Annotated in this window: 56 protein-coding genes (2 of these 56 only partly in view); 11 read left to right on the top strand and 45 right to left on the bottom strand. The window is 73.9% G+C overall.

Going from position 1 to position 55344, the window contains the following annotated elements; genetic code table 11:
* Window positions 1-407, bottom strand: the 5' end (the start) of a protein-coding gene (locus tag BLT67_RS11285) for a glycosyltransferase (RefSeq protein WP_172802012.1). It extends 859 nt beyond the left edge of the window; only the first 407 of its 1266 coding nucleotides appear in the window; the start codon lies at window positions 405-407; the stop codon falls past the left edge of the window.
* A gap of 34 nt (window positions 408-441) precedes the next feature.
* Here BLT67_RS11285 and BLT67_RS11280 point away from each other — a divergent pair, with 34 nt between their 5' ends.
* Window positions 442-915 carry a hypothetical protein gene (locus BLT67_RS11280; RefSeq protein WP_231945484.1) on the top strand — a complete coding sequence of 158 codons (474 nt, stop codon included), beginning with the start codon at window positions 442-444 and terminating at the stop codon, window positions 913-915.
* A gap of 49 nt (window positions 916-964) precedes the next feature.
* Here the strand turns inward: BLT67_RS11280 and BLT67_RS11275 are convergent, their stop codons facing one another.
* The 9 genes from BLT67_RS11275 to BLT67_RS11235 all read right to left on the bottom strand — a co-directional run bounded on the left by BLT67_RS11275 (window position 965) and on the right by BLT67_RS11235 (window position 9916).
* The gene (locus BLT67_RS11275) at window positions 965-2425 is read right to left on the bottom strand and encodes an amidase (RefSeq protein WP_092667105.1); all 1461 of its coding nucleotides are present in this window, start codon (window positions 2423-2425) and stop codon (window positions 965-967) included.
* On the bottom strand, window positions 2422-2817 hold the full coding sequence (locus tag BLT67_RS11270) for a hypothetical protein (RefSeq protein WP_092667104.1): 396 nt from the start codon (window positions 2815-2817) through the stop codon (window positions 2422-2424). The genes BLT67_RS11275 and BLT67_RS11270 overlap by 4 nt, the downstream gene beginning before the upstream one ends.
* Before the next feature lie 68 nt (window positions 2818-2885).
* Window positions 2886-3308 (bottom strand): hypothetical protein, encoded by a 423-nt coding sequence (locus tag BLT67_RS11265; RefSeq protein WP_092667103.1) that lies wholly within the window; start codon window positions 3306-3308, stop codon window positions 2886-2888.
* A gap of 189 nt (window positions 3309-3497) precedes the next feature.
* Window positions 3498-4229: a uracil-DNA glycosylase gene (locus tag BLT67_RS11260; protein WP_092667102.1), complete on the bottom strand. Its 732-nt coding sequence runs from the start codon at window positions 4227-4229 to the stop codon at window positions 3498-3500.
* Window positions 4226-4936 (bottom strand): Type 1 glutamine amidotransferase-like domain-containing protein, encoded by a 711-nt coding sequence (locus BLT67_RS11255; protein ID WP_092667101.1) that lies wholly within the window; start codon window positions 4934-4936, stop codon window positions 4226-4228. The genes BLT67_RS11260 and BLT67_RS11255 overlap by 4 nt, the downstream gene beginning before the upstream one ends.
* A 41-nt stretch (window positions 4937-4977) precedes the next feature.
* Window positions 4978-6294 (bottom strand): aspartate aminotransferase family protein, encoded by a 1317-nt coding sequence (locus BLT67_RS11250; protein WP_231945483.1) that lies wholly within the window; start codon window positions 6292-6294, stop codon window positions 4978-4980.
* A gap of 270 nt (window positions 6295-6564) precedes the next feature.
* Window positions 6565-7617 carry a TIGR03842 family LLM class F420-dependent oxidoreductase gene (locus tag BLT67_RS11245; RefSeq protein ID WP_092667100.1) on the bottom strand — a complete coding sequence of 351 codons (1053 nt, stop codon included), beginning with the start codon at window positions 7615-7617 and terminating at the stop codon, window positions 6565-6567.
* A gap of 4 nt (window positions 7618-7621) precedes the next feature.
* Window positions 7622-9058: a dihydropyrimidinase gene (hydA, locus tag BLT67_RS11240; RefSeq protein ID WP_092667099.1), complete on the bottom strand. Its 1437-nt coding sequence runs from the start codon at window positions 9056-9058 to the stop codon at window positions 7622-7624.
* Window positions 9059-9067: 9 nt separating this feature from the next.
* Window positions 9068-9916, bottom strand: coding sequence for a nitrilase-related carbon-nitrogen hydrolase (locus tag BLT67_RS11235; RefSeq protein WP_092667098.1), 849 nt, complete (start codon window positions 9914-9916; stop codon window positions 9068-9070).
* A gap of 194 nt (window positions 9917-10110) precedes the next feature.
* Between BLT67_RS11235 and BLT67_RS11230 the strand changes: the two genes are divergently transcribed.
* The 4 genes from BLT67_RS11230 to cofD all read left to right on the top strand — a co-directional run bounded on the left by BLT67_RS11230 (window position 10111) and on the right by cofD (window position 14200).
* The gene (locus BLT67_RS11230; protein WP_092667097.1) at window positions 10111-11109 is read left to right on the top strand and encodes an ABC transporter substrate-binding protein; all 999 of its coding nucleotides are present in this window, start codon (window positions 10111-10113) and stop codon (window positions 11107-11109) included.
* A gap of 196 nt (window positions 11110-11305) precedes the next feature.
* A complete protein-coding gene (locus BLT67_RS11225; protein WP_269456965.1) occupies window positions 11306-12358 on the top strand; it encodes an iron chelate uptake ABC transporter family permease subunit in 1053 nt (350 codons plus the stop codon).
* On the top strand, window positions 12355-13218 hold the full coding sequence (locus tag BLT67_RS11220; RefSeq protein WP_092667096.1) for an ABC transporter ATP-binding protein: 864 nt from the start codon (window positions 12355-12357) through the stop codon (window positions 13216-13218). The genes BLT67_RS11225 and BLT67_RS11220 overlap by 4 nt, the downstream gene beginning before the upstream one ends.
* A gap of 25 nt (window positions 13219-13243) precedes the next feature.
* Window positions 13244-14200, top strand: a complete 957-nt coding sequence (gene cofD, locus BLT67_RS11215; protein ID WP_092667095.1) for a 2-phospho-L-lactate transferase — start codon at window positions 13244-13246, stop codon at window positions 14198-14200.
* Window positions 14201-14589: 389 nt separating this feature from the next.
* On the opposite strand, the gene cofC is transcribed toward cofD, so the two are convergent.
* The 7 genes from cofC to BLT67_RS11180 all read right to left on the bottom strand — a co-directional run bounded on the left by cofC (window position 14590) and on the right by BLT67_RS11180 (window position 23374).
* Window positions 14590-15195: a 2-phospho-L-lactate guanylyltransferase gene (cofC, locus tag BLT67_RS11210; protein WP_092667094.1), complete on the bottom strand. Its 606-nt coding sequence runs from the start codon at window positions 15193-15195 to the stop codon at window positions 14590-14592.
* Window positions 15196-15253: 58 nt separating this feature from the next.
* Window positions 15254-17410 (bottom strand): DUF3488 and transglutaminase-like domain-containing protein, encoded by a 2157-nt coding sequence (locus BLT67_RS11205; RefSeq protein WP_157674341.1) that lies wholly within the window; start codon window positions 17408-17410, stop codon window positions 15254-15256.
* Between the two features lie 104 nt (window positions 17411-17514).
* On the bottom strand, window positions 17515-18723 hold the full coding sequence (locus tag BLT67_RS11200) for a DUF58 domain-containing protein (RefSeq protein ID WP_092667092.1): 1209 nt from the start codon (window positions 18721-18723) through the stop codon (window positions 17515-17517).
* Window positions 18723-19748: an AAA family ATPase gene (locus BLT67_RS11195; RefSeq protein WP_407922506.1), complete on the bottom strand. Its 1026-nt coding sequence runs from the start codon at window positions 19746-19748 to the stop codon at window positions 18723-18725. Before BLT67_RS11195 ends, BLT67_RS11200 begins: the two co-directional genes overlap by 1 nt.
* Complete coding sequence (gene cofE / locus BLT67_RS11190; RefSeq protein WP_092667091.1) at window positions 19745-20563, bottom strand: coenzyme F420-0:L-glutamate ligase; 819 nt, start codon at window positions 20561-20563, stop codon at window positions 19745-19747. Before cofE ends, BLT67_RS11195 begins: the two co-directional genes overlap by 4 nt.
* Entirely contained in the window at window positions 20560-21042 is a 483-nt protein-coding gene (coaD, locus tag BLT67_RS11185) for a pantetheine-phosphate adenylyltransferase (protein ID WP_092667090.1), read from the bottom strand. Before coaD ends, cofE begins: the two co-directional genes overlap by 4 nt.
* 160 nt (window positions 21043-21202) lie before the next feature.
* Entirely contained in the window at window positions 21203-23374 is a 2172-nt protein-coding gene (locus BLT67_RS11180; RefSeq protein WP_407922524.1) for an ATP-dependent DNA helicase RecG, read from the bottom strand.
* A 199-nt stretch (window positions 23375-23573) separates the two neighbouring features.
* Here BLT67_RS11180 and rsmD point away from each other — a divergent pair, with 199 nt between their 5' ends.
* A complete protein-coding gene (gene rsmD / locus BLT67_RS11175) occupies window positions 23574-24152 on the top strand; it encodes a 16S rRNA (guanine(966)-N(2))-methyltransferase RsmD (protein WP_092667089.1) in 579 nt (192 codons plus the stop codon).
* Between the two features lie 8 nt (window positions 24153-24160).
* Here the strand turns inward: rsmD and thiL are convergent, their stop codons facing one another.
* Window positions 24161-25219, bottom strand: a complete 1059-nt coding sequence (thiL, locus tag BLT67_RS11170; protein ID WP_092667088.1) for a thiamine-phosphate kinase — start codon at window positions 25217-25219, stop codon at window positions 24161-24163.
* A 33-nt stretch (window positions 25220-25252) separates the two neighbouring features.
* On the opposite strand from thiL, the gene BLT67_RS11165 reads away from it, so the two are divergent.
* The gene (locus tag BLT67_RS11165; protein WP_092667087.1) at window positions 25253-25714 is read left to right on the top strand and encodes a DUF3515 domain-containing protein; all 462 of its coding nucleotides are present in this window, start codon (window positions 25253-25255) and stop codon (window positions 25712-25714) included.
* On the opposite strand, the gene BLT67_RS11160 is transcribed toward BLT67_RS11165, so the two are convergent.
* A complete protein-coding gene (locus BLT67_RS11160; protein ID WP_092667086.1) occupies window positions 25711-26073 on the bottom strand; it encodes an SseB family protein in 363 nt (120 codons plus the stop codon). The two genes, BLT67_RS11165 and BLT67_RS11160, sit on opposite strands and share 4 nt — an antisense overlap.
* A gap of 80 nt (window positions 26074-26153) precedes the next feature.
* On the opposite strand from BLT67_RS11160, the gene BLT67_RS11155 reads away from it, so the two are divergent.
* The 4 genes from BLT67_RS11155 to BLT67_RS11140 all read left to right on the top strand — a co-directional run bounded on the left by BLT67_RS11155 (window position 26154) and on the right by BLT67_RS11140 (window position 30355).
* Window positions 26154-26792, top strand: a complete 639-nt coding sequence (locus BLT67_RS11155; RefSeq protein WP_092667085.1) for a 3'-5' exonuclease — start codon at window positions 26154-26156, stop codon at window positions 26790-26792.
* Between the two features lie 323 nt (window positions 26793-27115).
* Window positions 27116-28432, top strand: a complete 1317-nt coding sequence (locus BLT67_RS11150) for a quaternary amine ABC transporter ATP-binding protein (RefSeq protein ID WP_172802011.1) — start codon at window positions 27116-27118, stop codon at window positions 28430-28432.
* The gene (locus BLT67_RS11145) at window positions 28422-29378 is read left to right on the top strand and encodes an ABC transporter permease (RefSeq protein WP_092667084.1); all 957 of its coding nucleotides are present in this window, start codon (window positions 28422-28424) and stop codon (window positions 29376-29378) included. The genes BLT67_RS11150 and BLT67_RS11145 overlap by 11 nt, the downstream gene beginning before the upstream one ends.
* A 59-nt stretch (window positions 29379-29437) precedes the next feature.
* Window positions 29438-30355: a glycine betaine ABC transporter substrate-binding protein gene (locus tag BLT67_RS11140; RefSeq protein WP_092667083.1), complete on the top strand. Its 918-nt coding sequence runs from the start codon at window positions 29438-29440 to the stop codon at window positions 30353-30355.
* A 179-nt stretch (window positions 30356-30534) separates the two neighbouring features.
* On the opposite strand, the gene BLT67_RS11135 is transcribed toward BLT67_RS11140, so the two are convergent.
* The 26 genes from BLT67_RS11135 to BLT67_RS11010 all read right to left on the bottom strand — a co-directional run.
* Entirely contained in the window at window positions 30535-31584 is a 1050-nt protein-coding gene (locus BLT67_RS11135; RefSeq protein ID WP_092667082.1) for an alpha/beta hydrolase, read from the bottom strand.
* On the bottom strand, window positions 31581-32210 hold the full coding sequence (locus BLT67_RS11130; protein WP_092667081.1) for a CoA transferase subunit B: 630 nt from the start codon (window positions 32208-32210) through the stop codon (window positions 31581-31583). The genes BLT67_RS11135 and BLT67_RS11130 overlap by 4 nt, the downstream gene beginning before the upstream one ends.
* Window positions 32211-32230: 20 nt before the next feature.
* Window positions 32231-33001 (bottom strand): CoA transferase subunit A, encoded by a 771-nt coding sequence (locus tag BLT67_RS11125; protein WP_092667080.1) that lies wholly within the window; start codon window positions 32999-33001, stop codon window positions 32231-32233.
* Window positions 33001-33924, bottom strand: a complete 924-nt coding sequence (locus BLT67_RS11120) for an alpha/beta hydrolase (protein ID WP_092667640.1) — start codon at window positions 33922-33924, stop codon at window positions 33001-33003. The genes BLT67_RS11125 and BLT67_RS11120 overlap by 1 nt, the downstream gene beginning before the upstream one ends.
* Window positions 33921-34667, bottom strand: coding sequence for a 3-hydroxybutyrate dehydrogenase (locus tag BLT67_RS11115; protein ID WP_092667079.1), 747 nt, complete (start codon window positions 34665-34667; stop codon window positions 33921-33923). Before BLT67_RS11115 ends, BLT67_RS11120 begins: the two co-directional genes overlap by 4 nt.
* Window positions 34664-35395: a TetR/AcrR family transcriptional regulator gene (locus BLT67_RS11110; RefSeq protein WP_092667078.1), complete on the bottom strand. Its 732-nt coding sequence runs from the start codon at window positions 35393-35395 to the stop codon at window positions 34664-34666. The genes BLT67_RS11115 and BLT67_RS11110 overlap by 4 nt, the downstream gene beginning before the upstream one ends.
* On the bottom strand, window positions 35392-36933 hold the full coding sequence (locus tag BLT67_RS11105; protein ID WP_231945481.1) for a class I adenylate-forming enzyme family protein: 1542 nt from the start codon (window positions 36931-36933) through the stop codon (window positions 35392-35394). The genes BLT67_RS11110 and BLT67_RS11105 overlap by 4 nt, the downstream gene beginning before the upstream one ends.
* A 4-nt stretch (window positions 36934-36937) precedes the next feature.
* Window positions 36938-38044, bottom strand: a complete 1107-nt coding sequence (locus BLT67_RS11100) for a branched-chain amino acid ABC transporter permease (protein ID WP_231945480.1) — start codon at window positions 38042-38044, stop codon at window positions 36938-36940.
* Between the two features lie 9 nt (window positions 38045-38053).
* A complete protein-coding gene (locus BLT67_RS11095) occupies window positions 38054-38929 on the bottom strand; it encodes a branched-chain amino acid ABC transporter permease (RefSeq protein WP_092667076.1) in 876 nt (291 codons plus the stop codon).
* Complete coding sequence (locus BLT67_RS11090; RefSeq protein WP_092667075.1) at window positions 38926-39633, bottom strand: ABC transporter ATP-binding protein; 708 nt, start codon at window positions 39631-39633, stop codon at window positions 38926-38928. The genes BLT67_RS11095 and BLT67_RS11090 overlap by 4 nt, the downstream gene beginning before the upstream one ends.
* Window positions 39630-40385: an ABC transporter ATP-binding protein gene (locus tag BLT67_RS11085; protein ID WP_092667074.1), complete on the bottom strand. Its 756-nt coding sequence runs from the start codon at window positions 40383-40385 to the stop codon at window positions 39630-39632. Before BLT67_RS11085 ends, BLT67_RS11090 begins: the two co-directional genes overlap by 4 nt.
* The gene (locus tag BLT67_RS11080; RefSeq protein ID WP_092667073.1) at window positions 40385-41590 is read right to left on the bottom strand and encodes a substrate-binding domain-containing protein; all 1206 of its coding nucleotides are present in this window, start codon (window positions 41588-41590) and stop codon (window positions 40385-40387) included. Before BLT67_RS11080 ends, BLT67_RS11085 begins: the two co-directional genes overlap by 1 nt.
* 241 nt (window positions 41591-41831) lie before the next feature.
* Complete coding sequence (locus tag BLT67_RS11075) at window positions 41832-42308, bottom strand: SRPBCC domain-containing protein (RefSeq protein ID WP_157674340.1); 477 nt, start codon at window positions 42306-42308, stop codon at window positions 41832-41834.
* 2 nt (window positions 42309-42310) lie between these two features.
* Complete coding sequence (locus BLT67_RS11070) at window positions 42311-42682, bottom strand: ArsR/SmtB family transcription factor (protein ID WP_197674417.1); 372 nt, start codon at window positions 42680-42682, stop codon at window positions 42311-42313.
* A 70-nt stretch (window positions 42683-42752) separates the two neighbouring features.
* Window positions 42753-43988: a hypothetical protein gene (locus BLT67_RS11065; RefSeq protein ID WP_092667070.1), complete on the bottom strand. Its 1236-nt coding sequence runs from the start codon at window positions 43986-43988 to the stop codon at window positions 42753-42755.
* Window positions 43985-45595: an SRPBCC family protein gene (locus BLT67_RS11060; RefSeq protein WP_092667069.1), complete on the bottom strand. Its 1611-nt coding sequence runs from the start codon at window positions 45593-45595 to the stop codon at window positions 43985-43987. Before BLT67_RS11060 ends, BLT67_RS11065 begins: the two co-directional genes overlap by 4 nt.
* An 89-nt stretch (window positions 45596-45684) precedes the next feature.
* A complete protein-coding gene (gene glpX, locus BLT67_RS11055; protein WP_092667638.1) occupies window positions 45685-46638 on the bottom strand; it encodes a class II fructose-bisphosphatase in 954 nt (317 codons plus the stop codon).
* Between the two features lie 172 nt (window positions 46639-46810).
* On the bottom strand, window positions 46811-47401 hold the full coding sequence (locus BLT67_RS11050; RefSeq protein WP_157674339.1) for a DAK2 domain-containing protein: 591 nt from the start codon (window positions 47399-47401) through the stop codon (window positions 46811-46813).
* Between the two features lie 166 nt (window positions 47402-47567).
* Complete coding sequence (locus BLT67_RS11045; RefSeq protein ID WP_231945479.1) at window positions 47568-48953, bottom strand: MFS transporter; 1386 nt, start codon at window positions 48951-48953, stop codon at window positions 47568-47570.
* A 155-nt stretch (window positions 48954-49108) separates the two neighbouring features.
* Entirely contained in the window at window positions 49109-49879 is a 771-nt protein-coding gene (locus BLT67_RS11040; RefSeq protein WP_092667067.1) for an SDR family NAD(P)-dependent oxidoreductase, read from the bottom strand.
* A gap of 27 nt (window positions 49880-49906) precedes the next feature.
* Window positions 49907-50860, bottom strand: coding sequence for a 3-hydroxyacyl-CoA dehydrogenase family protein (locus BLT67_RS11035; RefSeq protein ID WP_092667066.1), 954 nt, complete (start codon window positions 50858-50860; stop codon window positions 49907-49909).
* Between the two features lie 2 nt (window positions 50861-50862).
* Entirely contained in the window at window positions 50863-51795 is a 933-nt protein-coding gene (locus tag BLT67_RS11030) for a sugar phosphate isomerase/epimerase family protein (protein ID WP_231945478.1), read from the bottom strand.
* Between the two features lie 114 nt (window positions 51796-51909).
* The gene (locus BLT67_RS11025) at window positions 51910-52629 is read right to left on the bottom strand and encodes a GntR family transcriptional regulator (RefSeq protein ID WP_092667064.1); all 720 of its coding nucleotides are present in this window, start codon (window positions 52627-52629) and stop codon (window positions 51910-51912) included.
* Window positions 52626-53399: a triose-phosphate isomerase family protein gene (locus BLT67_RS11020; RefSeq protein ID WP_092667063.1), complete on the bottom strand. Its 774-nt coding sequence runs from the start codon at window positions 53397-53399 to the stop codon at window positions 52626-52628. Before BLT67_RS11020 ends, BLT67_RS11025 begins: the two co-directional genes overlap by 4 nt.
* An 8-nt stretch (window positions 53400-53407) precedes the next feature.
* Window positions 53408-53863, bottom strand: coding sequence for a ribose-5-phosphate isomerase (locus BLT67_RS11015; protein ID WP_092667062.1), 456 nt, complete (start codon window positions 53861-53863; stop codon window positions 53408-53410).
* Window positions 53864-53865: 2 nt separating this feature from the next.
* Window positions 53866-55344, bottom strand: the 3' portion of a protein-coding gene (locus tag BLT67_RS11010) for a dihydroxyacetone kinase family protein (protein WP_092667636.1). The gene runs 264 nt beyond the window's last position; 1479 of the gene's 1743 nt are visible here — the last part of the coding sequence; its start codon lies beyond the right edge, outside the window; the stop codon is at window positions 53866-53868.

Here is a 55344-nt window from a genome sequence, read left to right as displayed (position 1 = left end):
AGGGAGACCGGCAGCGCCGCGAGGCCGGAGAGCCAGTAGTGCGCGTGGAGCACGTCGTACGGCTGGTCGGCGGCCCACGCGGCGCGCTCGAGCTGCTGGCCGAAGGCATCGGCGAGGTTGGGCAGCTCGTGCTTGCGCACGACGCCGCCGCCCGCCTCGAGCGCGTAGAGCGTCACGCCCGGCGCGAGCGACTCGGTGCGCGGTGCGCCCGCCGCGCGGGTGAAGATGTCGACGAGGTTGCCGCGGGCGGCGAGCGCCATCGCGCTCTCGAGCACCACGACGTTCATGCCGCCCGCATCGCCCTTGCCGGGGCGGTCGGCCGGGGAGGTGTGCATCGACACCAGCGCGACCCGCAGCGGCGGCTGCACGGGCGCCTGATCGGGGTGGCCGTACGGCTCCGGGCGCATGCTCCCAGGGTATCGGCGCGCTATCGTCGGCCGCATGGCTCGTCCGCAGGCACCGCAGGCACCGCTCGCCGCGCTCGGCCGCGGCATCGGTGCGCTCGGCCGGAACGTGAGCGGTCCGGCGTTCCGCGCGGTCACCGCGCCGCCGATCGCACGAGCGGGCGCGCGGATCGCGACCGCGGGCGCACGGCTGTGGGGCCGACTGCTCGGCGGGCAGGAGCGGCGAGAGGGCGCGCTGCACGTCATCACAGGGCTGCCGCGCTGGGCGTACGGCAGGGGCGGCACGACCGTGGGCGCCGCGTACCTCACCACCGCATCCGACTCGCCCGAGGTGCTCGAGCACGAGGACGTGCACCGGCAGCAGTGGGAGCGCTACGGCCTGTGGTTCATCCCCATGTACGTCGCGGCGGGCCAGGATGCGCTGCGCAACCGGTTCGAGGTCGAGGCGGGGCTCGAGGCGGGCGGCTACCTGCCCAAGCGCGGGGCGCCCGGACAGAGCGACGGCGCCTGACTCGCACGCGCCGCGATCCGGCTGAGGCGGCCCGCGTGCGCGGAGCGCGTCAGGGGCGCATGCGGTCGACGACGCGCTGCGTCCAGGGGATGCGGCGCTCGAGCTGGCGCCCGATCGCGAGCAGCGTCGCCTCCTCCCCCGGGCGGCCGATGAGCTGCACGCCCATCGGCAGGCCAGCATCCGTGCGGTGTACGGGCAGCGCGAGCGCGGGCAGGCCCGTGAGGTTCACGAACGAGGTGTGCGGCGTGTGCAGCACCTGGTGGTGGAAGTCGGCCTCGCCGTCGTCGACCGGATACCAGTCGAGGGGCCGCGGCGTGAGCGCGGTCGCGGGCGTCAGCACGGCGTCCCAGGGGCGGAAGGCGGCGAGGACGCGCCGCTCGTACTCGGTCGCCCACAGCTGGGCGCGGGCGAGGCCGGCCGCGGTGAGGTCGTCGCTCGTCTCGATGATCCAGCGGGCGAGCGGCTCGAGCAGGTGGCGCTCGTCGCGCGGGATCGGGATCGTCGCCGCTCCCCCGCGCCACAGGTCGGTGAAGGCGCCCGGGTAGCCCGCGACGCCCGGCACGCCGAGGTCGCCCGCGGCCTCCGGCAGCGCGACCTCGCCGACCTCGTGCCCGAATGCCTCGAGCGCCGCGATGGTCGCATCGACCGCGGCCGTCGCCTCGGGGTCGATGCGGATGTCGGCGACCGAGTCCCACGGGGTGCCGCCGGTGAGCACGGCGACGCGGAAGCGCCCCTGCCCGCGCATCGCCGCGGCGAGCAGCGAGCCGTCGTCGCGCTCCGGCGAGCGGAGGGTGAGCGGATGCGGTGTCACGCCGTTCACCCGCCCGATGAGCGCATCGGTGAGGAGCGCCGCGTCGATGACCGAGCGGGCGATGGCGCCCGCGGTCACGAGGCCGCCGACGACGCCCACGCCGCCCTGCGCCGGGATGCGGCCGCGTGTGGGCTTGAGGCCGACGAGCCCGCACGTCGCGGCGGGGATGCGGATCGAGCCGCCGCCGTCGGAGCCGGGCGCGAACGGCAGCAGCCCCTGCGCGACCGCAGCCGCGGCACCGCCCGAGGAGCCGCCCGCGTGCAGCTCGGGATGCCCGGGGAGCGTCGTCGCGCCGTGCACGGCGGAGCGCGTGTACCCCGCGAAGCCGAACTCGGGCGCCGCGGTGCGGCCCAGCACGACGCCGCCGCCGGCGTCGAGCACGCGGGCGACGGGGTGCGTCTGCTCGGCGACCGCGCCCTCGAGCCAGCGCGACGCCATCGCGGCCGGCTGGCCGGCGCGCGCGGTGAGGTCCTTGTCGGCGAAGGGCAGCCCATGGATGATCGCGGTGCGATCGTCGGCCGCGTCGGCGGCGCGCGCCCGATCGAGCGCGAGCTCGGCGTCGACGTGCACGAACGCGTGCGCGTCGTCGACGCGCTCGATGCGCTCGAGGAGGTGCTCGGCGACCTGCACCGCGCTCAGCTCGCGCGCGTGCAGCAGGCGCCACAGCTCGAGCGCGCCCAGCTCGTGGATCGCGGTCAACCGAGGTACCGCCCGGCTCGACGCTGCAGTCGCTTCCGCTCCGTGCGCTCGCGCATCTGGTCGCGCGAGGCGTAGTTCGTCAGCTCGCGGAACGGGTCGCGGCCGGTGAAGCGCGGCGGCTCGGCGATGATCGCCGCGATCGCCTTCTCGAGCTCCCAGTACTCGCCGATGCGCGTGCCCTGGCCCGGGTTGATGTGCCGCAGGCGCGCCTCGAAGCGGATCTCGTCGCGCACGGCGACCTGCACGATGAAGCCGCGCGTCACGCCGGCGACCGACACCATCCAGAAGCCCGGGCCGAGGTCGGTGACGGTCGCGCGCACGTCCGCGGCGGCTGCCGCGGCCTGCGCATCGGTGCGCTGCCGGGCTTCGCGCCACGCCTCGAACTCGGTCATGCCCCCATCGTGCCACCGGGCGCCGACGGACGCGCCGCGGTGCTCCCGCGGCGCGCGTCACCTGCTCCTCAGTGGCGCCTGGCGGAAGCGCCGTCGCGCCGCCTCGTGTGGGCGAGCCACAGGGCCGCGAGCAGGGTCACGACGCCGGTCGTGACGCCGAGCAGGGCGCCGATCGCCGCCATGCCGGCGTCGACCTGCACGAGGCCGAAGAGCAGCGCTGCGGCTACGACGATGCCGGCGAGCGCCATCGCGGCGACCCGCAGCGGATGCGCGCCCTGCTCGACCGCGCGGCGGGTGAGGACGACGGCGACGGCGGCGGGCAGCCCGAGGGCGAGGCCGAGCGCGATGCCGGCGGTGACGCGCTGCTGCTCGGGCGCGCTCGCGAGCGCGGCGGACATGCCGCTCACGAGCCCGACCGCGATGGCGAGCCACACGGCGGCGCGGGTCGAGACGGCGTAGACGATGGGCGCTCGGTGCTGGGCGACGGTCATGGCGGGGCCTTCCTGCGGCGGCCTCTGCCTCCGCTGGCGCCAGCGTGCCGGGCGCACCTCCGATTCGCAACCGCTGTTACGAAACCCTCGGCGTGCGCACAGCGGGCCTTGGGGGACGCCGAAGGCCGATGGATGGCTCAGCGGCGATTCGCGCGTCGCCGGTCGCTGCCGGCGCGGCGAGGGTCGGCCTCACGCGGGATCGGCCGGGATGTCGGCGGGGATATCGGCCGGGATGCGCCAATCGATCGGCGCAGCGCCTTGCGCCTCGAGCGCGGCGTTCGCCCGCGAGAAGGGCCGCGAGCCGAAGAAGCCGCGGCGGGCGCTGAGCGGCGACGGGTGGGGCGACGCGATGATCGGGGTCGCGCCGAGCAGCGGCGCGAGGGTCTGCGCCTTCGCGCCCCAGAGGATCGCGACGAGCGGCTCGGGCGAGCCGTCGGGACGCCGCCGCTCGACGAGCGCGCGGATCGCCGCCTCCGTCACCTGCTCCCAGCCCCAGCCCCGATGCGAGTCCGTCTGCCCGGCGCCGACCGTCAGCACCCGGTTGAGCAGCAGCACGCCCTGCTCGGCCCACGCGCTGAGGTCGCCGTGCGGCGCGGGCTCGATGCCCAGGTCGTCGTGCAGCTCGCGGTAGATGTTCGCGAGCGAGCGCGGCAGCGGCCGCACGTGCCGCTCGACGGCGAACGCGAGCCCGACCGAGTGGCCGGGCGTCGGGTAGGGATCCTGCCCCACGACGAGCACGCGCACCGCATCCATCGGCTGCCGGAAGGCGCGCAGCACCGCGTCGCCGGTGGGCAGGAACGGGCGCCCCGCCGCGGCCTCGGCACGCAACCGCTCGCCCAGGTCGTGCACGACGTGCTCGACGGGCGCCAGCGCGTCCGCCCACCCCGCGTCGACGAGCTCGGCGAGCGGGCGCGCCGTCATGCCGCGAGCACCCCGACGCTCACGCGCTCGCCGTCGCGATCCGCCGTCCAGACGCTCCCGAGCCCCGCGACCTCGAGGCCGCCAGGGCCGACGATGAGGGACGTGTTCTCGTCGATCGCGACGACGCGCTCGGCCAGGCCCGCGTGCACGATCGCGACCGCTCGCGAGAGGTTGCCGTACTGCGCGCAGTGCACGTCGACGACGAGGTCGACGAGGCCGAGGCCCGCGTCGAGCGTGACGTCGTCGAGCCCCTCGCCGTTGCGCTCGGCGACGACCGGCACGCCGCCGATGCGCCAGCCGCCCAGCAGCGCCACGTCGCCGGAGATCATCGCGCCCGCCGAGTAGCCGGCGTAGGGCACGCCCGAGGCGACGAGGCCGCGGATCGTGTCGGCCGCGGGCATGATCGCCGCGTGGTAGCCGGGGGTGAGCCCACCGCCGACGAAGATGCCGTCGGCGCCGCCGAGGTCGGTCGGCACGAGCGTGCGCTCCGCCGTCAGCTGCACGACGCGCACCTCCCCCGCGCCGACCTTCCCGAGGTCGTCGCGGTAGTCGTCGTGCCACGCCTCGCCCTCGTCGGCGTCCTCGGCCCACAGCACGACCGCGATGACGGGCGGCCCGCCCGCGCGCTCCCGCGCCTCGTCCACGAAGCGGCCGGTCCAGCCCGACTCGTCCTCGGCCCAGCCGCCGCCCAGCAGGTGGATGCTCATGCGGGCCAGTCTGGCAGGTGCGGCTGGGCGCGTGGGCGCCGTCAGGCGGCGTGCGCCCCCAGCACCTCGTCGAGGATCTCGAGCCCGCGGCGCGCGTCGTCGTCTGAGATGACGAGCGGCGGCACGACGTGGATGCGGTTGTCAGCCGTGAACGGCACGTAGCCGCGCTCGAGCAGCTTGCCCTTGAGGCCCGCGACGACGGATGCGTCGACCGGCTCGCGCGTGGCACGGTCGGTCACGAGGTCGAGCGCCCAGAAGCAGCCGCGGCCGCGCACCTCGCCGATGATCTCGTGCCGCTCGGCGAGCTCGCGCAGGCCCGGCCCGAGGATGTCCTCGCCCAGGTGTGCGGCGTGCTCGACGATGCCCTCGTCGGTCATCGCGTCGATCGCGGCGACGATCGAGGCCGCGGCGAGCGGGTGGCCGGCGTAGGTGAGGCCGCCGGGGATGGCTCGCTCGCGGAAGGTGCCGAGGATCTCGTCGCTCAGGATGACGCCGCCGACCGGCACGTAGCCGGAGTTGACGCCCTTCGCGAAGGTGACGAGGTCGGGGCGCACGCCGTCGTGCTGGTGCGCGAACCAGTGGCCGGTGCGCCCGAAGCCGGCCATCACCTCGTCGAGGATCAACACGATGCCGTGCCGGTCGGCCAGCTCGCGCAGCCCCTGCAGGTAGCCGGGCGGCGGCGGCAGGATGCCGGCGGTGCCGGGCACCGCCTCGACCATGATCGCCGCGAACGTCGACGGCCCCTCGGCCTCGATCACGCGCCGCGCGTGCTGCAGGGCGCGCTCGGCCTCCTGCTCCTCGGTCTCGGCCCAGAACTCCGAGCGGTACAGGAACGGCCCGAAGCAGTGCACGTGGCCGGTGGCGAACTCGTTGCCGAGCCGCCGGTGGTCGCCGGTCGCGTTGATCGCCGCGCCGGTGTTGCCGTGGTACGAGCGGTAGTGCGTCAGCACCTTCGTGCGCCCCGTGTGCACGCGGGCCATGCGGATGGCGTTCTCCACCGCATCCGCCCCGCCGTTCGTGAAGAACACGGCGGCCATGTCGTCGATCTTCGACAGGATGCGCTCGGCCGCCTCGCCGCGCACGAGGTTCGTGGTGGCGGGCGCGACGGTCGCGAGCTCGGCCGCCTGCCGCTGGATGGCCTCGACGACCTTGGGGTGCGAGTGGCCGATGTTGGTGTTGACGAGCTGGCTCGAGAAGTCGAGGTACTCGCGGCCGTCGTGATCCCACAGCCGCACGCCCTCGCCGCGCGCGACGGTGAACGGATTGGTCGTGCCGTGCTTCGACCACGAGTGCAGGATGTGCGCGTCGAGCGCTCGCGCGCGGTCGCCGTCGGCGGGGTCGAGGTCGTGCAGCGTCAAGGGGTCCTCCTCGCGGGGTGGGGGTCTGGGGCCACCGTACCGAAGCGGGGCGGATGCGGGGGCAAGCGGGGTCTCGTGACGCGTCCGGCCAGGGGCCGGGCGTGACGCGTCCGGCCAGGGGCCGGGCGTGACGCGTCCGGCCAGGGGCCGGGCGCTCCTCGACCGGCGAGAGGGGCGGATGCGGGGGGGGCGGGGGTCTCGTGACGCGTCCGGCCAGAGGCCGGGCGCTCCTCGACCGGCGGAAGGGGCGGATGCGGGGGCCGGCGGGGCTCAGCTGCGGGCGCGCGCGTGCTCTCGCAGCGCAGGGATGATGCGCTCGCCGTACTGGCGCAGCGTCTCCTCCTTGTCGTCGTGCATGACGTAGGCGGCGAACTGGTCGACGCCGAGCTCGCGCAGCCGCGTGAGCTTCTCGATGTGGTCGTCGGCGGTGCCGAGCACGCAGAACCGGTCGACGATCGCATCCGGCACGAAGTCGACGTGGTCGTTCTCGGCCTTGCCGTGGGTGTTGTAGTCGTAGCCCTCGCGCTTCGCGATGTAGTCGGCGAGGTCGGTGGGGATCGCGCCCGCCGTGCCGTCGGTGCCCGCAGCCTTCCCGTAGCGGGCGACGATGTCGGCGACGTGGTTGCCGACCATGCCGCCGAACCAGCGGGACTGCTCGCGCTGGTGCGCGAGGTCGTCGCCGACGTAGGCGGGGGCGGCGACGCAGATCTTCACCGCGTCCGGGTCTCTGCCCGCGTCGCTCGCGGCGCTGCGCACGTGGTCGATCATCCACTTGGTGATGTCGACGTCGGCGAGCTGCAGGATGAAGCCGTCGCCCACCTCGCCCGCGAGCTGCAGGGCGCGCGGCCCGTACGCGGCGATCCACACCGGCAGCTCGGAGCCGTTCGACCACGGCAGCCGCAGCGTGACGGGCTCGCCTCCCGCGGTGCCCACCTCGACCGCCCGCGACGAGCCGAGCTCGCGGATGACGTGCACCGCCTCGCGCAGCGTCGCGAGCGTCGTCGGCTCGCCGCCGCCGACCCGCACGGCCGAGTCGCCGCGGCCGATGCCGCAGATCGTGCGGTTGCCGAACATGTCGTTGAGGGTCGCGAAGGCGGATGCGGTGACCGCCCAGTCGCGCGTGGCAGGGTTCGTGACGAACGGGCCGACGTGCACGCGCCGCGTCGCGGCGAGCACCTGCGACAGGATGACGTACGGCTCCTGCCAGAGGATGTGCGAGTCGAACGTCCACACGTGGCTGAAGCCGTGCACCTCCGCGAGCTGCGCGAGCTGCACCACGCGGCTCGCGGGCGGGTTGGTCTGGAAGACGGCGCCGAAGTCCATCGGGTCACCGCAGGTACTGGCTGAGCCCGCGGCGCACGTACGCGCCGTCGCCGGCCCGGCCCAGGTACGCATCCGCATCGACGATCACGCGGCCGCGGCTCAGCACCGTGTCGACGTGCCCGGCGATCTCGAAGCCCTCCCACGCCGAGTAGTCCATGTTCATGTGGTGCGTCTCGTCGATGCCGAGCTTCGTGCGGCCGGCGGGGTCGTAGACGACGATGTCGGCGTCGGCGCCGGGCTGGATGACGCCCTTCTTGCCGTACATGCCGAACATGCGGGCGGGCGTCGTGGCGGTGATCTCGACCCAGCGCTCGAGCGTCAGGTGCCCGTCGACGACCCCCTGGTAGAGCAGGTTCATGCGGTGCTCGACGCCGCCGATGCCGTTGGGGATCTTGGAGAAGTCGCCGCGGCCGAGCTCCTTCTGGTCCTTCATGCAGAAGGGGCAGTGATCGGTCGAGACCATCTGCAGGTCGTTGGTGCCCAGCGCCGTCCACAGCTCGTCCTGGTGGTGCTCGTGCTTCGAGCGCAGCGGCGTCGAGCACACGTACTTCGCGCCCTCGAAGGCGCCCCACTCGTCGCTCGAGGCGCCCAGCTGATCCTCGAGCGAGAGGTAGAGGTACTGCGGGCACGTCTCGCCGAAGACGTTCTGGCCCTTGTCGCGCGCGGCGGCGAGCTGCGCGACCGCCTGCTTCGCGCTCACGTGCACGACGTAGAGCGGCGCGCCCGTGAGGTGCGCGAGCATGATCGCGCGGTGCGTCGCCTCCTCCTCCATCTGCCACGCGCGGGCGATGCCGTGGAAGTACGGATCGGTCTTGCCCTCGGCCACGAGCTGCTGCACGAGCACGTCGATCGCCGGCCCGTTCTCGGCGTGCATCATCGTCATGAGGCCCGTCTCGGCCCCGACCTGCATGGCGCGCAGGATCTGCGCGTCGTCGGAGTAGAAGACGCCCGGGTAGGCCATGAAGAGCTTGTAGCTCGTGACGCCCTCCGCCTCGAGCCCCCGCAGGGCCGTCAGCGACGCGTCGTTCACCTCGCCGATGATCTGGTGGAAGCCGTAGTCGATCGCGCAGTTGCCGGCCGCCTTCTCGTGCCACGCCGCGAGCGTGTCCTCGACCCGCTGCCCGACGGTCTGCACCACGAAGTCGACGATCGTCGTCGTGCCGCCCCACGCCGCGGCCCGGGTCCCGGTCTCGAACGTGTCGCTCGCCTCCGTGCCGCCGAAGGGCATCTGCATGTGCGTGTGGGCATCGATGCCGCCGGGGATCACGTACTTGCCCGTCGCGTCCACGACCCGGTCGACCGAGCGCGCGAGGTCGACCCCGAGCAGCTCGCTGCCCGGCTGCAGCACGGCGCGGATGGTCTCGCCGTCGATGAGCACGTCGGCGGCGGATGCGCCGGTGGCGCTCACGACGGTGCCGCCGGAGATGAGTGTGGTCGCCATGGTCGCCTCCTACGGCTTCGCGATCCGGGTGTACGAGTCGGGGCGGCGATCCCGGTAGAACTGCCAGTCGTCGCGCATCTGCTGCACGAGGTCGAGGTCGAGATCGCGCACGAGCAGCTCCTCGTGCTCGCTCGAGCCCTTCTCCCCCACGAAGTTGCCGCGCGGGTCGATCACCTGGCTCGTGCCGTAGAAGTCGACGGCGAGCTCGCCGTACTCGTTGTCCTCGCGGCCGACGCGGTTGGGCTGCAGCACGAAGTAGCCGTTCGCGACGGCCGCGGCCGGGCCCTCGATCTCCCACAGCCGGTTCGACAGCCCGGGCTTCGTGGCGTTGGGGTTGAAGACCATGTGGGCGCCGCCGAGGCCGAGCTCGCGCCACCCCTCGGGGAAGTGCCGGTCGTAGCAGATGTAGACGCCGACCTTGCCGACGGCGGTGTCGAAGACCGGGTAGCCGAGGTTGCCCGGGCGGAAGTAGAACTTCTCCCAGAACCGGTCGAGGTGCGGCAGGTGGTGCTTGCGGTAGGTGCCGAGGATCGACCCGTCCGCGTCGACGACGACGGCCGAGTTGTAGTACACGCCCGTCTGCTCCTCCTCGTAGATCGGGAGGATCGTCACCATGCCGAGCTCCTTCGCGAGCGCCGCGAAGCGCTGCACGATCGGACCGTCGGCGGGCTCGGCGTAGCGGTAGTACTTCTGATCCTGCGTGATGCCGAAGTAGGGGCCGTAGAAGAGCTCCTGGAAGCAGATGACCTGCGCGCCCTGCGCGGCCGCCTCCCGTTGGAACGCCTCGTGGCGGTCGAGCATCGATGCCTTGTCGCCCGTCCAGGTGGTCTGGGAGATGGCTGCGCGCACTGTCGTCATGCTGTCCTCGGCTTCCTCGTCGCGGACCGGCAGTCGCCGGACGCCCAGTCAACCCCAGTCGCGCGCCGCGCGGTAGGGGGTCGGGATGCCCGTGGCGGGTTCGAGCGGGATTACACTCGGAGGTGCGCCGGGCATCACCTCCGCGCGCGACCCCGATCCGACCGATCGCGTCAGCCTGCCCAGGAGCCACACCGATGCCCGCACCCCGCCGCCCGCGCCCGTCGCGCCGCGCCTCCTCCCTCGCCGCCAGCGCACTCGCCCTCGGCCTCGCCGTCGCCCTCGCCGGCTGCTCGGCACCGGCCGCCGGTCCCGTCGACCCCGGAGCGACGCCGACCGCCGCGACGATCGAGGACTGCGGCGTCGCGGTGACGCCGAGGGCCGCGCCCGCAGAGCGCATCGTCGCGATCAAGTCGACCGCCGCCGAGCTCGTCGTCGCGCTCGGCCTGGGCGACGCGCTCGTCGCGACCGCGTTCCTCGACGGCCCCGCGCCGGCGGGCGTGCCGAGCGACGCCGCGGCGATCGAGGGCATGCCCTCGCGCGAATCGGTGCTCGAGCTCGAGCCGGATGCCGTGGTGGCGGGGTGGGAGTCGGCCTTCGCCCCCGAGGCGGTCGGCGACCGCGCGCAGCTCGAGGCGCTCGGGATCACGACGTGGGTCTCGCCCGCCGCGTGCTGGTCGACCGACGTCGCGCCGCTCACGTGGGAGGCGCTGCTCGACGAGTTCGGGGCCGCCGCGTCGGCGCTCGGCGTGCCGGAGGCGGGCGCCGCGCTCGCGGCGGAGCAGCGCCAGGATCTCGCGACGATCGAGCCCGTCGCCTCCGACGCATCCGCCCTCTGGTACTCGTCGGGCGAGGACGCGCCCTACGTCGGCGCGGGCTCGGGCGCCCCGCAGCTCGTGCTCGAGACCGCCGGGCTCACGAACGTCGCCGCGGGCGTCGACGAGACCTGGACGACGCTGTCGTGGGAGGCGGTCGCGGCGAGCGATCCCGACCTCATCGTGCTCGTCGACGCGCCTTGGCACACGGCCGAGTCGAAGATCGAGCGGCTGCGGGCGAACCCGGCGACGGCGGAGCTCGCCGCCGTGCGCGAGGAGCGCTTCGTCGTCGTGCCGTTCCCGATGGCCGAGGCGGGCGTCGGGTCGGTCGCGGCCGCGCGGCTCGTCGCCGACGGCGCGCGGGAGATGGGGCTGGGGTGACGCGCGGCACCACAGGGCGGCAGCTCGCGGATCGAACCGACGGCCGGTTGGGTGGTCAGGACACGCCGCGCCCGCGTCGCACGGACGGCGTGTCGTGACCACCCCAGCCGACGAGGGGCGGCGTGTCGTGACCACGCTGGGCTCTGCGGGGCATGAGGCCCCGGCGGCGGCGCCGCCGGTCGCCGGGACGTCCGCCGTGGGTCCGGTGGTCAGCGACGGGTCTGCCCGCGGCGTGCCGAGCCGCGGCCGCGGACGGCGGCGCTGGGCGCTGCCGGCGCTCGGCGCGCTGCTCGTCGCGCTCGTGCTCGCCGCGGTGTGCTTCGGCGCCGCGGGCATCGCGCCCGGCGATGCGCTCGCCGCGCTCGCGGCCCGGCTCGGCATCGGCGAGACGCCGCTCGGGCGCATCGACGACGCGATCGTCGCCGACCTGCGCCTGCCGCGCGTGCTCGCCGCGGTCGCGGTGGGCGCGGGGCTCGCGATCGCCGGCGCCGTCATGCAGGCGCTCGTGCGCAACCCGCTCGCCGACCCCTACCTACTCGGCGTCTCCTCGGGCGCGTCGGTCGGCGCCGTGCTCGTGCTCATCGCGGGGCTCGGGGTGCTCCTGCCGGTCGCGGCCTTCGCCGGTGCGCTGCTCGCGCTGCTCGCGACGCTCGGGCTCGCGGCCGCGGCGGGCGGGGCGACGCCCACCCGCACCGTGCTCGCGGGCGTCGTCGTCGCATCCGCCGCCACCGCCGTCGTCTCGCTCGTCATCTTCTGGAGCGCGTCGGGCGACGCGTTCCGGCAGATCCTCGCGTGGCTGCTCGGCTCGCTCGCCGCGATCACGTGGCCGAGCGCGGCGATCGCCCTCGTCGGCGCCGCGCTCACCGTGCCGCTGCTGCTGAGCGGCCGCATGCTCGACGCGCTCGCGCTCGGCGACGACGCGGCGGGCGCGCTCGGCATCGACGCGCGCCGCACCCGCTGGGCGCTGCTCGTCGCGTGCGCGCTCGTGACGGGCGTGCTCGTGTCGGTGTCGGGGGCGATCGGGTTCGTGGGGCTCGTCGTGCCGCACGCGGTGCGGCTCGTCGTGGGCGCGTCGCACGCGCTGCTGCTGCCGGCGTCGGGGCTCGCGGGCGGCGTCGTGCTGCTGCTCGCCGACACCGTGGCGCGCTCGGCGTTCGACCCGCGCGAGCTGCCGGTGGGCATCGTGACGGCGCTCATCGGCGCGCCCCTCTTCGCGGCGCTCATGCTGACCGGGCGGGTGCGCACGTGAGCGGGGCGGACGCGCGCGTGCTCGGGGCCGGTCGGCACACGAGCGCGGCGGCGGGCGCGGGCCTCCAGGTGCGGGGGCTCTCGGTCGCCGTGCGCGGCCGCTCGATCGTCGACGAGGCGAGCTGGAGCGCCCCGGCCGGCGCCATCACCGCGCTCGTCGGCCCGAACGGCGCCGGCAAGTCGACGATGCTGCGCGCGATCGCGGGCGTGCTGCCCGAGCGTGCCGAGCGCAGCGGCAGCGTGCTGCTCGGCGGCGAGCGCCTCGACACGATGCCCGCCCGGCGGCGCGCGCGGCGGATCGCCCTCGTCGAGCAGCTCGCCGACGCGGTGCCGCAGCTCACCGCGCGCGAGGCCGTGCGGCTCGGCCGCACGCCCCACCACCGCATGCTCGGCTTCTCGCTCGGCGACGACGCCGTCGTCGAGCGGGCGCTCGAGGACGCCGGCGCTGCGCCCCTCGCCGAGCGCCGCCTCGCCGAGCTCTCGGGCGGCGAGCTCCAGCGCGTCCACATCGCGCGTGCCCTCGCGCAGCAGGCCGGCGCCGACGAGGGCGGCGCGCTGCTGCTCGACGAGCCCACCAACCACCTCGACGTCGCGTGGCAGCTCGACCTGCTCGAGCTCGTGCGGCGCATCGCCGCCGACCGGCCCGTCGTGCTCACCGTGCACGACCTCGCGCTCGCCGCCACCCACGCCGACCGGGTCGTGCTCGTCGACGGGGGGCGGGTGATCGCCGAGGGCGGTGCGGATGCGGTGCTCACGTCCGACCGCATCCGCTCGGTCTACGGCGTGGAGGCGTCGATCGACGCCGACGCCGACGGGGTCGCCATCCGGTACCGGAGGCTCGACACTGGAGGAGGCGCGTGAGGGCGCGCGCGAGGAGGGACGGCGCATGAGGATCACCGTGCTCGCCGGCGGCGTCGGCGGGGCGCGCTTCGCGCTCGGGCTGCGGGAGGCCGCACCCGACGCGCACATCACCGTGGTCGCGAACGTCGGCGACGACATGTGGCTCGCGGGCGTGAAGGTGTGCCCCGATCTCGACTCGCTCATGTACGCGCTCGCGGGCGTCGGCGACACCGAGCGGGGCTGGGGCCGCGCGGGCGAGAGCGAGCGGGTGGCGGGCGAGCTCGCCGCCTACGGGGTCGGCTGGCCGTGGTTCACGCTCGGCGACCTCGACCTCGGCACCCACCTCGCGCGCACGGCGCTGCTGCGCGACGGGGCGACGCTCACCGAGGCGACGGCGCGGCTCGCGGCGCGCTGGCCGCTCGGCGTCACGCTGCTGCCCGTCACCGACGACGAGGTGCCGACGCACGTCGTGACCGACGAAGGCATCCTGCACTTCGAGGAGTGGTGGGTGCGCACGCGCGCGACGGCGCCCGCGCACCGGTTCGTGCAGCACGGTGCCGAGCGCGCCCGCATCTCGGACGCGGCGCACGCGGCGATCGCCCACGCCGACGTCGTGCTCGTCGCACCGTCGAACCCGGTCGTCTCGATCGGAACGATCGTGGGCATCCCGGGCGTGCGGGACGCGCTCGAGACGGCGGCGGCACCCGTCGTCGGGGTCTCCCCCATCATCGGCGGTCGGGTCGTGCGCGGCATGGCCGTCACGTGCCTCGAGGTGATCGGGGTCGAGCCGGATGCGGCTGCGGTCGCCGCGCACTACGGCGCGCGGTCGGCGGGCGGGCTGCTCGACGGCTGGCTCGTCGCCGAGGAGGACGCGGGATCGCTCGAGGCGATCCGCGCGCTCGGCATGCCGGCGGAGGCGCGCCCGCTGCTGCTGACGCCGGGCGGGCCGGCGGCGCAGGTCGCGCGCGAGGCGCTCGCGCTCGCGGCCGCAGCGCGCCCGTAGGTCGAGGAGTCCGCGACGCGCAGCGTCGCTGCCGTCACGAGGCCGCAGGGCCGGCTATCCGCTGCCTCCGGTCTCGTGACGCGTGCGCCTGCGGCGCGCGCTCGTCGACCTACGGCGGCCTCCTGCGGCTCTACTCGATCAGCGAGGGGACTCCCCTCGGTCGTCGAGTAGCCCGCAGGGCGTATCGAGACGACACACCCGGGATCTCGATACGGGCCTACGGCCCTACTCGATCAGCGAGCGTGGGCGAACCCCGCGGGCGGTCTCGTGACGCGTGCGCCTGCGGCGCGCGCTCCTCGACCTACGACGGCCGGCTCCTGCGGCCCTACTCGATCAGCGAGCGTGGGCGAACCCCGCGGGCGGAGGGGACCCCCTTTGACCCGGGGCCCTCAGGCGGCGGCGGACGCCTCGCGCAGCACCGCCTGCGTGTGCGGGCCGACGCCGAGGTCGATCGCGAGGTGCAGGTCGGCGAGCTCGTCGACGTCGACGCGCAGCCCCGAGTCGGGCGCGACGGGCAGCTCGACGTGCCCCGCCTGCTGGTGCAGCTCGGCGGAGCCGGGGCCGAAGTGCGGTCGCAGCGCATCCGCTCGCCTCGCGGCGAGGAGGGTCGTGCCGGTCGCGAGCGCGTCGGCGACGTACGAGCGCGGATGCTGCTCTGCGAGCGCCAGCGCGCCCTCGAGCGCCTCCGGCGTCAGCGCGGGGAGGTCGCCGAGCATGACCGCGGCCGGGGCGTCGGGCGCGAGCGCATCGGTGCCGGCGGCGATCGCGCCGCGCAGGCCGGCCTCGGGGTCCGGAACGAGGTCGACGCCGGCGATCCCGCGCACGACGTCGCGGTCGGCGGTGACGACGACGACGCGGTCGACGCACGCGGCGGCTCGGGCCGCAGCGATCGTGTCGCGCGCGAACGCGACCGCGAGCGCGGCCCGGGCGTCGCCCGCGCGAAGGCGCGACTTGCCGATCGAGCCCTTCACGGGGATCACGACCGACCACAGCATGCCGCCCAGCCTAAGCGCCCGCGGATGCCGCGATCGGCCGCCGCGGCTCAGGAACCACTCAATCCTCGCTCCGGCGCACCACGCCCAGCAGGCTCGGCGGCAGGATGACCGCGATCGCGCGTCGCCACGGCGGCGACGCCGCGGCGAGCGACCGCCGCACCGACCGCACGTCGTCGTCGACGACGCCGGGCTCGCGCGGACCCGCGTCGAACACCGCGCGCTCCGCGGCGAGCCGCACCCGGTCGGCCGCGGCAGCCGCATCCGGCGCACGCGCCGCGATCGCCGCCTGCAGTGCGCCCGGCGTCGCGGATGCGGGCAGCCTGGTACCGAGGTCGGCGAGCGTCGCGCGCAGCTCGTGCCAGCCGCCCGGCGCACCGCGGCGCAGGCGCAGCCGGCGCTGCGCGAGCCGCACGAGCGCGGGCAGCGCGAGCAGCAGGGCGATGCCGAGCGCGAGGAGGATCCCGCGCACGAGCGCCGGGTCGATCGCCGGCCCGCGCTCCACCTGGGGCGCGGGCGTCGCTGACGCGGTGGGCGCCGGAGCGGTCGCCGTGGCCGAGGGTGTCGGCGACGGGCTCGGCTCCTCGCTCTCGACGGGCTCCTCGGTCTCGGTCGGCTGCGGCTCGGGGCTGCGGGTCGGCACATCGCCCGTCGGGCTCGCGGCGCCCGTGCCGGCGCCGGGCGTCGTCTCGACGCGCACCCATCCGAAGTCGTCGAGCCAGGCCTCGGCCCACGCGTGCATCTCGTTGGTCGAGACCGCCCAGCCGCCCGAGATCTCGGAGCCGGGCAGGAAGCCGACGACGACGCGCGAGGGCACGCCCGCGCCGCGCAGCAGCGCGGCGGTCGCGCTCGCGTAGTGCACGCAGTAGCCGCTGCGCGTCTCGAGGAAGCCCTCGAGCGCCGCCCAGCCGTCGCCGCCGCCCGAGCCGCCGAAGCCGGGCAGGTCGAGCTCCTCGGAGTAGTTCCAGAGGCCGCTCGTCATCGCCCCGTGCACGGCGAGCACGCGCTGGGTGGCGCTCATGCCGTCGTCGACGAGCGCCGCGCCCCGCGCCGCGATCGCGGCCGCGGCCTCGGGCAGCGCGCGCTCGGCATCGTGGCCGCTCGAGGCGCCCGCGGCCGGCAGCGCCACGAGCGGCGGCGACCGGGTCCCCGAGGCGGTGTACTCGAGGCCCTGCGTGTCGATGTCGGCGCTCAGCCGCAGCGCGTCGTTCGCGTCGTCCCAGCTCGATCCCTCGGGCACGCGCGCACCGAGCGCGCGCTCGGGCATCGGCAGGCTCTCGGCCTGCACGGCGCCCATCCGCACCGTCATCTGCGTCGCCTCGACGCTCGCCGCCCCCTCGACGAGCGCCCCGGGGCTGCCGGCTTGCGGCGTCACGGCCTCGAAGCCCGACTCCCCCGCCTGCGGCAGCGTCATGAGGCGCGTCGGCATCGGCTGCCCGTCGGCGGTCGAGTAGGTGAACACCGGCCGGTCGGCGGGCCGGCGCAGCTCGTCGCCCAGGTCGATCTCGGTGCTGAGGACGGGCGTCGCGGGGGTGAAGACCTCGTCGAGCGTCGGCAGGTCCCAGTCGACGTCGCGGGGCGCCGGGGCGATGAGCGGCACCGCGGCCGCGAGCACCGCGGCGGCGCCGACGAGCGCGATGGGCGCGAGCCACCCGCGGCGCGCGAGCAGCCGCTCATCGAGCGCGGGCGCCGCGAGCACGCACGCCGTGGCGACGACGCCGGGCAGCGCGTGCCACCACGGCACGTCGATGCGGAAGGCGATCGGCAGCAGCAGCGGCACGGCCGCGAACGCCACCGCGACGGCCGGCAGCCGCAGCGCGTGCGCCATGAGGTCGACGATCGCCGCGATCATGACGGCTGCGGCCACGACGGCCGCGAGCACCGCGCCGCGCGCGTCGATCGGCGTCGACGGCGCCCACGCGATCGCGAGCACCCCGTCGCTCAGCACCTGCATCGACACCGGGAACGACTCCGGCGTCGGCACGACGCCGAGCAGCGCCTCCTCGGGAGCCGTGAGCGCGGTCACCCATCCGAACCCCACGATCGCCGCCGCTGCGGAGCCGAACACCGGCGCGCCCGCCTGCCGCACGAGCGCCGCCGCGACCGCCATCGAGCCGACGGCGCCGGCCACCGGCCACAGCCACGCCTCGCCGAGCACCGTGATCGCCGACCACAGCCACGCGACCGGCAGCGCCGCGAGCGCGAGCGTCTCGACCACGCCCGCGCCGCGCGCGCGGAGGCGAGGCTCCCGCCGGGGCGCAGGGTCGGATGCGGGGGCCGCGGGCGCCGGACCGGTCGAGCGCCGCTGCTCCGTCACGCCGCTCACACGAGCTCCCGCACGGGACCGCGGTGGTCGATCCAGCGCTGGACGCGCACGCGCGAGGCGGATGCGCTGCTGCGCGGCGGCGCGTCGGCACGCGCCACGAGCCACAGGGTGGAGCCGGGCGCGAGGCGCCAGGTCTCGGGTGCGGCCTCCTCGAGCGCGACGACGTGCGCGGTGGCGTTGAGAGGAGAGGTCCTTTCCGACCTCTCCCGCGACCTGTGCTCATCGCCGGGCTCGCGGGTGCCCTCACCCTCCTCCACCGGCGCCACCGCCTCCATCGACGCGAAGGCCGCGAGCGCCGCCGCCCGGTCGCGCCAGTCGGCGGCGGCGATCGACGGCTCGCCGGTCTCGCGCACGACGACGCGCCGGTCCCCGCCGGCGAGTGCGCGCACGATCGAGCACGCGGCTCGCGCGAGGCGGTCGTGTGCGTCGCGGTCGAGGTCGGCGGCGCCGGCCGTGTCGACCACGACGATGTCGTCATCGCTCGCAGGGTTCGCCTCCTGCCGCACCATGAGGTAGCCGCGCTTGGCGGTCTGGCGCCAGTGCACGCGCCGCTGCGGGTCGCCGTGCCGCCACTCGCGCACCATCGCGTCGACGTCGTCGGCGGTGCGCGACTGCGCGACGCGCCCCTGCTCGCGGTCGGAGCGCAGCGCCGTCGGCGGGATCGTCACGATCTCGGGCCCCACGACGAGGCTCGCGCCCGGGTCGATCGTGCGGGCGCTGCGCGCCACCCGGAAGGGGTCGAACGCCGTGATCGCGACCGGCGCGAGCCGCCACCGCCCCCGCGGATGGTCGCCGAGCGGCAGCTCCGCGCGGCCCTCGTCGTCGAGCTCGCCCTCGAGCAGCAGGTAGCGCTCGGGCCCCGGCCCCCACGTCTCCCACCGAGCGCCCGCCTGCGGGCGCTCGCTCGCGATGCTGAGCCACGCATCCTCGCCCTCGGCGATGACGCCCGGCACCCGCAGCCGCACCTGGCCGACGGCGCCGGCGGCCCACCACACGCCCAGCACGACCACCGCGAGGCACAGCGCCGCGGGCACGAGCAGCACGATCTGCCGCTCCCAGTAGGCGCCCACCGCGAGCGCCGCGCCGACGAGCACGAGGGCGACACCGCGCGCGGTCGGCCGCACCCGCAGGCGCTCGCGAGCGCCGGCGCCGCGCGGGGCTCCCGCGGCGCCCCTGCGCCGCGCGCGCCCGCGATCGCCGGCCATCAGCGCATGACGGGGGCGACCGTCTGGGCGAGCGCCTGAGAGACCACGTCGCGCGCGTCCTGGTAGCGCGCGTGCGGGTCGTGCATCACGAGGTGGTGCGGCAGCACGTGCACGGCGAGCGCGCGCACGTCGTCGGGCGAGAGCCAGTCGCGGCCGCTCAGGTGCGCGTGCGCCTTCGCCGCGCGCACGAGCTGCAGCGTCGCGCGCGGGCTCGCGCCGAGCCGCACGTCGGGGTGGGCGCGGGTCGCGCGGGCGAGCCGCACGGCGTAGCGCTCGACGAGCTCGTGCGCGCGCACCGCGTGCGCGGCGTCGATCTCGGCCTGGAACTGCTCCTGCGTCGTCACCGCGGTCACCGAGTCGAGCGGCTGTGCCGTCTCGCGCGCCGACACCATCGCGTGCTCGGCGTCCTCGTCGGGGTAGCCGAGCTCGAGCCGAGCCATGAAGCGGTCGCGCTGCGCCTCGGGCAGCGCGTAGGTGCCCTCCATGTCGATGGGGTTCTGCGTCGCGACGACGAGGAACGGCTTCGGCAGCACGTGCGTGACGCCGTCGACGGTCACCTGCCCCTCGGCCATGCACTCGAGCAGCGCCGCCTGCGTCTTGGGGCTCGCGCGGTTGATCTCGTCGGCGATGACGATGTTGGCGAACACCGGGCCCGGCTGGAAGCGCAGCTCGCCCGAGCGCTGGTCGAGCATCGACATGCCGGTGATGTCGCTCGGCAGCAGGTCGGGGGTGCACTGGATGCGGCGCACGGTGCCGCCGACGGCCGCGGCGAAGGCGCGGGCGAGCTGCGTCTTGCCGACGCCCGGCACATCCTCGAGCAGCACGTGCCCCTCGGCGAGCAGCACCGTGAGCACCGTGCGGATCTCCTCGCGCTTGCCGGCGATGACGCTCGCGACCGCACGCTCGATCCGCTCGCCCGCCGTCGCCGGGAGCTCCGGCGCGAGGTCGAGCATCGGCTGCGGGCCCGCGACGGCTGCCCGCCCCTCGCCCGACCTCGCCGCCGGGCGTCCTGCGTCGTCGCTCACGTGCCGCTCCCCGTCGTCGCCATCGCCTCGCGGCGGCCGGCCTCGAGCCCTGCGCGGTATGCCTCGTCGGCGCCCTGCCGGAACATGTCGTCGGCGGCGGGGCGCACGAGCCGCCGCGCCCCGGGCTCGTCGAGCCCCGTCACGTGCCGCGCGAGTCCGCGCACGAGCACGACCGGCACGCCGGTGGCCTTGCCCGCGACGAGGTCGGCGGCCGCGGCGATCTCGTCGGCGATCGCCGGCGCCGTCACCGTGAGCGGCCGCCCGCTCGCGTCGACCTGGCCCGCGAGCGGCTCGAGCACGCGCACGCCCGCTGCGCCGATCGCCGCATCCGTCTGCCCGACCCGCCACGCGCGCCCGAGGGTGTCGCTCACGACCACGCCGACGGCGACCCCGAAGCGCGACCGCAGCGCGGCGGCGATCGCGCGAGCCGACGCATCCGAGTCCTCGGGCAGCAGCAGGATCGTGCCCTCGTCGGTGTTCGACGCGTCGACGCCGGCCGCGGCGAGCACGAGCCCGGTGCGGTGCTCGACGATGCGCGTGACGCCGCCCGGGTGCTCGCGGCTCGCGACGAGGCGCACCGATTCGTCGTCGATCGCCTGCTCGCGCTCGGCTGCGGGGCGGATGCGGCCCTCGGCCTTCGAGATGATCTTGCTCGTCACGACCACGATGTCGCCCTCGGCGGGCCCGAGCGGGGCGAGCGCATCGCCGATGAGCGCAGGCAGGTCGTCGCCCGGCCGGATCTCGCCCATCCCGCGCACCGCGCGGAGCTCGAGGTCGGGACCGCGCTCCGCCTCGCCGCGCTCGCGCTCGGTCATCGCTGCTGCAGGAAGGTGGCGACGGCGCGCGGCACGTAGGGGCTCACGTCGCCGCCGAGCTCGGACACCTGGCGCACGAGGCTCGACGAGACGTGCGCGTTCTCGGGGTTGGGCAGCATGAAGATCGTCTCGACGCCCGCGAGGTTGCGGTTGACGATGGACATCGGGGTCTCGTAGGCGAGGTCGGTCGACGTGCGGATCCCCTTGACGAGCACCTGCGCGCCCACCTGCTGGCAGTAGTCGACGAGCAGGCCCATCGACCAGTTGGCGATGCGGATCTCGCCCTCGATCCGGGCCTCCTCGATCGCCCGCTCAATGAGCTGCTCGCGCTCGACGACCGGGAGGAACGCCTGCTTGTCGGGGTTGTGCGTGACGACGACGTGCACCTCGTCGAAGAGCTTCGCGGCACGCTCCACGACATCGAGGTGCCCCAGGGTGACGGGGTCGAACGAACCGGGCACGACGGCGATGCGAGGCATGCCTCCAGCCTAGGTCACGCGCGGGATGCGGTTGGGCCACGGGAGGGGGAAGTCGAGGATTCCTGCGGTCGGACGGATGGGCTGGGCGCGGTGGGAGTGCGGGGTGCGGGCGGTGCGTCCTGGGCGGGCACGGCGGGGCAGGCGCGGCGGGGCAGGCGGGTCAGGCGGTGACGAGGGCGGCGCGCGCGTCGGGGTCGAGGCGGCCGTGGACGGCGAGGCGCAGCGCCGTGTGCCGCTCGAGCAGCGGGTCCTCGGCGAGGACGGCGGCCGCGGCGTCGCGGGCGGCGTCGATGATCGCGCCGTCGCGCGCGACGCGCAGCACCCGCAGGCCGCTGCGCACGCCCGACTGCGCGGCGCCGAGCACGTCGCCCTCGCCGCGCTGCTCGAGGTCGACCTCGGCGAGCGCGAAGCCGTCGAGCGTGCCGGCGACCGCGTCGAGCCGCGCTCGGGCCTCGCCGAGCTCGTCCGCGGCGGTCACGAGCATGCACAGGCCCGCGTGCTCGCCGCGGCCCACGCGCCCGCGCAACTGGTGCAGCTGGGAGACGCCGAAGCGATCTGCGGAGAGCACGACCATCATCGTCGCGTTCGGCACGTCGACGCCCACCTCGATGACCGTCGTCGCGACGAGCACGTCGATGCGGCGGTCGCGGAACTCGCGCATCACCGCATCCTTCTCGTCGGTCGTCATGCCGCCGTGGAGCGCCGCGATCCGGTGCCCGCTGATGGCCGAGGCGCGCTGCAGCTGGGCGAGCGTCGTCTCGACGTCGTCGACGGGGGCGGCCTCTGCGGCGTCGGCCGACGCATCCGCCGCCTCGTCGCCGCGCGGGTCGATGCCCTCGAGCCGCCCGGGCGCGATCGCCGGGCAGACGACGAACGCCTGGCGGCCCGCCTCGACCTCCTCGTGCATGCGCTGCCAGACTCGCCCGAAGCGCTGCGGATGCGCGGCGCGGTCGACCACGAAGGTCTGGATGGGGCTGCGGCCCGCCGGGAGCGAGCGGATCGTGGAGACGTCGAGGTCGCCGAACGCGGTCATCGCGATCGTGCGCGGGATGGGCGTCGCGGTGAGGACGAGCGTGTGCGGGTGGATGCCCTTCGCCCGCAGCGCCTCGCGCTGGGCGACGCCGAAGCGGTGCTGCTCGTCGATGACGACGAGCGCGAGCTCGGCGAACGACGTCTTCTCGCTCAGGAGCGCGTGCGTGCCGACGACGATGCGCGCCTGGCCGGCGGCGATGCGCAGCATGGCGCGGCGGCGGTCGGCGGCCGGCATCTGGCCGGTGAGCAGGGTCGGCTGCACCTCGGCGGCGAGATCGGGGCCGAGCGAGCGGGTGATGGAGCGCAGGTGCTGCACGGCGAGCACCTCGGTCGGCGCGAGGAGCGCCGCCTGCCCGCCCGACTCGGCGACGGTGAGCATCGCGCGCGTCGCGACCACCGTCTTGCCCGAGCCCACCTCGCCCTGCACGAGCCGGTGCATCGCGGTGCCGCTCGCGAGATCCGCGGCGATCGCCGCGCCGGCGGCGCGCTGGTCGTCGGTGAGCTGCCACGGGAGGGCGGCGTCGAAGCGCTCGAGCAGGGCTCCCGGATGCCGCGGCTGGGTGGGCAGGGTGTCGAACCACGCGCGCGTCGCGAGCAGGTAGGTCTGCAGCAGGAACGCCTCGTGCCACGCGAGCGTGTGGCGCGCGCGGTAGGCCTCCTGCTCGGTCTTCGGCTGGTGGGCGGAGCGCAGCGCGTCCGCGAGCGGCAGGAGCCCGTGCTCGCGCCGGATCGTCTCGGGCACGGGATCGGGCACGTCGCCGAGCGCGTCGAGCACCTGCGCCACGAGCGCCTGGATCTTCGTCGTCGCGAGGCTCGCGGTCGCCGGGTAGATCGGCACCGGCTGGTTCGCCCACTCCTCGGCGTCGATGCCCTCGGCCTCGTCGAAGAGCTCGAGGTCGGGGTGGGCGAGCTGCCGCTTGCCCTTGTAGACGCCGACGGTGCCGGAGAAGAGCGCCGTGACGCCCTGGTGCAGCTGCGTGCCGCGGAACTCCTGGTTGAAGAACGCCAGGTCGAGGCTCGACGTGCCGTCGGTGATCGTGATGGTCGTGAGCGAGCGGCGACGGCCCTTCGCGTCGCGCTGCAGCTGGCGCGTCTCGACCGAGCGCACCTTCGCGACGACCGTCACGTGCTCGCCCGGCACGAGGCTCGCGAGGTCGGTGAGCTCGCCGCGCTTCGCGTAGCGCCGCGGCAGATGCCACGCGAGGTCGCGGAGCGTCGTCATCCCGAAGGCGCGCTCGAGCTTGCCCGCGGCCGCCTTCCCGAGCACGCGCTCGAGGGGGCGGTCGAACCCGCTCGGCACGGCGCCGCCGGGCGCCGCGCCCCGCGATGCGGCCCCGCCGCTCGGCTCCTGCTTCGCCACCCGCCCAGCGTATGCGGCGCGGCCGACGCGCGCGGCGCATCCGGGCCCGCGCTGTGGAGGCGCGGTCGCGGGCCGCGGGCGGTGCGCTCACCGCGCTCCCCCGTCGCGTCGGGTGGCGCGGAGGTGCGACGATAGCCGCATGACGCGCATCATCGGGGGCCTCGCGGGAGGAGCGCGGCTGCACGTGCCGCTGCGCGGCACCCGGCCGACCTCCGAGCGCGTGCGGGAGGCGCTCTTCGGCGCACTCGACGCGCGCAGCCTGTGCGACGGCGCGACGGTGCTCGACCTCTTCGCGGGCTCGGGGGCGCTCGGGCTCGAGGCGGCGAGCCGAGGCGCCGAGACCGTCGTGCTCGTCGAGCGCGACCGCGCCGCCGCGAAGGTCGCGTCGCGCAACGCCGAGACGGTCGCGAAGGCGGGGGCGGCGCGCGCGCTCGTCGAGCAGGTGGCGGTCTCGTCGTACCTGCAGCGGTCGGGGCGCAGCTTCGACCTCGTGTTCGTCGACCCGCCGTACGACCTGCCCGATGCGGCGCTCACGGCCGTGCTCGTCGACCTCGCGCCGCTGCTGCGGCATCCCGCGACCGTCGTCGTCGAGCGATCGCGCAAGGCGGGGCCGCTCGAGCCGCCCGGCGACCTCGCGCTCGAGCGCACGCGCGACTACGGCGACACGGCGCTGCACTTCCTGACGACGACCGGCTCGTTCGCGGATCACGGGGGCTGAGGAGCGCCCTAGAGCTCCACCGCGCGATACGGGTCCCAGCCGCGCGGCTCGACCGCGCCGCCGTCGAGCGTCACGCCCGGCGCGTCACCCGCGGCGAGCGGCTCGACGCGGCCGATGCGGTGCACCCGGTGGCCGGCGAGCTCGGCGGGCGGCCGCACGCCGTCGGGCAGCGTCACGAGCAGCGCGTGGTCCTCCCCGCCGTGCAGCGCCGCCTCGAGCGCCGCATCCGGCGCCGCCCCGTCGGCGAGCACGTCTGCGGCCGCCGCCTCGACGCCGGCGCGCTCGAGCGCGATCCGCACCCCGGATGCGCGGGCGACGCGGGCGGCGTCGAGCGCGAGGCCGTCGGAGACGTCGAGCATCGCGGTCGCCCCGAGGTCGGCGAGGAGGGTGCCCGCCCCGATCGGCGTCACGGGCGCGAGCTGCGCCTCGAGGACGGCGCCGCGGGCTCCGGCGCGCAGGCGCTCGACGGCGGCGGCGACCGGCACCGCCGCCTCGTCCTGGGCCTGCGCGAAGAGGTGGCGGAGGCCCGCGGCGGCCGCGCCGACCCGCCCGACGAGCCACACCGCATCCGTCGCCCTCGCGCCCGAGCGGAGCACGGGCGCTCGCCCCTCGAGGTCGCCGAACGCGGTGACCGCGACCGTCGCGTGCGGCGCGGTGCCGAGGTCGCCGCCGACGACGCCGCAGCCGGGCGCCATCGCCGCGACCGCATCCGCGAGCCCGCGCGCGAACCCCTCGAGGGCCGAGACGCGCGTCGAGGGCGCGACTGCGAGCGCCACGACGAGCGACGTCGGCCGCGCGCCCATCGCGGCGACGTCGATGAGGTTGGTGGCGACAGCCTTCCAGCCGAGGTCGTGCCACGTCGACCAGCCGAGCCGGAAGTCGGCGCCCTCGAGCATCGTGTCGGTCGTCACGACGAAGCGGCCGTCGCCCGCGCGCACGACCGCGGCGTCGTCGCCCGGGCCGACGTCGGTCGCGTCGCCCGCGGGCAGCAGCGGCAGAAAGCGCCGCAGCGCCTCGAGCTCGCCCACCTCGTGGAGGGTCGGATCGTGGGGCGCGGCGTCGTCCATGAGCGCCACCGTAGCCGCCGGTAGGCTCGTGAGGTGCCCCGCCCCCTCCTCCTCGCCGCCGCTGCGGCCGCCGCGCTGGTGCTCAGCGGCTGCGCGAGCGCGGTGTCGCTGCCGCCCGCCGAGGAGGCCTCCGACCCCGGCTGCGCCCACGTCGTGCTGACGCTGCCGGAGCAGATCGGCGAGCAGACGGGCAACGAGGCGCTCGAGCGCCGCGACACCACGGCGCAGGGCACGGCGGCGTGGGGCGACCCGAGCGCGGTGACCCTGCGCTGCGGCATGCCCGTGCCCGCCCCCTCGGCCCAGCGGTGCATCGAGGTCGGCGGCGTCGACTGGCTCGAGGTGGCCCAGGAGGAGGACGTCTGGACGTTCATCTCCTACGGCCGCTCCCCCGCGACCGAGATCGTCATCGACACGACCGCGGTCAGCACGGTCACGGCCCTCGAGGCCGTCTCCGGCGCCGTCGACCGCACCGAGCGCGTCGGCGCCTGCAGCTAGTCGTCCGCGGGCGCGGCGTCGGCCGCGATCACCTCGGGCAGGAAGACGCGCCCGTCGTCGTGGCCCGGGTCGAGCACGATCGCGTGCCCGGCCGGGATGCCCGCGGCGAGCTCGGCGCCCGTGAGCTTGAGGTGGCGGCGCGTGCGCGTCGCGAAGCCGCCGATGCGCGACGTGGCGGTGAAGGCGACGACGAGCTGCATGTCCTTGTGCGGCAGCACGAGGAAGCGGCCGGAGCCGGGGTCGCGCGGGTTCTCGACCACCGCGGGCACGACGAGCTCTGCTTCGCGCACGACCGCCCACGCACCCGCGTGGTCGGCGGCGTCGATGGCGTGCAGGGCGTCGAGCGTGGGGTTGGCCATGCTCCAATGCTCGCAGACGACGGCGGGCGGATGCGCGGCGCTCGCGGGCGGTGTGGGTGCGGCCTGGGAGGATGACAGGCATGGCACTCGACTTCACCGCGATCGATTTCGAGACCGCCAACGGCAACGCCGCGTCCGCGTGCGCGGTGGGTCTCGTGAAGGTCCGGGACGGCCTCATCGTGGATCGGTGGTCGACGCTGATCCGACCGCCCGCCCCCTACGACGAGTTCTGGGAGTGGAACATCCGCATCCACGGCATCCGGGCGATCGACGTGCTCGACGCGCCCGACTGGGCCGAGGCCCAGCGCCGGATCCTCGAGTTCGGCGGCGACGACGTCTACGTCGCGCACAACGCCGGCTTCGACAAGGGCGTCATGCGGGCCGCGGCGAAGGCCGCGCGGCTGCCGGTGCCCGACATGCGCTGGACCGACTCGCTGCGCATTGCGCGCAAGACCTACGCGCTCGAGTCGTACCGGCTGCCGGTCGCGGCGCTCGCGGCCGGCTTCGACGACTTCCGGCATCACGACGCGGCGGGCGACGCCGAGGCGTGCGCGGCGATCGTGATCGGGGCGTCCCGCCGCCACGAGTGCGACGACATCGACGCCCTCGTGCAGCGGTGCGTCTCGGCCATCCACGAGATCGGCGAGCGGCACGAGCAGGTCGCCGAGCTGGCCGCGCAGCGGCGCGCGGCGCAGCGCGAACGCCCGTGGTGGCAGTGAGCCTGCGCCGCTGCTTGTCCCCCAACCCATAACGAAACCATCACGATCCTCGCCTGAGGATCCGTCGCATCCGTTGATTTCTCGCGAAAACCGGGTTTCCACCTCCCAACTCCTCGTTGTAGCGCATGGTTACGTAGAGGAGCGGGCCGCCATATCCGGCCGCCCGCTTCCAACGGACGCGACCGCCGGCATCCCAGCCGCTGGCGAGCGTATGGTGCCGCTTCGCGAACGAGCTGATTCGTGCGAGAACGGCAGACGAATCACCGCGCACGCGGCTGCACCCGTCCACGACTGAGACCCCGATCGGGGCGACAGGAGCGAACGTGAGCGAATCCCGCGCGACCGGCGAGCGGCCGGCCGTCGACGAGACCGTCGTGCGCGTCGAGCATCTGACCAAGGTGTTCGGCAGGCGCGCGAGAGAGGCCGCCGACCGACTGGCCTCCGGTGCGAGCCGCGACGATGTCGCGAAGCTCGGCACCGCCGCCGTCATCGACGCCTCGTTCGAGGTGCGGCGCGGCGAGATCTTCGTCGTCATGGGCCTGTCGGGCTCCGGAAAGTCGACGCTCATCCGCATGCTCAACGGACTGCTCGACGCGACGAGCGGCACGGTCGAGATCGAGGGCGAGCGCGTCACGGGCGTCGACCCCAAGCGGCTCCGCGCCGTGCGGCGCTCGCAGGTGTCGATGGTGTTCCAGCACTTCGCGCTGCTGCCCCACCGCACGGTGCTCGAGAACGTCGCGTACGGCCTCGAGATCCAGGGCGTCGAGCGCGCACGCCGGCTCGAGCTCGCCCGCGACGTCGTGCGCCGCGTCGGGCTCGAGGGCTGGGAGCAGCGGCTCCCGAGCGAGCTCTCCGGCGGCATGCAGCAGCGCGTCGGCATCGCCCGCGCGCTCTGCGCCGACACCCCGGTGCTGCTCATGGACGAGGCGTTCAGCGCGCTCGACCCCCTCATCCGCCGCGAGATGCAGGAGCAGCTCGTCGAGCTGCAGGCCGAGCTCGGCAAGACGATCGTCTTCATCACCCACGACCTCAACGAGGCGATGTTCCTCGGCGACCGGATCGCCGTCATGCGCGACGGCCGCATCGTGCAGATCGGCACGCCGGAGGAGATCCTGACCGACCCCGCGAACGACTACGTCGCGCAGTTCGTGCAGGACGTCGACCGCACGCGCGTGCTGACCGCAGCGAGCGTCATGGAGCCGCCGGCCGCCGCCGTGCCGGTGACCGTCGGCCCGCGCGGCGCGCTCCGCACCATGCGGGACATGCAGATCTCCGGGCTGCTCGTGACGGGCACGGGCCGCAAGGTGCTCGGCGCCGTGAAGGACCGCGACGTGCTGCGCGCGATCCAGCGCGGCGTCGCCGACCTCGGCTCGCTCGTCGACACCTCGGTGCCGACCGTCGCGCCCGACACGAGCCTGTCCGACCTGCCGGAGATCGCCATCACGAGCGGCATGCCGATCGCCGTCGTCGGCGAGGACGGCCGGCTGCTCGGCGTGATCCCGCGCGTGCTGCTGCTCGCGGCGCTCGGCAACGTCTCGACCGACACCTCGGAGTTCGCGGTGGTCGACATGCCGCCCGCGATCGATCCGCTCCTCGTCACGCAGACCCTGGACGCCACGGAGGTGCCCGATGCTCGATGATCTCCGCATCCCCCTCGGCGACTGGGTCGAGGCCGGCGTCGACTGGGTGACCGACAACGTCAAGGTCGTCTTCGACGTCATCAAGGCGATCGTGAGCGCGCTCTACGACGTCGTCGAGCTCGTGCTCACCGAGCCCCCGGCCATCGTGCTCATCCTCGTGCTCGCGGCGATCGCGTTCGCGGTGCGGGGCTGGAAGATGGGCGTCGGCACCGCCGTCGGGCTCTTCGCGATCGTCCTCGTGGGCCAGTGGGACAACGCGATGGCGACGCTCGCGCTCACGCTCGTCGCGGCGTTCTTCGCACTCGCCATCGCGATCCCGCTCGGCATCTGGGCGGCGCGCAACGACACCGTCTCGACGATCGTGCGCCCGGTGCTCGACTTCCTGCAGACGATGCCCGCCTTCGTCTACCTGATCCCCGCGATCATCCTGTTCAGCATCGGCGTCGTGCCCGGCATCATCGCCACGATCGCGTTCGCCATGGCACCCGGGGTGCGCCTGACCGAGCTCGGCATCCGCGGCGTCGACAAGGAGATCGTCGAGGCGGGCACCGCCTTCGGCGCCTCCCCCGGCCGCATCCTGCGCCAGATCCAGCTGCCGCTCGCGCTCCCGACGATCATGACGGGCGTCAACCAGATCATCATGCTGTCGCTGTCGATGGTGGTCATCGCCGCCATGGTCGGCGCCGGCGGCCTCGGCCAGCCGATCGTGCAGGCGCTGCAGCGCATCGACGTCGGCCTCGGCACCGAGGCGGGCCTGTCGGTCGTGATCCTCGCGATCATCCTCGACCGCATCACGAACGCGCTCGGGAGCCTGCAGGAGCACAGCCCGGTCGCGCGGCTGCGCGGCCGGCGCGCCGCAGCGGCGGCGGACGCGGGCACGGCAGCCGCTGCCGGCGCGACCGCTCAGGCTGAGCGCGTCGCGCCCGCCACCACGCGCGGCGCCTAGTCCCCCCGGCCGCTTCGGCGGCCACCCAGAGAGATATGACACGAAACGAAAGAGGACACATGCAGAAGCGATTCCTTCGCGGAGCGGCGCTCGTCGGCGCTGCCGCGATCGCCCTGACCGGCTGCGCGAGCACCGACGCGGCGGACGAGGCGCCCGAGGGCGCCACCGGCTCGGACCAGACCGACCTGACCGTCGGCGTCTTCAACGGCTGGCCCGAGGGCGAGGCCGTCTCCTACCTGTGGGAGGCCGTGCTCGAGGAGCAGGGCTACGACGTCACGCTCGAGTACGCCGACGCGGGCCCCGTCTGGGCTGCGGTCGGCAGCGGCAGCTACGACGTCAACTTCGACGCCTGGCTGCCGATGACCCACGCGGGCTACCTCGAGGAGTACGGCGACTCGATCGAGGACCTCGGCTCCTGGAACGACGACGCGGTGCTGACCTTCGCCGTCAACGAGGATGCGCCGATCCAGTCGATCGCCGAGCTCGCCGAGAACGCGGATGCGTTCGGCAACCGCATCGTCGGCATCGAACCGGGCGCCGGCCTCACGCAGGCGACCCAGAACGAGGTCATCCCGACCTACGGCCTCGAGGGCATGGAGTTCCAGACCTCCTCGACGCCCGCGATGCTCGCGGAGCTCAGCGGCGCGATCGAGTCGGGCGAGAACGTCGTCGTCACGCTCTGGCGCCCGCACTGGGCCTACGACGAGTTCGCCATCCGCGACCTCGAGGACCCGGAGGGCTCGCTCGGCGAGGCCGAGGGCATCCACACGATCGCCCGCACGGGCTTCGCTGAGGACTTCCCGCAGCTGACCGAGTGGTTCTCGGCGTTCGAGATGGACTCGGAGCTGCTGTTCTCGCTCGAGAACGCGATGTTCAACAGCGACGCCGACCCGAGCGACTACCCCGAGATCGTCGAGGCCTGGATCGACGAGAACCGCGAGTGGGTCGACACGCTCACGGCTCCCGCGGCCGAGTAGGCGCAACCCGCGCAGCACGAGGGCCCCGCATCCGGTGGATGCGGGGCCCTCGTGCGTGGATGCGGTCGTAGCCAGCGGGACCTCTGTGAGACGAGCAGCGGTGCGATCTCGATACGGCCGCTCCGCGGCCTACTCGACCAGCGAGGGGACGGCCGCGGCCTCCTCGACCTGCGGCGGGGTCAGTCGGCGGCGGCGACGTGCTCGAGCAGCAGGCGCTCGAAGCGCTCCGGGTCCTCGATGTGGGGAGAGTGGCCCGCGTCCTCGAAGACCTCCTCGCGGTACGCGCCGCCGTTGGCCGCATACTCGTCGAGCACCGCGCGGGTCTGCGCGATCATCGGCTGCGGCGGCGCCGCCTCCTCGCCGGGCCAGCCCGGCACGACGCCGTGCTTGCCGAGGGTGTTGAAGTCGAAGAACGACTCGTCGCCCACGATCGCGTCGTGCGCGCCGCGCACCCAGAGGATCGACGGCTTGCGCTCGAGATCGACGATGCCGGTGAGGTCCAGGTGCACCGCCGACATCGTGTTGAGCACCCCGCGCCCGCCGGCCGCGAAGCCGGGCCACGAGTCCGACGCGACGCCGTCGCCGGGCTGGTTCCCCTCCCCCGTCTTCGTCGACAGCATCGACTCGACCCAGAGGTCCTCGCGCCCGTCGGAGAAGCCCGGCGCGACGTAGCTCGAGCGGAAGACGCTCCGCGGGCTCGTCGGCTCGTCGTCGGTGGTGTCGCCGGCCGCGAGCCGCGCGATGAAGTCGGGGTTGGCGCCGAGGCCGCCCGTGCCCGCGCCGTCGGGCGTGCACAGCGAGCCGTCGAGCCGCGTGCCGAAGCCCTGCGGCGGCACGGGCGCGATGAGCGTCGCCGAGCGGATGAGCCCCGGCCGGTCGAGCATGAGCTGCATGACGACGCCGCCGCCCATCGACCAGCCGACGATGTGCACGTCGGTCAGGCCCAGCGCATCCAGCACGCTCGCGACGTCGTCGGCGAAGTCGCCGAGGCCCCGCGTGGCGTCGACCGGCAGCGTCTCGCTGTCGCCGTAGCCGCGCAGGTCGATCGCGACGGTCTCGCGCGGCAGCGCGAGCATGAGCGGCTGGAAGAACAGCGACGACGAGACGTTGCCGTGGATGAGCACGATCGGCGCGCCGACCGCGCCCTCGGGCGTGCGCCGGAGGACGGATGCGGTGAGCCGGTCGGTCGTGACGGCCTCCTGGACGATGCCGTCCAGCAGGGTGCTCACGCGAGGATCTCCGGCTCGGTCTTCTCGCGGACCTCCTCGAGCGTGACGCCCGGCGCGAGCTCGACGAGCCGCAGCCCCTCGGGCGTCACGTCGAGCACCGCGAGGTCGGTGATGATCCGGTCGACGACGGCCTTGCCGGTGAGCGGCAGCGAGCACGCGTTCACGATCTTCGCCGAGCCGTCCTTCGCGACGTGCTCCATGAGCACGATGACCTTCGCGGCGCCGTGCACGAGGTCCATCGCGCCGCCCGGGCCCTTCACCATCTTGCCGGGGATCATCCAGTTCGCGATGTCGCCCGATGCCGACACCTGCATCGCGCCGAGGATCGCGGCGTCGATCTTGCCGCCGCGGATCATCGCGAACGACGTCGCCGAGTCGAAGAACGACGTGCCCGGCAGGGTCGTGACGGTCTCCTTGCCGGCGTTGATGAGGTCGGGATCGACCTTGTCCTCGGTCGGGTACGGGCCGACGCCGAGGATGCCGTTCTCGCTCTGCAGCACGACGGTCACGTCGTCGGGCACGTAGTTCGGCACGAGCGTCGGCAGGCCGATGCCGAGGTTGACGTACATGCCGTCCTCGAGCTCCTTGGCTGCGCGCGCGGCCATCTCGTTGCGGGTCAGTGCCATCTCAGCTCTCCTCGTGCTCTCTACTGCTCGGAAACGGTGCGGCGCTCGATGCGCTTCTCGATGTCGGTGCCGACCTCGATGATCCGGTGCACGAACACGCCCGGCAGGTGCACCGCATCCGGGTCGATCTCGCCCGGCTCGACGAGCTCCTCGACCTGAGCGATGCAGATGCGGCCGGCCATGGCCGCGTTGGGCGAGAACTGGCGCGCGGCCTTGTTGAAGACGAGATTGCCGTGGCGGTCGCCGCGCAGCGCGTGCACGAGCGCGAAGTCGGTCGTGATGGCCTCCTCGAGCACGAACTCCTTGGGCTCGCCGTTCACCTCGAACGTCGCGGTGGGCTTGGGGGCGGATGCCTTGGCGACGGTGCCGTCGGCGTTGTAGCGCTGGGGCAGCCCGCCCTCCTGCACCTGGGTGCCGACGCCCGTGCGGGTGTAGAAGGCGGCGATGCCGCTGCCGCCGGCGCGGAGCTTCTCGGCGAGCGTGCCCTGCGGCGTGAGCTCGAGCTCGAGCTCGCCCGTGAGGTAGCGGCGCTCGAACTCCTTGTTCTCGCCCACGTAGGAGGAGGTCATCTTGTCGATCTGGCCGTTGCGCAGCAGGAGCCCGAGGCCCCAGTCGTCGACGCCGCAGTTGTTCGAGACCACCTTGAGGCCCGTGATGCCGCGATCCTCGATCGCCCGGATGAGCGCCATCGGGTTGCCCGAGAGGCCGAAGCCTCCCACGGCGAGGGTTGCCCCATCGGGGATGTCTGCGACCGCCTCCGCGGCGGACGCGTAGGTCTTGTCGATGGCCATCAGCGTGCCTCTCTCTCCGGTGCGCGATCCGTCGGGGGCGCGTCGGCACGGATGGCCGCATCGGCCACCGCGTCCACGCCGCGTCCCAGCAGGATCGTGTAGTGGTTCGTGTCCTCGACGTCGGTGACGGCGAGGGCGGGCAGGCGCGACGTCCACGTCGCGAGCCACTCGTCATCGTAGAGGCCGGGTGCTTCGTCGAACAGGCCGCGCGGGCTGCGCAGCAGCTCGATCGGCTGCGTGAGCGACTCGAGCGCCGCGGCGTAGCCGTCGCGGCCGTCGAGCTCGACGAGGTTCGCGACGACGGCGTCGGGGTTGGCCGAGGGCCGCAGCTGCCCGTCGATGCGCTGCAGGTCGTAGTCGACGTACTCCTCGATCTGCGGGTTCCAGTAGGGGCCGAAGGCCGGATGCTGGTGCCAGAAGTCGCGGTAGGCCTCGGCGCTCTCGAAGGTCATCCGCAGCCGGTCGATCGCCGGCCCGAGCACGTCCTCGGGCGCGAGCTCCGCGCCGGCCGGCGAGGGCCGCAGCGGCAGCCCGCCGTCGACGAGCACGAGCGCACGCACGAGCTCCGGGTGCGCGGCGGCGAGCCGCACGGCGACGTAGGCGCCCATCGAGTGGCCGACGACGATCGCGCTCGCGATGCCCTCGGCACGCATGGCGTCGGCGACGTCGTCGGCGTGCTGCGCGAGCCCGTACGGGCCGGGCAGGTCGCGCGAGCCGCCGCGGCCGCGCAGGTCGACGGCGAGCACGCGCGCATCGAGGCGCGACGCGAGCGACGAGAACGAGCGGTGGTTGGCCGTGATCCCGTGGATGGCGACGACGGGCGTGCCCGCCGCATCCGCACCCCACACGGTGCCGGTGAGCGAGCCTCCCGCGACGACGAACGCGCGCGCCGCCTCGCGAGCGGGCGCGGCATGCTCGGTCATCGGGCGCTCCATCCGCCGTCCATGACGTACGAGGTGCCCGTGACCATGCCGGCGTGGGGGCCGGCGAGCCACGTGGCGAGCGAGGCGACCTCCTCGGGCTCGACGAGGCGCTTGATGGCCGCCTCGGTGAGCATGACCTTCTCGAGCACCTCGCTCTCGGGGATGCCGTGGGTCTTCGCCTGGTCGGCGATCTGCTGCTCGACGAGCGCCGTCTTCACGTAGCCGGGGTTGATGCAGTTCGAGGTGACGCCGTGCGGGGCGCCCTCGAGCGCCGTGACCTTCGAGAGCCCCTCGAGCCCGTGCTTCGCGGCGACGTACGCCGACTTGAAGGCGGATGCCCGGAGGCCGTGCACGCTCGAGAGGTTGAGGATGCGCCCGAAGCCGCGCTCGTACATGCCGGGCAGCGCCGCGCGGATGAGCAGGAACGGCGCCTCGAGCATGAGCGTGTGGATGCGGCGCCACATCTCGGGCTCGTACTCGTGGATGGGGGCGACGCGCTGGATGCCAGCATTGTTGACGAGGATGTCGGCGCGCAGCTCGAGTGACTCGAGCGCGGCGACGTCGGTCAGGTCGACCTGCCAGGCCTCGCCGCCCAGCTCGGCGGCGAGCGCCTCGGCGGCGTCGCCGTCGCGGTCGGCGATGACGACCTCGGCGCCCTCCGCCGCGAAGGAGCGAGCGATCGCGGCGCCGATGCCGGCGCCGCCTCCGGTGATGACGGCCCTGCGGCCGGAGAGCGTGCTCATGGTTCCTCCTTCGTCGGCGTCGCGATCGCGACGGGCTGGGCGGCCGCCGGGTGGGCGGCGACAGTGGTGGCGGACGCGGCAACCGCGAGGCCGGGGGATGCAGGGGCTGCGGCGGGCGTGCCGAGCGCGCGCTGCACGAACGCGACCATCTCGTCGAACACGTGCTCGGGCACGGGCGTCGCGCCGGTGCCGTAGGGGCCCGCATCGCCCGTGGGCCAGAGCACGTAGCGCATGCCGATCATCTCGCCGACGCCCATGAGCGCCCACGCGGCGACCTCGGGGTCGACGTCGCCGATCTCGCCCGCGGCCTTCGCGCGCGTGAGGCCCTCGATGTAGCCCTCGACGATGCGCTCGTAGTGGTTGCGCATCGCGCCCGGAGCGACGTACTCGGCCTCCCGCACGACGCGGTAGAGCGCGGGGTGCTCGGCGGTGAAGGCGAAGAAGCCGCGGAAGCCCTCGCGCTCGGCCTCGGCGCGGTTCGTGCCGCGTGCCGCGCCGTCGCTCATCGCCTTCCGCACGCGCCGGTTGAGGTCCTCGACGAGCTGCTCGAAGAGGTCGAGCTTCGACGAGAAGTAGAGGTAGAACGTGCCCTGCGCGACGTGCGCGCGATCGGTGATGCGCGAGATCGACGCAGCCTGGTAGCCCTGCTCGGCGAAGATCGCCTCGGCGGCCGCGAGCAGCTTGGCCTTCGTCTGCTCGCCCCGCTTGGTCCTCGGCTCGGCGGTCATGCGCGCGCCCCTTCCCCCGCGTGCGCGGCTGTCAGCGCCCGCCGCAGCGGCTTGCCGCTCGTCGTGCGCGGGATGCTCTCGACGAACATGTACTGCTTGGGGTGCTTGAAGTCGGCGATGCGGCCGTCGAGGTGCGCGCGCAGCGCCCGCTCGTCGACCGGCTCGGCGAGCACGAGCCATGCGACGAGCTCCTCGCCCCAGCGCTCGCTCGGCACGCCCGCGACGGCGGCGTCGGCGACGGCCGGGTGCTCGAGCAGCGCGAGCTCGACCTCGATCGGCGCGATCGACTCGGCGCCCGAGCGCACGATGTCCTTCACGCGATCGACGATGCGGATGCGGCCGGCCGCGTCGCGCGAGACGAGGTCGCCCGTGCGCAGCCACGGCCCGTGGTGCGCGGCGGCGGTCGCCTCGGGGTCGCGGAAGTAGCCCTGGAAGACGGTGGGCCCGTGCACGAGCAGCTCGCCCACGCCGGGTCCGTGCTCGACGCGGCCGTCGACGAGCAGCGCGAGGTCGACGTGCGGGTAGGCGCGGCCGGCGGTGCCCGCGTCGCTCTCGTCGTAGCAGATCGCGACGTTGGGCGAGGCCTCGGTGAGGCCGTAGCCCTGCTGCACGCGCACGCCGCGCTGCGCGAGCAGCTCGGTCGCGCGCGGGTCGAGCATGCCGCCGCCGACGATGGCGGTGCGGATGCTCGAGAGGTCGCGCGCGGCGAAGTCGGGGTGCTGGATGAGCGCGCGGTAGGTCGTCGGCACGCCCATGGTCGCCGTGATGCGGTGCCGCTCGATGAGCGCGAGCGCGCGCCCCGCGTCGAAGGTGCGCTCGAGCACCACGCGCGCGCCCACCCACCACGCGAGGAGCGGCTGGATGTTCCAGCCGGCGACGTGGTGCTGCGGGAGCACCTGCAGCACGACGTCCTCGGGGGTGAGCGGCGTCGCGCGCGAGAGCGCGAGGTTGTTCCAGGCGCAGTTCGCGTGCGTGAGCACGACCGCCTTCGGCTCGCTCGTCGTGCCCGACGTGAAGAGCATGAGGAGGCCGTCGTCGTCGGCCGGGGTGCCGTGCCCGAGCGGCACCGATGCATCCGGCACATGCGCCTCGGCGCCGGCGGCGCCGAGCGACGTCACGGGGATGCCGGGGCCGCCCAGGCGCTCGAGCGCGGCCTCGGCGACCGGCAGGTGGTCGTCCTCGACGAGCAGGAGCGACGGGTCGGCGATCGTGAGCTGCGCGGCGAGCTCGCCCGCCGTCAGCCGCCACGACAGCGGCACGAGCATCGCCCCGGCCTTCGCGCACGCGAACAGCAGCACGACCTGGTCGGCGGTCGAGCCGGTGACGGTCGCGATGCGGGCGCCGCGCCCGTGCCCCGCCTCGCCGAGCGCGTGCGCGAGCGCGGTGGCGCGCGCCTCGAGCTCGCCGTAGGAGACGACGACGCCGCGGTCGACGATCGCGGGTCGCGACGGATCCGTCGCTGCGCGGTCGCTCGTCCAGCGGCCGAGCGTCAGCGGCCCCGCCGCCGGCCCGCCCTGCGTCATCGCCTCGGGTGCCATCGGTCTAGGCTTCCACGTCCTGCAGCACTTCGGGCGCCTTGGCGTCGCGCTTGCCGCCCGCGCGCCGCGTGAGGCGGTGCGTGATGCCGACGATGCCGCCCGGGGCGAACATCACCACGAGGACGAAGAGCATGCCGAGGATGAACAGCGGCTCCGAGAGCGGGATGCGCAGCACCGCCGGCAGGTCGGCGATCCACGAGCTCGACGCGAGGGCCGCGAGGCGCTGGTCGAGGATCGTGTAGACGATGCCGCCGACGATCGCGCCCCAGCGGTAGCCGACGCCGCCGAGCACGACGATCACGAGGAGCGTCAGGGTGAAGTCGGCCGTCGAGATGCGCGGCGTCGCGCTCGACTGCAGCAGCATGAAGCCCATCCCGGCGACGGCCGCGAGCACCGCGGCGGCTCCGAAGACGAACAGCCGCACGTGGTACGGCCGCAGCCCCAGCACGGTGACGCGCAGCTCGTTCTCGCGCGCCGCGACGACGACGTGGCCGAGGCGCGAGCGCTCGACCCAGAGCGAGGCGAGGTAGACGAGCACGAGGATGGCGAGCGCCATCCAGTAGAGGTTGCGGGTGTTCACGACCCCCACGAGCGCGTCGGGCACCATCGAGACGGTCAGGGTGACGCCCTCCTCGCCGCCCGTGAGGCCGCCGGTGTTGCGGCGGATCATCACGTTCGCGGCCTGCGCGAACGCGAGCGTCACCATCGCGAACGAGATGCCGGTGACCCGCAGGGCGAGCGCCCCGACGAGGTTGCCGAGCACGAGCGCGATGACGAGGGTGATGACGATCGCGAGCAGGAAGACCGCCTCGCTCGGCATGCCCGAGGGCGCGAGCAGCTTCAGCAGGATGCCGAGCCCGTACGCGCCCGCGGCGAAGAACATCGCGTGGCCGAACGACAGCATCCCGGCGACGCCGAAGATGAGGTGGTAGCTGAGCGCGAGGGCGGCGATGAGCATCGCGTAGGCCATCACCGACAGTGCGCCCGGCGTGTAGGTGGGGCCGGGCAGGACCCCGGGGATCGTGATGTTCAGCAGCGGCAGCAGGGCCGCGACGACGATCGCGGCGCCGACGGCGAGCTTGCCCCAGACGGACGAGAAGAAGGTGCGCATCGTCATCTCCTAGTGCTTGACCTTGCCCATGAGGCCGGTCGGTCGGACGAGCACGACCACCGCGAGCGCGAGCACGATCGCGAGATCGCCGATGCCCCAGTAGTAGTTCGCGAACTGCTGGATCACGGCCACGAGCACGGATGCGATCGCGGCGCCCGAGAGGGAGCCGAGGCCGCCGATGACGGTGACGATGAACGCGTAGATGAGCAGCGACGTGCCCTGGTGGGGCGAGACGGTGCCGAAGTAGACGGAGGCGAGCACGCCGCCGAGGCCGGCCGCGGCACCGCCGATCGCGAAGACGATCGTGAAGGCGCGGCGCACGTCGATGCCGAGCGCCGTCACCATCGTGCGGTTCTCGACGCCGGCGCGGATGACGAGGCCGTAGCTCGTCTTCTGCAGGAACAGCACGATGAGCACGAGCACGAGCACGGCCGCGCCGATGAGCAGCCAGCGGTCGTTCGGCACGTGCGTGCCGAGCACCTCGGTCGTCTGCCCGAGCCACTCGGGGAGGCGGATCTGGATGGGGTCGCTGCCCCAGATGCCCTCGAAGAGCGCGACGGTCGCGAGGCCGAGGCCGACGGTCACGAGCACCTGTTCGATGTGCCGGTTGTAGAGCCTGCGGATGAAGACGAGCTCGGTGATGGCGGCGACGAGCGCGCCGACGACGAGGCCGACGAGCATGCCGGCGATGAGCCCGGGCCACGAGCCGTCGCCGATGCGGCGGCTCACCTCCCAGCCGAGGAAGCCGGCGAGGGTGAGGAACGAGCCGTGCGCGAAGTTCAGCACGCCCATGAGGCCGTAGATGAGCGAGAGCCCGCTCGCGACGAGGAAGTAGAGCGCACCCAGGCCGACGCCGGTGATGAGCAGGAGCAGGATGGTGCTCATGCGGCCTCCTGGTCGGTCGAGACGCCGAGGTGGCGGTGCACCAGGTCGGAGTCGAGGAACTCCGCGGCCGGGCCCGTGTGGACCACCCGGCCGCCGGAGAGGACGATGACGGTGTGCGCGAGGGCGCGCACGACCTGCAGGTTCTGCTCGACGAGCAGCATGGGCGTGCGCTCAGCGGCGGCCTCGAGGGCCTTCGTGACCGTGCCGACGATGAGCGGCGCGAGGCCCTTCGTCGGCTCGTCGACGAGCAGCAGCTTGTTGTCGTTCATGAGCGCGCGGGAGAGCGAGACCATCTGCTGCTGGCCGCCCGAGAGGGTGCCGGCCTGCTGCTTGGCGCGCTGGATGAGCTCGGGGAAGAGGTCGCCGACGATCGCGCGGTTGGGCGCGCCGCCGCGCTCGGCGAGGCGCAGGTTCTCCTCGACGGTGAGCTGGCCGAAGACCTCGCGATCCTCGGGCACGTAGGCGATGCCCCGCTGCACGACGCGGTGCGTCATGAGCCGGTCGATGCGCTCGCCGTCGAAGGTGATCTCGCCGGTGCGCTCGTAGAGGCCGAGGAGCGCCTTGATGGTCGACGACTTGCCGACGCCGTTGCGGCCGAGGAGCGCGGTGACGCCCGTCGCGGCGACGTCGAAGGAGACGTCCTCGACGACCTGCTGGCCGGCGATCCGCGCATGGAGGCCGCGGACGGTCAGGATGGCGGTCATACGGTCTCCCCCAGGTAGGCCTTCTGGACGTCGGGATCGGCCATGACGGCCTTCGGGGTGTCGATCGCGAGGAGCTCGCCGTGGTGCATCACCGCGACGCGGTCGACGAGGCCGAGCAGCACCTCCATGTGGTGCTCGACCATCAGTACGGTGCGGCCGGACTCGTGGAGGCGGCGGATGACCTCGACGAGGCCCGCGACGTCGCCGGAGCCGACGCCGGCCATCGGCTCGTCGAGCAGCACGACCCGCGGCTCGGTCGCGAGCAGCATCGCGATCTCGAGCTTGCGCTTGTCGCCGTGCGAGAGCACGCCCGCCTCGGTCTGCGCGTGGTGCGCGAGGTCGACCTCGGCGAGGCAGCGCGCGGCCACCTCGTGCGCCTCGTCGGCGGCTCGGGGGAACAGCCACGGGCTGACCGCTCCCCCGAGCTTCGCCTGCGCCGCCTGCCGGACGTTCTCGGTCGCGGTGAGGCCGGCGAAGACGCTCGAGGTCTGGAAGGTGCGGCCGAGACCGACCCGCGCCCGCTGGTAGACCTTGCGGCTGGTGACGTCGTCGCCCTGGAGCAGCACGCGGCCGCCCGTGGGGATCATGACGCCGGAGATGATGTTGAACAGCGTCGTCTTGCCGGCGCCGTTGGGGCCGATGACCCCGACCATCTCTCCAGTCGCGACCTCGAACGAGACGTCGTGCAGGATGCGCGCGCCTCCGATCTGCAGGTCGACGGAGTCCAGGACGAGCGCGGGTCGGTCTGCCATCACTCGCCCGCGACCGGCGGTGCGACCGCCTCGGCGTCGGCGACCTCGATGAGCTCGGGCACCCAGGTGCCGCCGTCATCGACCAGGGAGACCTGGAACATCGGCTGGATGAGCGCGTGGTCCTCGGGGCGGATGGTCATCTCGCCCTTGACCGACTCGAAGGTCCAGCCCTCGAGCGCGCCGATCATCGCGTCGACGTCGCCCTTGCCCTCGGTGATCGCGTGCACGAGCATCTGCGCACCCGCGAAGCCGTCGACCGTGAACAGGTCGGCCTCGTGGCCGTGCTCCTCGAGGTAGGCGTCCATCGCCTGCGCCGCCTCGTTGTCGGTCGCGCCCGGGAAGTAGTGGTTGAGGAACTGGATGTCGGCCGAGCCCGGGCCGTAGGCCTGGTACGACGCGCGGTCGGCGAGGCCGGTGACGACGGTCGTCGACTCGAGCACCTGCTGCTGCGCGAGCGCCTCCCACATCGCACCGGTCGTGGCGCCTGCCCAGGCGACGAACACCATGTCGGGGCTCGCGCCGGAGATCTGCTGCGCGAACGGCGTGAACTCCGTCGCGTCCTCGGGCACGAGGATCGGCGTGACCTCGGCGCCCTCGGCGCCGAGGACGGCCTCGACCGAGGCGACGTTGCCCTGGCCGAACGCGTTGTCCTGGCCGAAGACGACGATGTTCGAGCCCTCGACCGAGTCGAGGAACGTCGCGGCGGTCGCGACGTCCTGCAGCGTCTGGCGACCCGAGCGGAACGTCTGGTCGTTGATGCCGGTGATGGCGTCGGCGGCGGCGGGACCCGAGAGGAACAGCACGTTGTTCTGCGCTGCCTGCTCGGCGACCGCGAGCGCGACGCCCGAGGCCGCGGAGCCGCCGATGACCTGGTAGCCCTGGCCGATGACGTCCTTCGCCAGGTTGACCGCCGTGTCGGGGTTGCCCTGGTCGTCGAGCCAGTCGATCTTCAGCTCGACGCCGTCGATCTCGCCGGTGCCGTCGGTCGCGTAGTCGAGCCCGGCCTCGAAGCCCTGCTGGTAGCTGGCGCCGTAGGCGGCGAGCGGGCCGGTGATCGACGTGATCATGCCGACGCTGACGGCGACCGACTCGGTGCCGTCGGCGCCTTCGGTGGCGTCGGGCGTCGCGGTGGTCGGCGCGCACGCCGTGAGCGCGAGCGCGGCGATGGCGACGCCCACTCCCGCGAACTTCGTTGTCCTGCGCATGAGTTGCCTTTCGAGCGGTGCGAGCCCCCTCGGGCGCAGCTCGGCTGGGCGAGCACTCCCTCGTGCGGCTTCACGGTTCCCAATGACCTGACAGGTGGTTCAGGTTTCAGGTTCCAGCATGGAGGGGCTCGCCTGCGCTGTCAAACCGGCGACGCCTCCGTGACCGGATCGTGATGTACCGCGCAGCGTGCCCGCCGGGCATCCGCCGGCGGGCACGCTGCTCGGGCGCGAACGCGGGGGCTCAGGCCCAGCGGCTCGCGAGCCGGTCGTAGCTCGCCTCGACGCCCGCATCCATGCCGCTCGCGTAGACCCCGTCGCGCGACTCCTTCGAGTCGTAGACGGTGACCGTGCGCAGCGTCGTGATGCCGTCGTGCTCGGTGAGCGTGACGGTGTTCGTGGTGGGCGGGAACTCCATGCCCTGCATCGCGGAGCCGCCCATCGTCTCGGTCGTGACGAGGCGGTGCGGCGCATCGACCTCGAGCACGTCGCCCGAGATGGAGAGGTCGCCGTCGCGGTCCACCCACTCCCAGTGGAAGCTGCCGCCCTCGCGCACGTCCATCTCGCACCGGGTGAACTCGGTCTCGGGGTTCGGCCCGAGCATCCACGTGCGCACGACCTCGGGGTCGGTGTGGGCCTTCCAGACCTCGGCCGCCGGTGCGGCGAAGTCGCGCTCGTACGCGATCGAGGTGTCGTCGGGCAGGCTGAATCGGGTCTTCATGATCATTCCTTCGTGGGGGTGCCGGATGCGTCCGGCCGGGTTCCCGACGTGAGGTGCGCCTCGAGGCGGTCGAGTCGGGCGTCGACGTCGACCTCGAACCGGCTGACGAAGACGGCGGCGCGGATGAGCGGCGCCAGCTCGATCAGCCGGTGGATGCGCTGCGCATCGCGCTCGGCCCGCACGAGCCCGGCCTCCCCCAGCACCTTGAGGTGCTTCGAGACGGCGGGCTGGCTGAGCCCGGCGAGCGCGGTGAGCTCGGTGACGGTGGCCGGGCCGGAGCGCAGCCGCAGCAGGATGCGACGGCGCGTGCGATCCGAGAGCGCGGCGAAGATGCGGTCGAGCGCCTCGTCGTCGAGATCCTCGCGCATATTCATCACCACCTGGTTCTATAACTGATCGGCAATCTAACCCGCGCGTGGGATGAGGTCAACCCCTCCTCCGCGATCAGGGCTGCGGATGCGGGGGCCCGGCCGGGCGCGGACGCGCGGCCCAGCCGGCGGCTGCGTCGGCAGCGCGCGCCACGAGGCGCTCGAGCGGGCCCTTCGACCGCGTCGCCGCCAGCAGCGCCCCGATCGCGAGCGCGACGGCGACCTGCAGCGCCCAGCCGACCCATCCGGTCACGACCTCGGCAGCGACGGGCTCGACGGTGACGAGCAGCAGCGACACCAGGATCACGTGCACGACGTAAATGGTCAGCGGTGCGGCGCCGGCCGCCCGGATCGGCTCGAGCGCGCGCAGCGCGCGGGGCCGGAGCGCCGCAGTCGCGAGGCCGAGCACCGCGATGACGAGGAGCGCGATGCCGACCGTGCGCGCGATGTCGGCGGGGGTGCCGCTGTGCGGGGTCGAGAGCAGCTGCCACACGGGCTCGTCGCCCTGGGCCGCGCCATAGCCGTTCTCGAGCGCGAGGTCGCGGGCGACGGAGAGCGGACCGGCGAGGTCGCCGTCGACGATCCGCAGCGCCGCCTCGGTCGCGACGAGCGCCGCCGCGAGCAGCGCCGCGCCCAGCGCGCCGATCGCCGCGAGCGCGACCCGCTCGCCGCCCGCGGCGCGCGCCGTCAGCAGGCCCCGGGCGACGACCATGCCGATCGCGAGGTAGCCGACCCAGACGAGCGCCGGGTAGACGCCCGTGAGCAGCACGTCGAGCGCCGTCGCGAGCGGCTCGCCGAGGAGGGTCGCGAGCGAGTGCGTGCCGGCGTCGTCGAGCCCGGGGAGCGCCTCGCGCGACACCACGACGAGCCAGCCGCCCGCACCGGCGATCGCGACCGCGACGGCCGCCAGCAGCCAGGTGGGCAGGAGCACGAGCGCCGCCGCCGCCGCGATCGCCACACCGAAGGGCACGAGCACGACGTAGACGGCGGGCGCGAAGGGGATGACGACGAGCCCGAGCGCCGCCACGAGCAGCCCTCGCATGAGGGTCGAGCGCACCGCTCCCCCGCGGTCCCCTGCCAGGAGCCGCGCGCGCGCCGCGAGCACGACGCTCACGCCGCCGAGCACCGCGAAGAGCGTCGACGGCGGCCCGTCGATGAGTGCGACGACCGCTGCCGGCGCGGGCTCGTCCCAGCCGAGCGTGTGCGCGGCCATCATGCCGACGATGGCGACGAGGCGCGCGAGGTCGATGCCGACCAGCCGGCCCGCCGTGTCCCCGGTGACGTCGGCAGGCGGACGCGCGGAGGCGCTCATCCCACCATGGTGCCCGATCCCGCCGCCTGCCGCTCGACGAACGTCGCGAGCCGCTCGTGCATGCGCGCGGTCGCCCAGCGCGCCGCGAGCGCGCGATCGCGGATCCTGCGATCCGGGCACGTGTTGCGCGTGCGGATGGTCGTGACGCCGTCGAACTCGAACAGCCGGTCGACGCTCGTGAGGATGACGGGACCGCCCTCGTACCGCAGCGCCTGCACGAGCGTCGTGGGCGCATCCATCCGCACGAGGTCGATGACGACCCGGTGCGTGCTGAACAGCAGCGGCGTGCGCCACGACATCGACCCGCCGGGACGCACGTCGAAGCGCATCTCGGCCGCCCGCGCCGGCTCGTGCATCCACTGCAGGATGTGCGCGGGCTCGGTCAGCGCGCGCCACACCACGCCGATCGGCGCGCGCAGCTGCGTCTCGTACTCGAAGCTCACGTCGTCGGGCAGCGACACCGGCCCGAGCGCGGGACGGCGCCCGCCCGCGCCGCGCTCGGCGAGCGCGTCGATCCCCGCCTCGATCGCCCCTCTGCCGCCGCGCATCGCCGCGCTGACGACGATCACGCCGACACCGGTGCTGGTCACCCAGCCGGCCCAGCCCTCGAGCCACGGTGCCAGCTCCCCGACCTCGATCGTCGCCGTCCGCAGCACCGCGGCGACCGACCACATCGTGATCGTCGCGTTCCCGAAGCTGCGCGGGATGTCGGCCCACGCGAGGGCGCTGCCCCGCAGCGCTCCCGCCAGCAGGCCCACGCTGCCGAGCGCCAAGAGCGCGAGGCCCACCATGCGGGCGAGCTCGACCGCCGAGGCCGAGTAGGGCTCGGCGAGCAGCTGCAGCTCGACGGTGTGCGGCACGAGCGCCGACCACAGGCCGAGCAGCATCTCGAGCGCCGCGGGCGAGAGCGCCGCATCCAGGTCGCCGCGCAGCCACGCCTCGGTGAGCTGGTCGATCGCGACCGCGAGCGCGAGCAGGGCTGCGCCCACCACGGCGGCGCCGGCGAGCAGGCTCCGCTCGCGCTCGCCCTCGCGCGCGGCGAGCAGCCGTCCGACCGCGACGCCCAGCAGCACCCCGCCGAGCAGCGCGATCGCGGGATGCATGCCGGTGAGGGCGACGTCGGCGACGGTGGCGTACGGCTCGCGCACCAGCGTGGTGATGGAGTGCGTGTGCTCGAGCGTCGGCAGCACCGCGCGGGCCGCCGCGATGCACCAGCCCGCGCCGAGCAGCACCCCTGTCGCGAGCGCGCCGACCGCCCACGTCGGCAGCAGGAGCGCGACGGATGCGGTGGCGACCGCCGCGCCGAGCGGCACGAGGAAGCCCCACACCCAGAAGGTCGCGGTGCCGAGCACGAGCCCGAGCGCGGCGAGCAGCATGCCGCGCAGCATCATGGCGCGCACCGCGCCGCCCGCGTCGCCGCGCGCGAGCCTGCGCTCCGCCGCGAGCACGGCGTCGACGCCCAGCACGACCGCGAGCAGCAGCACGGGCGGCCCGTCGACGACCCAGGCGAGCCATTCCGGCTCGCCCTCGGCCACGACCATCCCGATGAGCCCGAGCAGCGCGACGAAGCGCGCGAGATCGGCGCCCAGGTGCCGACCGCCGCTCATGCGGCAATCTTGCCGCTCCCGCACGAGGCGCGCGAGCGGATCCCCTCAGGATCGACTGAGGATCCCGAGCGTAGGTCGGCCGCGGCGGATCAGCCCTTCGCGGAGTCCTTCTCGAGCCACTTGGAGGCGCGGTGCTCGGCGATCACGCGGCGCGCGGTGCCGGTCTTGGAGCGCAGGACGAGCGACTCGGTGCGGATGAGCGGCCCCTTGCGGCGCACGCCGTCGAGGAGCTGCCCGTCGGTGACGCCGGTGGCGACGAAGTAGGTGTTGTCGCTCGCGACGAGGTCGTCGAGGCCGAGGATGCGCTGCAGGTCGTGCCCTGCGGCGACCACCTTCCGGTGCTCCTCGTCGCTCTGCGGCGAGAGGCGGCCCTCCATGAAGCCGCCGAGCGCCTTGATCGCGCACGCGGTGATGACGCCCTCGGGGGTGCCGCCCGCGCCGGCGCACATGTCGATGCGGCTCTCCCAGCGCGCGGCGTTGATGCCGCCCGCCACGTCGCCGTCGCGCATGAGGCGCGTGCCCGCGCCCGCCGAGCGGATCTCGTCGATGAGCTCGGCGTGACGGGGCCGGTCGAGCACGGCGACGACGACGTCGCCGACGTCCTTGCCCGTCGCCTTCGCGTACTCGCGGATGTTGTCGCCGATCGACTGGTCGAGCGAGATGACGCCGCGCGCCTCGGGCCCCGCGACGAGCTTGTCCATGTAGAAGGCGTCGACCGGGTCGTACATCGTGCCGCGGTCGGCGACGGCGATGACGCTCAGCGCGTTCTGGCGCCCGGCGGCGGTGAGCGAGGTGCCGTCGATCGGGTCGACGGCGATGTCTGCCGAGGGGCCGCGGCCGTTGCCGACGTGCTCGCCGTTGAAGAGCATGGGCGCCTCGTCCTTCTCGCCCTCGCCGATGACGATCACGCCGTCGAACGCGACGGTCGCGAGGAACGTGCGCATCGCGTCGACCGCCGCGCCGTCGGCGGCGTTCTTGTCGCCGCGGCCGATGAACGGCACCGCCCGGATCGCGGCGGCCTCGGTGGCTCGCACGAGCTCCATCGCGAGGTTGCGGTCGGGGTTGTCGAAGACCGGGGCCTTCGGGGTCTCGCTCTGGGGCACGGGGTCTCCTCCATCGGAACAGGGCTCCCCACGAGCCTAGTGAGCGGATGCGCGGCGCCCGGCACGAGCGCCGCGAAAGTCCCGCGCTTCCTTCGCGCGGGCGAGCCCGAGCTCAGCTGTGCTCGGCGAGCACGTCGGCGATCGCGGCGAGGATGACCGCCGACGAGGTCGCTCCGGGGTCGGGGAAGCCGAGGTCGGGGGTGGAGGCGTCGAAGCGGTCCTCGATGGCGGCGGTCTCGACCGCCGCCTCCTCGGCGACCCCGGCGGCGTGCGCCGCCGCATCCGCCCCCGGCTCGCCGCGCCGCAGGTGCACGTGCGCGTCGCCGAGCGCGGGAGCGAGGGTGTCGACGATCGACTTGTCGCCGATCGACGCGTCGGTCGAGGTCTCGAGCGCCTGCAGGGCCGCGTCGACCATCGCGAGGGGCCCGGCCGGGAGCGCTGCGGCGGCAGCTGCCCCCATCGCGCCCCAGAGGGAGTTCGCGCTGCCCTCCTCGGCACCCCAGGCCTGCGACGCGGCGGCGAGCGCCGTGCCCGCGGGGGCGGATGCGGCGGCGTCGCGGGCGGCGCTGGCGCCGGCGAGCATGTGGGTGCCGTGGTTGCCGTCGTCGGCGACCGCGTCGAGCTCGTCGAGCTCCTCGCGCGCCTCCTCGAGCGCCGCGACGATGCGCTCGAGCGCCGCGCGGACGATGTCGTCGTGCTGCATGGTGCTGCCCTCCTCGGCCGAGACCGGCGTCCCGGCCGCGCGCCTGAAGCCTAGCCGCACCAGCCGCGCGGTCACCCCGGGCGCAGAGGCGACAGGCCGGATCGGGGTGTCGCGGGTCCCGATCCGGCCTGTGGGTGCACCGCAGGGGTGCACGATGTGCCTCGGCTCAGTGACCGGGTGCGGCTGCCTCCACGTCGGCGTCCTTCTCCGACGTGAGCAGCGCATCCGCCTTCGCCGAGAAGAACTTCGTGCAGAAGAGCATCACGGCCGCGAGGAACGCGAACACGCCGAGCGAGACGACGCCCCAGGCGCCCGACTCGGTCGGGACCGCCTCGTTGATGCCCGTGCGCATCAGCGGGGCGACGAAGCCGCCCAGGTTGCCGAGCGAGTTGATGAGGCCGATGCCCGCGGCGGCCGCGGTGCCGGTGAGGAACGCCGTCGGGTACGACCACGTGATCGGGCCGACCGAGAGGAAGCTCGCCACCGCGATCGTGATGAACAGGATGCCGAGGATCGGCTGCCCGGCGGTGCCGGCCCAGGCCGAGCCGAGGATCGCGACGCCGGTGATGACGTAGAACATCGTGCCCCAGTTGCGGCGGCGGATGATCGTGTTGGCCGCCTTGCCGAAGAAGTAGCAGGCGAAGAGGCCGACGAGCCACGGGATGGCCGCGACGAGGCCGACCTGCCAGCCGACGTCCTGGCCCAGCAGGCCAGCGACCTGCTGCGGCAGGTAGAACGTGGTGCCGTAGACCGCGATCTGCAGGCAGAAGTAGATGATGGTGAAGTACCACACCTTCCAGTTGCCCATCGCGCGCCAGACGCCGGAGGGGCCGTCGGACTCGCGCACCGAGTCCTCCTTCGCCATCACGTCGATGAGCGCATCCTTCTCGGCCTGGTTGAGCCACTTCGCGTCCTGCGGCCCGTTGATGAGCAGGAAGATGGCGGCGATGCCCGCGACGACGGCCATCATGCCCTCGACGAAGAACATGACCTGCCAGCCGTGCCACGGCGTCAGGGTGTCACCGAAGCTGATCAGGCCGCCCGAGAGCGGAGCGCCGAGCATCTGCGAGAAGGGCTGCGCGAGGTAGAAGATCGCGAACATCTGCACGCGGTGCTTGTTCGGGAACCACTCCGAGAGGAAGAGGATGACGCCCGGGAAGAGGCCCGCCTCCGTCACGCCGAGCAGGAAGCGCAGCACGATGAACGAGGTGTCGTCGGTGACGAACGCGAACGCGGAGGCCACGAGGCCCCACGTGATCGCGATGCGCGCGAGCCAGAAGCGCGCGCCGAACTTCTTCAGCAGCAGGTTCGAGGGGATCTCGAAGATCGCGTAGCCGATGAAGAAGATGCCGGCGCCGAGCGCGAAGGCTCCGGCCGAGATGCCGCGATCGATCTTCAGCGCCTCCTCGGCGAAGCCGACGTTGGTGCGGTCGAGGAACGCGACGAAGTAGAGGATCACGAGCATCGGCATGAGATGCTTCGCGGCCTTCTTGATGGCCGAGTCGAGGGCGGTGCCGCCCTTCGACGTGGCGGTCAGTGTCGAATCTGACACGGGACTCTCCTTTGAGCGGGTGGTGCTGTTCGGATCGCTCGGCGTCAGCCGAGGAGCGTGGGGAGGATGAGCCACAGCCCCACCCCGACCAGGACGACGCCCAGTGCGAGGAAGAGGATGCGGGACTTGGACCAGGGGCCTTGGCCAGCCATGGCTCAGTGCATGTAGAGGCCGCCGTCGACGTTCAGGGTCTGCCCCGTCACGAATCCGGCGTCCTCGGAGATCAGGTAGGCGATGGCGGCGGCGATGTCGCGCGGGGTGCCGATGCGCGGCAGCACGCCGTCGGCGGCCATCGCGGTCTTGCGCTCCTCGGTGAGGGTGCCGCCCATGATGTCGGTGTCGATCGGGCCGGGCGAGATCGCGTTGACGGTGATGCCCTGGTGGCCCAGCTCGCGCGCGACCGAGCGCGTGAAGCCGATGACGCCCGCCTTCGCGGCCGAGTACACCGTCTTCGAGAACGTGCCGCCGCCCCGCTGGGCGGAGACGGACGAGAGGCTCACGACGCGGCCGACGCCGTGCTCGACCATCGACTCGACGGCCCGGCGGGTCGCGTAGTGGACGCCGTTCATGTTGATGTCCATGACGCGCTTCCACTCGTCGGCGGTCACCTCGAGGTACGGCACGGGGCTCGAGACGCCCGCGAGGTTCACGAGCGCGACGATCTGCGGCAGCGCGGCCTCGAGCTCGTCGTACGCCGCGCGCACCTGCGCCTCGTCGGCGACGTTCGCGCCGGCGCCCGCGGCCTGCACGCCGTGCTGCTCGGCGATCTCGGCGGCGACGGCCCTCGCCGCATCCGCGTCGAGGTCGATGATGCCGATGTTCCAGCCCTGCTCGGCGAGGAAGTGGGCGGATGCGCGGCCGATGCCGCGCGGGGATGCCGCGCCGGTGAGGACGACGGTGCGCACCTCGGGGAATGCGGTTGCCATGGGAGGACTCCTAGGTCTCGCGGTGGATCAGTGGATGGGGGCCGGGCCGAGCTCGTCCATGAGCTGCTTGATGGCGACGTAGGCCTTGTTGCGGTAGGCGACGAGCTCGGCGGTGCGCTCGGCCGGCACGTCGAGGTAGCCGGCGCCCGACTTGGTGCCGAACTTGCCGGCGTCGACGAGCTCCTTGAGCGAGTCGGGCGTGGCGAAGCGCTCGGGCCAGCGGGTCTGGAGCGAGGCGTAGCAGAACGCGTAGACGTCGAGGCCCGCCATGTCGGCGATCGCGAACGGCCCGAAGACCGGCAGGCGGAAGCCGAAGGTCGTGCGCACGATCGTGTCGATGTCGTCCGGGGTCGCGACGCCCTCCTCGACGAGCTGCGTCGCCTCGTGGAAGAGCGCGTACTGCAGGCGGTTGAGCACGAAGCCGGTCGCGTCGCCGACGCGCGCGGTCTCCTTGCCGGTCGCCGCGACGATCTCCTCGACGACGGGCAGCACGGCCTCGTCGGTGCCGGCGTGCGCGATCAGCTCGACGCCCGGGATGAACGGCGCGGGGTTCGAGAAGTGCACGCCGAGGAAGCGCTCGGGGTGCTCGACGGCCTCGGCGAGGGTGCCGATGAGGATCGTCGACGTGTTCGAGCCGATGATCGCGTCGGGGCGGGCGACGGCCGAGATGCGCGCGAGCGTCGCGTGCTTGATCTCGACCTTCTCGGGCACGGCCTCCTCGATGAAGTCGGCGTCGGCGACGGCCTCCTCGATCGACTCGGCGGCGGTGAGGCGCGCCTCGATGCGCTCGACCGCGTCGGCGGGGAAGAGCTCGTCGGCGACGAACGCGGCGGCCTCGTCGAGCAGCCGCTGGCGGTTCTGCTGGGCGATCTCCGCCGAGACGTCGGCGATCTTCACGTCGTAGCCGGCGAGCGCGAGCACCTGGGCGATGCCGCCGCCCATGTAGCCGGAGCCGACGACGGCGATGGTCTTCGTGGTCATGATCATCCCTTCGGGAGGAGCGTGCGCAGGTAGCGCGCGTTGGTGGAGCAGTTGCCGAGGCTGTCGCCGCCGTAGTGCTCCATCAGGAAGATGCCGTCGAAGCCGAGCTCGAGCGCGTCGCGCACGACCTGGCGGTAGTTGATGAGGCCGCCCTCCATCGTCGAGGGCACGCTCGTCGCCCACGAGCCGTCGGCGGCCTCGTCGCGCGTGTAGTTCTTGACGTGCCAGTAGTTGGCGTACGGCAGCGTCTTCGCGTGCATCTCGCGCCAGTCCTCGATGGGCCGGTGCAGGCGGATGAGGTTGGCGATGTCGGGATTGAGGCCGACGTTGTCGAGGCCGATCTCCTCGACGAGCCGCACGGCGGAGTCGGCGGTGCCGAGGTAGGTGTCCTCGTACATCTCGAGCGACATCTTGAGGCCGACCTCGGCGGCGTGGCGGCCGAGCTCGCGCAGGCGCGTGACCGCCGCATCCCACACCTCGGGGTCCTCTGGGTCCTTCGGGCCCTGCGCGGTCCAGAACCACAGCGCCTCGCGCTGCGCCTGGTTGAACGGCTGGTGCAGGCCAGTCGAGAAGACCTCCATGCCCCACTCGGCCGCGGCGTCGATCGTGCGGTGCGCGTACGCGAGGTTGCGCTCCTCGTGCCCGGGCATGATGACGCTCTGGCGCTGCAGGTGCACCGAGGGGATGCGGATGCCGTGGCGCCCGAGGATGTCGAAGAGCTCGTCCTTGCGGCTCGCCTCGAGGTCGGCGGGGCGGATGTGGCTGTCGGCGAGCTCCGCGAGCGTGAAGCCCACGTCGGCGACCTGCGCGAACGCGGCGTCCCACACCTCGGCGTCGGCGTCGTGCAGGGCGACGCCGTCCGAGACGGCCGGGATCCCGTGCAGGCAGGTGGCGATCGGCCACGTGTCTGCGGTGAAGGCTGCCTGCTGTGCCATGGTCATCTGCTCCGTTGCATCGCTTCGGACGGGGACGTCCGGGAAAAGATCCTATAGGAAATGTAGTCAGATAGCGGCCGGGGTGCAAGGCGACGGCGCGTCGCCCCGCGGGGCCTAGTCCTGGGGCGCGGCGTCCCGCATCGAGCGGGTGCGGACGCCCTCGATGTGCGCGCGCATCGCATCCGCCGCCGCGGCGGCGTCGCCGCGCTCGAAGGCCTCGAGCACGCGCCCGTGCTCGGCGTGCGCCTCCTCGACGTCGTGCACGCCGCGGATGACGGCCTGGCGCAGGCGGTGCGTCAGGGCTCCGAGGTCGTCGTGCATCGCGAGCAGGAACCGGTTGGCCGTGCCCTCGAAGATCGCGCGGTGGAAGGCGGCGTCGGCGGCGAAGTACTCCTGCGTGACGGGCGTGCTGTCGGCGCCCTGCGTCATCGCCTCGGTCACCTGCTGCGCCCACGCGCCGTGCAGCTCGTGCGCGTCGCGCAGCTGCGGCAGCAGCGCCTCGACGCGCGGCGTCACGAGTCTCGCGGCCTCGACCTCGAGCATGACGCGCGCGTCGAAGAGCTCGGTGAGCTCCTGGGGCCCGAGCGGCGGCGCGACCCGGTAGCCCTTGAGCGCCTCGCGCGTGACGAGGCCCGTGCGCTCGAGCTGCACCATCGCCTCGCGCACGGGCGTCGGCGAGACGTCGAGCTGCTTCGCGAGGGTGTCGATCGAGAGCCGCGAGCCCGGCTCGACGCCGCCGGTGAGCAGCATGTCGAGGATGAGCTCGTAGACCCGGTCGCGCAGGCCGCGCCGCTCGATCTCTCCGACGCGCAGCGGCAGGCGGGTGGTGGTCATCGGTCCTCCTCGAGAGCGAGCGCTTCGTCGAGGATCGCCCCGAACGCCGCCGGATCGTGCGCGAAACGCCCGAGGAACATGCCGTCGACCGAGTCCGCGATGCGCGGCAGGAGCCCCGGGCCGGCGCTGCCGCCGTAGATGACCTGCGCGTCGAACGGGCCCGCGGCGGCGTGCGCGCGCAGCGCCCCGGCCACCGCGCGGATGTGCTCCTCCCCCGCGGGCTCGGGCGCGCCGATCGCCCAGACGGGCTCGTACGCGACGACGAGCCGGCCCGTGAGCCCCTCGCGCACGGCGAGGGCGACGGATGCGTCGAGCTGGGCGATGCACGCAGCCGCGGCGGCGCGGTGGTCGCCCGCCGCCTCCTCGCCGATGCACAGCACCGGGGCGATGCCGTGCCGCAGCGCGGCCGCCACCTTCCGGGCGACGGTCGCATCGGTCTCGCCGAACATGCGGCGCCGCTCGGCGTGCCCGATCTCGGCGAGCGCGACGCCGTGCTCGGCGAGCTCGGGCGCGGAGACCTCGCCCGTGAACGCGCCCGCGTCCTCCCAGTGGAGGTCCTGGGCACCCACGAGCATGCCCGCATCCGCTGCGCCCGTCTCCTGCAGCACCGTCACGACGTCGGGGATCGAGGGGAAGGTCGGGATGACGAACGGCTCGACCAGCCCCCGCCGCACGGCGGGGTGCTCGGCGCAGATCGCGGCGACGGCGCGCGTCCACTCGAGCGTGCGGGCGCGCCCGAAGTACATCTTCAGGCTCGAGCCGATGAGCATCGCGGGCCTCAGCCCTCGTATGCGCAGATGTCGTCGACGTTGGCCTGCGAGTGGCTCGACGGGTCGAACGTGTAGGTCAGCCACTCCTTCGCGAGCCGCTTGGCGAGCTCGGGGCCGATGACGCGCTGGCCCATCGTGAGGATCTGGCAGTCGTTCGACAGGATCGAGCGCTCGACGGAGTAGGAGTCGTGCGCGACGGTCGCGCGGATGCCGGCCACCTTGTTCGCCGCGATCGCGACGCCGATCCCGGTGCCGCAGACGAGCAGCGCGCGATCGGCCTCGCCGCGCGCGACGCGCTCCGCGGCCTCGATCGCCACCTTCGGGTAGGAGGTCGAGCCCTCGGGGTCGTCGACGCCGACGTCGGTGATGCATGCCACGCGCTCGTGGCCCTCCAGCTCGCCCTTCAGGATCTCCTTGAGGTCGTAGCCGGCCTTGTCGCTGCCGACGATGAGGCGGATCGCCATGGTCACTGCTCCTTGCTCTGCGTGCCCGCGCGCTCGGCGAGGACGCGGTGGACGGTCTTGGTGATGAGCGCGAACGAGATCGCGCCCGGGTCGGGCGTGCCGATCGACTTGTCGCCGTGCGAGCGCGCGCGGCCGAGCGTCGCCTTGAGGTCGGCGGTCGCCTGGGCGGCCGATTCGCAGCTGCCCGCGGCCTCGCCCCATGCCTCGCGCAGGCCCTCGCCCGCGGCGACGCGGCGGCCGAGCTCGTCGGCGAAGGGCACGATCGCGTCGACCATCGTCTTGTCGCCGACCTTGGCCTTGCCGAACGCCATCACGGCGTCCTTCGCCTGCGCGATGCCCTCCGCGACCGCCTCGGCGGTCACGGCGTCGTCGTCGCCGACGCGCCTGCCGAGCGCGCGGAGCATCTCGCCCCAGATCGCGCCGCTCGTGCCGCCCGCCCGGTCGCTCCACGCATCCGCCGCGCGCTCGAGCACGGTCTGCGCACCGGCGCCGGCGCCGGCGGCCTTCGTCGCGGCGTCGGCGCCGGCGCGCGAGCCGCGCTGCATGCCGATGCCGTGGTCGCCGTCGCCGGCGATCGCGTCCATGCGGCCGAGCTCGTCTGCCGCTTCGTCGATCGCGGCGGCGACCGCGCTGAGCGCTTCGTCGATGAGGCCGGCGGCCTCGCGCGAGGCCTCGCTCGCCTCGGGCACCGACTCGTCGAGGTCGGCTGCCGCTACGGCCGCGGCGGCGCGCTGTGGCGCGACGGAGCCCTTCGTGAAGCCGGGGGCGTCGGCCGGCGCGGCCCACAGCGTCTCGAGCTCGTCGTCGAGCCACAGGAGCGTGAGCGAGACGCCCGACATGTCGAAGCTCGTGCAGAGCTCGCCCACCTCGGGCTCGACCATCGTGATGCCGCGCTCGGTGAGGAGCTGCGCGATGCGCCGGAAGACGACGAACATCTCCTCGTACTTGAGGTTGCCGAGGCCGTTGAGCAGCGGCACGACGCGCGCGCCCTCGAGCGAGACGCCCTCGGGCACCTCCTCGAGCAGTCGGTCGAGGAAGAGCTCGGCGAGCTCGTCGGCGGTCGGCACGTCGACCTCGTCGATGCCGGGCTCGCCGTGGATGCCGAGGCCGACGGCCATCTTGCCCTCGGGCACCTCGAACAGCGGCGCATCCGCGCCCGGGAGGGTGCAGCCGGAGAAGGCGACGCCGAACGATCGCGTGCGGGCGTTCGCGAGCCGGGCGACGCGCTCGACGCCGTCGAGGTCGTAGCCGGCCGCGGCGGCTGCCCCGGCGGCCTTGAAGACCGCGAGGTCGCCGGCGATGCCGCGGCGCTTGTGCAGCTCCTCCTTCGGGGCGCTCCAGATGTCGTCGGTGACGGTGACGGTGCGCACGTCGATGCCCTCGGCGCGGAGGCGCTCCTGCGCGGCGTCGAAGTGCAGCACGTCGCCCGCGTAGTTGCCGTAGCTCAGCAGCACGCCCTTGCCCTGGTCGGCGGCCTTCGC

Origin of the sequence: Agrococcus carbonis, assembly GCF_900104705.1 — a bacterium.
Lineage (GTDB): Bacteria > Actinomycetota > Actinomycetes > Actinomycetales > Microbacteriaceae > Agrococcus > Agrococcus carbonis.
This window is presented reverse-complemented; position numbering and strand designations above follow the sequence as displayed.

Bases quoted from the DNA above. Each gene is read 5' to 3' on its own strand.
- BLT67_RS11280 (WP_231945484.1), top strand. From the start codon at position 442: ATGGCTCGTCCGCAGGCACCGCAGGCACCGCTCGCCGCGCTCGGCCGC.
- BLT67_RS11270 (WP_092667104.1), bottom strand. From the start codon at position 2,817: ATGACCGAGTTCGAGGCGTGGCGCGAAGCCCGGCAGCGCACCGATGCG.
- BLT67_RS11265 (WP_092667103.1), bottom strand. From the start codon at position 3,308: ATGACCGTCGCCCAGCACCGAGCGCCCATCGTCTACGCCGTCTCGACC.
- BLT67_RS11260 (WP_092667102.1), bottom strand. From the start codon at position 4,229: ATGACGGCGCGCCCGCTCGCCGAGCTCGTCGACGCGGGGTGGGCGGAC.
- BLT67_RS11255 (WP_092667101.1), bottom strand. From the start codon at position 4,936: ATGAGCATCCACCTGCTGGGCGGCGGCTGGGCCGAGGACGAGTCGGGC.
- BLT67_RS11245 (WP_092667100.1), bottom strand. From the start codon at position 7,617: ATGGACTTCGGCGCCGTCTTCCAGACCAACCCGCCCGCGAGCCGCGTG.
- hydA (WP_092667099.1), bottom strand. From the start codon at position 9,058: ATGGCGACCACACTCATCTCCGGCGGCACCGTCGTGAGCGCCACCGGC.
- BLT67_RS11235 (WP_092667098.1), bottom strand. From the start codon at position 9,916: ATGACGACAGTGCGCGCAGCCATCTCCCAGACCACCTGGACGGGCGAC.
- BLT67_RS11230 (WP_092667097.1), top strand. From the start codon at position 10,111: ATGCCCGCACCCCGCCGCCCGCGCCCGTCGCGCCGCGCCTCCTCCCTC.
- cofD (WP_092667095.1), top strand. From the start codon at position 13,244: ATGAGGATCACCGTGCTCGCCGGCGGCGTCGGCGGGGCGCGCTTCGCG.
- cofC (WP_092667094.1), bottom strand. From the start codon at position 15,195: ATGCTGTGGTCGGTCGTGATCCCCGTGAAGGGCTCGATCGGCAAGTCG.
- BLT67_RS11200 (WP_092667092.1), bottom strand. From the start codon at position 18,723: ATGGCCGGCGATCGCGGGCGCGCGCGGCGCAGGGGCGCCGCGGGAGCC.
- cofE (WP_092667091.1), bottom strand. From the start codon at position 20,563: ATGACCGAGCGCGAGCGCGGCGAGGCGGAGCGCGGTCCCGACCTCGAG.
- coaD (WP_092667090.1), bottom strand. From the start codon at position 21,042: ATGCCTCGCATCGCCGTCGTGCCCGGTTCGTTCGACCCCGTCACCCTG.
- rsmD (WP_092667089.1), top strand. From the start codon at position 23,574: ATGACGCGCATCATCGGGGGCCTCGCGGGAGGAGCGCGGCTGCACGTG.
- thiL (WP_092667088.1), bottom strand. From the start codon at position 25,219: ATGGACGACGCCGCGCCCCACGATCCGACCCTCCACGAGGTGGGCGAG.
- BLT67_RS11160 (WP_092667086.1), bottom strand. From the start codon at position 26,073: ATGGCCAACCCCACGCTCGACGCCCTGCACGCCATCGACGCCGCCGAC.
- BLT67_RS11155 (WP_092667085.1), top strand. From the start codon at position 26,154: ATGGCACTCGACTTCACCGCGATCGATTTCGAGACCGCCAACGGCAAC.
- BLT67_RS11145 (WP_092667084.1), top strand. From the start codon at position 28,422: ATGCTCGATGATCTCCGCATCCCCCTCGGCGACTGGGTCGAGGCCGGC.
- BLT67_RS11140 (WP_092667083.1), top strand. From the start codon at position 29,438: ATGCAGAAGCGATTCCTTCGCGGAGCGGCGCTCGTCGGCGCTGCCGCG.
- BLT67_RS11130 (WP_092667081.1), bottom strand. From the start codon at position 32,210: ATGGCACTGACCCGCAACGAGATGGCCGCGCGCGCAGCCAAGGAGCTC.
- BLT67_RS11125 (WP_092667080.1), bottom strand. From the start codon at position 33,001: ATGGCCATCGACAAGACCTACGCGTCCGCCGCGGAGGCGGTCGCAGAC.
- BLT67_RS11120 (WP_092667640.1), bottom strand. From the start codon at position 33,924: ATGACCGAGCATGCCGCGCCCGCTCGCGAGGCGGCGCGCGCGTTCGTC.
- BLT67_RS11115 (WP_092667079.1), bottom strand. From the start codon at position 34,667: ATGAGCACGCTCTCCGGCCGCAGGGCCGTCATCACCGGAGGCGGCGCC.
- BLT67_RS11110 (WP_092667078.1), bottom strand. From the start codon at position 35,395: ATGACCGCCGAGCCGAGGACCAAGCGGGGCGAGCAGACGAAGGCCAAG.
- BLT67_RS11105 (WP_231945481.1), bottom strand. From the start codon at position 36,933: ATGGCACCCGAGGCGATGACGCAGGGCGGGCCGGCGGCGGGGCCGCTG.
- BLT67_RS11100 (WP_231945480.1), bottom strand. From the start codon at position 38,044: ATGCGCACCTTCTTCTCGTCCGTCTGGGGCAAGCTCGCCGTCGGCGCC.
- BLT67_RS11095 (WP_092667076.1), bottom strand. From the start codon at position 38,929: ATGAGCACCATCCTGCTCCTGCTCATCACCGGCGTCGGCCTGGGTGCG.
- BLT67_RS11090 (WP_092667075.1), bottom strand. From the start codon at position 39,633: ATGACCGCCATCCTGACCGTCCGCGGCCTCCATGCGCGGATCGCCGGC.
- BLT67_RS11085 (WP_092667074.1), bottom strand. From the start codon at position 40,385: ATGGCAGACCGACCCGCGCTCGTCCTGGACTCCGTCGACCTGCAGATC.
- BLT67_RS11080 (WP_092667073.1), bottom strand. From the start codon at position 41,590: ATGCGCAGGACAACGAAGTTCGCGGGAGTGGGCGTCGCCATCGCCGCG.
- BLT67_RS11075 (WP_157674340.1), bottom strand. From the start codon at position 42,308: ATGAAGACCCGATTCAGCCTGCCCGACGACACCTCGATCGCGTACGAG.
- BLT67_RS11070 (WP_197674417.1), bottom strand. From the start codon at position 42,682: ATGAATATGCGCGAGGATCTCGACGACGAGGCGCTCGACCGCATCTTC.
- BLT67_RS11065 (WP_092667070.1), bottom strand. From the start codon at position 43,988: ATGAGCGCCTCCGCGCGTCCGCCTGCCGACGTCACCGGGGACACGGCG.
- BLT67_RS11060 (WP_092667069.1), bottom strand. From the start codon at position 45,595: ATGAGCGGCGGTCGGCACCTGGGCGCCGATCTCGCGCGCTTCGTCGCG.
- glpX (WP_092667638.1), bottom strand. From the start codon at position 46,638: ATGGAGCTCGTGCGAGCCACCGAGGCCGCCGCGATCCGGGCGGTGCCG.
- BLT67_RS11050 (WP_157674339.1), bottom strand. From the start codon at position 47,401: ATGCAGCACGACGACATCGTCCGCGCGGCGCTCGAGCGCATCGTCGCG.
- BLT67_RS11040 (WP_092667067.1), bottom strand. From the start codon at position 49,879: ATGGCAACCGCATTCCCCGAGGTGCGCACCGTCGTCCTCACCGGCGCG.
- BLT67_RS11035 (WP_092667066.1), bottom strand. From the start codon at position 50,860: ATGACCACGAAGACCATCGCCGTCGTCGGCTCCGGCTACATGGGCGGC.
- BLT67_RS11030 (WP_231945478.1), bottom strand. From the start codon at position 51,795: ATGGCACAGCAGGCAGCCTTCACCGCAGACACGTGGCCGATCGCCACC.
- BLT67_RS11025 (WP_092667064.1), bottom strand. From the start codon at position 52,629: ATGACCACCACCCGCCTGCCGCTGCGCGTCGGAGAGATCGAGCGGCGC.
- BLT67_RS11020 (WP_092667063.1), bottom strand. From the start codon at position 53,399: ATGCTCATCGGCTCGAGCCTGAAGATGTACTTCGGGCGCGCCCGCACG.
- BLT67_RS11015 (WP_092667062.1), bottom strand. From the start codon at position 53,863: ATGGCGATCCGCCTCATCGTCGGCAGCGACAAGGCCGGCTACGACCTC.